Annotated in this window: 54 protein-coding genes and 2 pseudogenes (1 of these 56 running past the window's edge); 26 read left to right on the forward strand and 30 right to left on the reverse strand. The window is 72.8% G+C overall.

The features are described 5' to 3' along the window. Together FHS34_RS08210 and FHS34_RS08215 are read right to left on the reverse strand one after the other, a co-directional pair. Positions 1-5,896: type I polyketide synthase (locus FHS34_RS08210; RefSeq protein ID WP_184962673.1), on the reverse strand; the 5,896-nt coding region annotated here is incomplete at its 3' end. 454 nt (positions 5,897-6,350) lie between these two features. Beyond that, positions 6,351-8,234, reverse strand: a complete 1,884-nt coding sequence (locus FHS34_RS08215; protein WP_225817698.1) for an RICIN domain-containing protein — start codon at positions 8,232-8,234, stop codon at positions 6,351-6,353. A gap of 377 nt (positions 8,235-8,611) precedes the next feature. Between FHS34_RS08215 and galU the strand changes: the two genes are divergently transcribed. Both galU and FHS34_RS08225 read left to right on the forward strand, forming a co-directional pair. Next, on the forward strand, positions 8,612-9,565 hold the full coding sequence (galU, locus tag FHS34_RS08220; protein ID WP_184962677.1) for a UTP--glucose-1-phosphate uridylyltransferase GalU: 954 nt from the start codon (positions 8,612-8,614) through the stop codon (positions 9,563-9,565). Between the two features lie 146 nt (positions 9,566-9,711). Beyond that, the gene (locus FHS34_RS08225) at positions 9,712-9,888 is read left to right on the forward strand and encodes a cold-shock protein (RefSeq protein WP_184962679.1); all 177 of its coding nucleotides are present in this window, start codon (positions 9,712-9,714) and stop codon (positions 9,886-9,888) included. 95 nt (positions 9,889-9,983) lie between these two features. Here FHS34_RS08225 and FHS34_RS08230 read toward each other — a convergent pair whose 3' ends face one another. Further along, positions 9,984-10,454, reverse strand: coding sequence for a DUF4442 domain-containing protein (locus FHS34_RS08230; protein ID WP_225817709.1), 471 nt, complete (start codon positions 10,452-10,454; stop codon positions 9,984-9,986). Positions 10,455-10,506: 52 nt separating this feature from the next. Here FHS34_RS08230 and FHS34_RS08235 point away from each other — a divergent pair, with 52 nt between their 5' ends. After that, complete coding sequence (locus tag FHS34_RS08235; RefSeq protein WP_184962681.1) at positions 10,507-11,619, forward strand: DUF8017 domain-containing protein; 1,113 nt, start codon at positions 10,507-10,509, stop codon at positions 11,617-11,619. A gap of 154 nt (positions 11,620-11,773) precedes the next feature. Continuing rightward, positions 11,774-13,072 carry an MFS transporter gene (locus tag FHS34_RS08240; protein WP_184962683.1) on the forward strand — a complete coding sequence of 433 codons (1,299 nt, stop codon included), beginning with the start codon at positions 11,774-11,776 and terminating at the stop codon, positions 13,070-13,072. 242 nt (positions 13,073-13,314) lie between these two features. Here FHS34_RS08240 and snpA read toward each other — a convergent pair. The 4 genes and pseudogenes from snpA to FHS34_RS08260 form a co-directional block, all read right to left on the reverse strand. Then, positions 13,315-13,989, reverse strand: a pseudogene (gene snpA / locus FHS34_RS08245) (snapalysin); the annotation flags it as partial. A 520-nt stretch (positions 13,990-14,509) separates the two neighbouring features. Then, positions 14,510-15,355, reverse strand: a complete 846-nt coding sequence (locus tag FHS34_RS08250) for a spermidine synthase (protein ID WP_184962687.1) — start codon at positions 15,353-15,355, stop codon at positions 14,510-14,512. 17 nt (positions 15,356-15,372) lie between these two features. Continuing rightward, positions 15,373-16,542: an elongation factor Tu gene (tuf, locus tag FHS34_RS08255; protein WP_184962690.1), complete on the reverse strand. Its 1,170-nt coding sequence runs from the start codon at positions 16,540-16,542 to the stop codon at positions 15,373-15,375. Positions 16,543-16,802: 260 nt separating this feature from the next. Continuing rightward, entirely contained in the window at positions 16,803-17,525 is a 723-nt protein-coding gene (locus FHS34_RS08260) for a DNA alkylation repair protein (protein WP_184962692.1), read from the reverse strand. Between the two features lie 49 nt (positions 17,526-17,574). On the opposite strand from FHS34_RS08260, the gene FHS34_RS08265 reads away from it, so the two are divergent. After that, positions 17,575-18,339, forward strand: a complete 765-nt coding sequence (locus FHS34_RS08265; RefSeq protein ID WP_184962694.1) for a TVP38/TMEM64 family protein — start codon at positions 17,575-17,577, stop codon at positions 18,337-18,339. A 188-nt stretch (positions 18,340-18,527) separates the two neighbouring features. Here FHS34_RS08265 and FHS34_RS08270 read toward each other — a convergent pair whose 3' ends face one another. Beyond that, positions 18,528-19,697, reverse strand: a complete 1,170-nt coding sequence (locus tag FHS34_RS08270; protein WP_184962696.1) for a thiolase family protein — start codon at positions 19,695-19,697, stop codon at positions 18,528-18,530. Positions 19,698-19,834: 137 nt separating this feature from the next. Here FHS34_RS08270 and FHS34_RS08275 point away from each other — a divergent pair, with 137 nt between their 5' ends. The 5 genes from FHS34_RS08275 to FHS34_RS08295 all read left to right on the forward strand — a co-directional run bounded on the left by FHS34_RS08275 (position 19,835) and on the right by FHS34_RS08295 (position 23,340). Further along, positions 19,835-20,305, forward strand: a complete 471-nt coding sequence (locus FHS34_RS08275; protein ID WP_184962698.1) for a winged helix-turn-helix transcriptional regulator — start codon at positions 19,835-19,837, stop codon at positions 20,303-20,305. 162 nt (positions 20,306-20,467) lie between these two features. After that, positions 20,468-21,340 (forward strand): undecaprenyl-diphosphate phosphatase, encoded by an 873-nt coding sequence (locus tag FHS34_RS08280; protein WP_184962700.1) that lies wholly within the window; start codon positions 20,468-20,470, stop codon positions 21,338-21,340. Between the two features lie 195 nt (positions 21,341-21,535). Then, entirely contained in the window at positions 21,536-21,715 is a 180-nt protein-coding gene (locus tag FHS34_RS08285) for a hypothetical protein (RefSeq protein WP_184962702.1), read from the forward strand. Positions 21,716-22,117: 402 nt separating this feature from the next. Continuing rightward, entirely contained in the window at positions 22,118-22,945 is an 828-nt protein-coding gene (locus FHS34_RS08290; RefSeq protein WP_221508621.1) for a hypothetical protein, read from the forward strand. 86 nt (positions 22,946-23,031) lie between these two features. Then, positions 23,032-23,340 carry a hypothetical protein gene (locus FHS34_RS08295; RefSeq protein WP_184962706.1) on the forward strand — a complete coding sequence of 103 codons (309 nt, stop codon included), beginning with the start codon at positions 23,032-23,034 and terminating at the stop codon, positions 23,338-23,340. On the opposite strand, the gene FHS34_RS08300 is transcribed toward FHS34_RS08295, so the two are convergent. Next, positions 23,309-24,013 carry a LuxR C-terminal-related transcriptional regulator gene (locus tag FHS34_RS08300; RefSeq protein ID WP_184962708.1) on the reverse strand — a complete coding sequence of 235 codons (705 nt, stop codon included), beginning with the start codon at positions 24,011-24,013 and terminating at the stop codon, positions 23,309-23,311. The genes FHS34_RS08295 and FHS34_RS08300 overlap by 32 nt on opposite strands. 11 nt (positions 24,014-24,024) lie before the next feature. Between FHS34_RS08300 and FHS34_RS08305 the strand changes: the two genes are divergently transcribed. The 3 genes from FHS34_RS08305 (at position 24,025) to lnt (ending at position 26,626) form a co-directional block, all read left to right on the forward strand. After that, positions 24,025-24,312, forward strand: a complete 288-nt coding sequence (locus FHS34_RS08305) for a hypothetical protein (protein ID WP_184962710.1) — start codon at positions 24,025-24,027, stop codon at positions 24,310-24,312. A gap of 66 nt (positions 24,313-24,378) precedes the next feature. Beyond that, a complete protein-coding gene (locus tag FHS34_RS08310) occupies positions 24,379-24,855 on the forward strand; it encodes a nuclear transport factor 2 family protein (RefSeq protein WP_184962712.1) in 477 nt (158 codons plus the stop codon). A 196-nt stretch (positions 24,856-25,051) separates the two neighbouring features. Further along, a complete protein-coding gene (gene lnt / locus FHS34_RS08315) occupies positions 25,052-26,626 on the forward strand; it encodes an apolipoprotein N-acyltransferase (RefSeq protein ID WP_184962714.1) in 1,575 nt (524 codons plus the stop codon). Here lnt and FHS34_RS08320 read toward each other — a convergent pair. Together FHS34_RS08320 and FHS34_RS08325 are read right to left on the reverse strand one after the other, a co-directional pair. After that, positions 26,544-27,455, reverse strand: coding sequence for a Gfo/Idh/MocA family protein (locus FHS34_RS08320; protein WP_184962716.1), 912 nt, complete (start codon positions 27,453-27,455; stop codon positions 26,544-26,546). The genes lnt and FHS34_RS08320 overlap by 83 nt on opposite strands. Before the next feature lie 10 nt (positions 27,456-27,465). After that, the gene (locus FHS34_RS08325) at positions 27,466-28,641 is read right to left on the reverse strand and encodes an FAD-dependent monooxygenase (RefSeq protein ID WP_184962718.1); all 1,176 of its coding nucleotides are present in this window, start codon (positions 28,639-28,641) and stop codon (positions 27,466-27,468) included. 72 nt (positions 28,642-28,713) lie between these two features. On the opposite strand from FHS34_RS08325, the gene FHS34_RS08330 reads away from it, so the two are divergent. Together FHS34_RS08330 and FHS34_RS08335 are read left to right on the forward strand one after the other, a co-directional pair. Then, on the forward strand, positions 28,714-29,340 hold the full coding sequence (locus FHS34_RS08330; RefSeq protein WP_184962720.1) for a TetR/AcrR family transcriptional regulator: 627 nt from the start codon (positions 28,714-28,716) through the stop codon (positions 29,338-29,340). Between the two features lie 42 nt (positions 29,341-29,382). Next, positions 29,383-29,895, forward strand: a complete 513-nt coding sequence (locus FHS34_RS08335) for a DinB family protein (protein WP_184962722.1) — start codon at positions 29,383-29,385, stop codon at positions 29,893-29,895. 390 nt (positions 29,896-30,285) lie between these two features. Here the strand turns inward: FHS34_RS08335 and FHS34_RS08340 are convergent, their stop codons facing one another. The 7 genes from FHS34_RS08340 to FHS34_RS08370 all read right to left on the reverse strand — a co-directional run bounded on the left by FHS34_RS08340 (position 30,286) and on the right by FHS34_RS08370 (position 36,514). Further along, positions 30,286-30,798, reverse strand: a complete 513-nt coding sequence (locus FHS34_RS08340; protein ID WP_184962724.1) for a tetratricopeptide repeat protein — start codon at positions 30,796-30,798, stop codon at positions 30,286-30,288. A gap of 234 nt (positions 30,799-31,032) precedes the next feature. Then, complete coding sequence (gene ung / locus FHS34_RS08345; RefSeq protein ID WP_184962726.1) at positions 31,033-31,716, reverse strand: uracil-DNA glycosylase; 684 nt, start codon at positions 31,714-31,716, stop codon at positions 31,033-31,035. A gap of 98 nt (positions 31,717-31,814) precedes the next feature. Next, entirely contained in the window at positions 31,815-33,392 is a 1,578-nt protein-coding gene (locus FHS34_RS08350) for an ABC transporter substrate-binding protein (protein WP_184962728.1), read from the reverse strand. 187 nt (positions 33,393-33,579) lie between these two features. Beyond that, on the reverse strand, positions 33,580-34,341 hold the full coding sequence (locus FHS34_RS08355) for an SDR family oxidoreductase (protein WP_184962730.1): 762 nt from the start codon (positions 34,339-34,341) through the stop codon (positions 33,580-33,582). A 22-nt stretch (positions 34,342-34,363) separates the two neighbouring features. Beyond that, a complete protein-coding gene (gene fabG, locus FHS34_RS08360; RefSeq protein ID WP_184962732.1) occupies positions 34,364-35,125 on the reverse strand; it encodes a 3-oxoacyl-ACP reductase FabG in 762 nt (253 codons plus the stop codon). Between the two features lie 166 nt (positions 35,126-35,291). Further along, a complete protein-coding gene (locus FHS34_RS08365; protein WP_225817696.1) occupies positions 35,292-35,741 on the reverse strand; it encodes a DUF3037 domain-containing protein in 450 nt (149 codons plus the stop codon). Continuing rightward, positions 35,738-36,514 (reverse strand): HipA family kinase, encoded by a 777-nt coding sequence (locus FHS34_RS08370; RefSeq protein WP_184962735.1) that lies wholly within the window; start codon positions 36,512-36,514, stop codon positions 35,738-35,740. The genes FHS34_RS08365 and FHS34_RS08370 overlap by 4 nt, the downstream gene beginning before the upstream one ends. Positions 36,515-36,694: 180 nt before the next feature. Here FHS34_RS08370 and FHS34_RS08375 point away from each other — a divergent pair, with 180 nt between their 5' ends. Then, on the forward strand, positions 36,695-37,177 hold the full coding sequence (locus FHS34_RS08375) for a Rieske (2Fe-2S) protein (protein ID WP_184962737.1): 483 nt from the start codon (positions 36,695-36,697) through the stop codon (positions 37,175-37,177). Between the two features lie 7 nt (positions 37,178-37,184). Here the strand turns inward: FHS34_RS08375 and FHS34_RS08380 are convergent, their stop codons facing one another. Then, positions 37,185-37,829 (reverse strand): cysteine hydrolase family protein, encoded by a 645-nt coding sequence (locus FHS34_RS08380; protein WP_184962739.1) that lies wholly within the window; start codon positions 37,827-37,829, stop codon positions 37,185-37,187. A 150-nt stretch (positions 37,830-37,979) separates the two neighbouring features. On the opposite strand from FHS34_RS08380, the gene FHS34_RS08385 reads away from it, so the two are divergent. Beyond that, positions 37,980-38,450: a pyridoxamine 5'-phosphate oxidase family protein gene (locus FHS34_RS08385; RefSeq protein ID WP_184962741.1), complete on the forward strand. Its 471-nt coding sequence runs from the start codon at positions 37,980-37,982 to the stop codon at positions 38,448-38,450. A gap of 95 nt (positions 38,451-38,545) precedes the next feature. Here the strand turns inward: FHS34_RS08385 and FHS34_RS08390 are convergent, their stop codons facing one another. Next, complete coding sequence (locus tag FHS34_RS08390) at positions 38,546-39,448, reverse strand: LysR family transcriptional regulator (RefSeq protein ID WP_184962742.1); 903 nt, start codon at positions 39,446-39,448, stop codon at positions 38,546-38,548. A gap of 74 nt (positions 39,449-39,522) precedes the next feature. On the opposite strand from FHS34_RS08390, the gene FHS34_RS08395 reads away from it, so the two are divergent. Next, a complete protein-coding gene (locus tag FHS34_RS08395) occupies positions 39,523-40,467 on the forward strand; it encodes a DMT family transporter (RefSeq protein ID WP_184962744.1) in 945 nt (314 codons plus the stop codon). A gap of 78 nt (positions 40,468-40,545) precedes the next feature. Here FHS34_RS08395 and FHS34_RS08400 read toward each other — a convergent pair whose 3' ends face one another. Beyond that, entirely contained in the window at positions 40,546-41,877 is a 1,332-nt protein-coding gene (locus FHS34_RS08400) for an aminotransferase class I/II-fold pyridoxal phosphate-dependent enzyme (RefSeq protein WP_184962747.1), read from the reverse strand. 64 nt (positions 41,878-41,941) lie between these two features. On the opposite strand from FHS34_RS08400, the gene FHS34_RS08405 reads away from it, so the two are divergent. Then, positions 41,942-42,622: a pyridoxamine 5'-phosphate oxidase family protein gene (locus FHS34_RS08405; RefSeq protein ID WP_184962749.1), complete on the forward strand. Its 681-nt coding sequence runs from the start codon at positions 41,942-41,944 to the stop codon at positions 42,620-42,622. A gap of 52 nt (positions 42,623-42,674) precedes the next feature. Here the strand turns inward: FHS34_RS08405 and FHS34_RS08410 are convergent, their stop codons facing one another. Beyond that, positions 42,675-43,679 carry an EamA family transporter gene (locus tag FHS34_RS08410; protein WP_184962751.1) on the reverse strand — a complete coding sequence of 335 codons (1,005 nt, stop codon included), beginning with the start codon at positions 43,677-43,679 and terminating at the stop codon, positions 42,675-42,677. Between the two features lie 577 nt (positions 43,680-44,256). Next, positions 44,257-44,577 (reverse strand): annotated as a pseudogene (locus FHS34_RS44095) (peptidase); the annotation flags it as partial. Between the two features lie 350 nt (positions 44,578-44,927). Between FHS34_RS44095 and FHS34_RS08425 the strand changes: the two are divergent. Beyond that, a complete protein-coding gene (locus tag FHS34_RS08425) occupies positions 44,928-45,356 on the forward strand; it encodes a type II toxin-antitoxin system Rv0910 family toxin (protein ID WP_184962753.1) in 429 nt (142 codons plus the stop codon). Between the two features lie 63 nt (positions 45,357-45,419). On the opposite strand, the gene FHS34_RS08430 is transcribed toward FHS34_RS08425, so the two are convergent. Beyond that, entirely contained in the window at positions 45,420-46,046 is a 627-nt protein-coding gene (locus FHS34_RS08430) for a PadR family transcriptional regulator (protein WP_184962755.1), read from the reverse strand. 132 nt (positions 46,047-46,178) lie between these two features. On the opposite strand from FHS34_RS08430, the gene FHS34_RS08435 reads away from it, so the two are divergent. Together FHS34_RS08435 and FHS34_RS08440 are read left to right on the forward strand one after the other, a co-directional pair. Continuing rightward, positions 46,179-46,574 carry a hypothetical protein gene (locus FHS34_RS08435; RefSeq protein ID WP_184962757.1) on the forward strand — a complete coding sequence of 132 codons (396 nt, stop codon included), beginning with the start codon at positions 46,179-46,181 and terminating at the stop codon, positions 46,572-46,574. Positions 46,575-46,600: 26 nt separating this feature from the next. Beyond that, positions 46,601-46,990, forward strand: coding sequence for a VOC family protein (locus FHS34_RS08440; protein WP_184962760.1), 390 nt, complete (start codon positions 46,601-46,603; stop codon positions 46,988-46,990). On the opposite strand, the gene FHS34_RS08445 is transcribed toward FHS34_RS08440, so the two are convergent. After that, positions 46,978-47,346, reverse strand: a complete 369-nt coding sequence (locus FHS34_RS08445; RefSeq protein ID WP_184962762.1) for a MerR family transcriptional regulator — start codon at positions 47,344-47,346, stop codon at positions 46,978-46,980. The two genes, FHS34_RS08440 and FHS34_RS08445, sit on opposite strands and share 13 nt — an antisense overlap. A gap of 93 nt (positions 47,347-47,439) precedes the next feature. Between FHS34_RS08445 and FHS34_RS08450 the strand changes: the two genes are divergently transcribed. Both FHS34_RS08450 and FHS34_RS08455 read left to right on the forward strand, forming a co-directional pair. Continuing rightward, positions 47,440-47,874 (forward strand): hypothetical protein, encoded by a 435-nt coding sequence (locus tag FHS34_RS08450; RefSeq protein WP_184962764.1) that lies wholly within the window; start codon positions 47,440-47,442, stop codon positions 47,872-47,874. A gap of 45 nt (positions 47,875-47,919) precedes the next feature. After that, positions 47,920-48,732 carry a PhzF family protein gene (locus FHS34_RS08455; protein ID WP_184962766.1) on the forward strand — a complete coding sequence of 271 codons (813 nt, stop codon included), beginning with the start codon at positions 47,920-47,922 and terminating at the stop codon, positions 48,730-48,732. An 8-nt stretch (positions 48,733-48,740) separates the two neighbouring features. Here FHS34_RS08455 and FHS34_RS08460 read toward each other — a convergent pair whose 3' ends face one another. Both FHS34_RS08460 and FHS34_RS08465 read right to left on the reverse strand, forming a co-directional pair. After that, entirely contained in the window at positions 48,741-49,535 is a 795-nt protein-coding gene (locus tag FHS34_RS08460) for a CPBP family intramembrane glutamic endopeptidase (protein ID WP_184962768.1), read from the reverse strand. Between the two features lie 427 nt (positions 49,536-49,962). After that, a complete protein-coding gene (locus FHS34_RS08465) occupies positions 49,963-51,480 on the reverse strand; it encodes a glutamate-cysteine ligase family protein (protein WP_184962770.1) in 1,518 nt (505 codons plus the stop codon). Positions 51,481-52,049: 569 nt separating this feature from the next. Here FHS34_RS08465 and FHS34_RS08470 point away from each other — a divergent pair. Both FHS34_RS08470 and FHS34_RS08475 read left to right on the forward strand, forming a co-directional pair. Continuing rightward, positions 52,050-52,649: a hypothetical protein gene (locus FHS34_RS08470; protein WP_184962772.1), complete on the forward strand. Its 600-nt coding sequence runs from the start codon at positions 52,050-52,052 to the stop codon at positions 52,647-52,649. Between the two features lie 287 nt (positions 52,650-52,936). Next, positions 52,937-53,143: a DUF5999 family protein gene (locus FHS34_RS08475; protein ID WP_184962775.1), complete on the forward strand. Its 207-nt coding sequence runs from the start codon at positions 52,937-52,939 to the stop codon at positions 53,141-53,143. Positions 53,144-53,310: 167 nt separating this feature from the next. Here the strand turns inward: FHS34_RS08475 and FHS34_RS08480 are convergent, their stop codons facing one another. The 3 genes from FHS34_RS08480 to FHS34_RS08490 all read right to left on the reverse strand — a co-directional run. Next, positions 53,311-54,075, reverse strand: coding sequence for a carbohydrate ABC transporter permease (locus tag FHS34_RS08480; protein WP_225817708.1), 765 nt, complete (start codon positions 54,073-54,075; stop codon positions 53,311-53,313). Between the two features lie 65 nt (positions 54,076-54,140). Next, positions 54,141-55,139: a carbohydrate ABC transporter permease gene (locus FHS34_RS08485; RefSeq protein ID WP_184962779.1), complete on the reverse strand. Its 999-nt coding sequence runs from the start codon at positions 55,137-55,139 to the stop codon at positions 54,141-54,143. Positions 55,140-55,145: 6 nt separating this feature from the next. Then, a protein-coding gene (locus tag FHS34_RS08490) for an extracellular solute-binding protein (protein ID WP_184962781.1) crosses the window boundary here: on the reverse strand, positions 55,146-55,489 show its 3' end. Its footprint extends 949 nt past the window's final position; only the last 344 of its 1,293 coding nucleotides appear in the window; its start codon lies beyond the right edge, outside the window — the gene reads right to left on this strand; the stop codon is at positions 55,146-55,148.

Below are 55,489 nucleotides of genomic sequence, written 5' to 3' on the forward strand. Positions count from 1 at the left end.
CCACCGACCCCGCATCCGACCCGAAGGCGGTCTCCGGACCCGGCGCCTCGTCGTGCGCCCAGGCGCTTCCCGCTTCGGCGGCCGTGTCGATCCGTGCCGTCAGCCAGGCCGTCACCGCGGCCGCGGTGCGGGCCTTGGCCAGCTCCTCCAGTTCCGTGTCGTCCAGCAGTTCGGCGCCGCCGGCGATGCCCAGGCGCTGGGCGAGTTCGCCCGCGATCTCGGCCCGCTTGATCGAGTCGATGCTCAGGTCGGCCTCCAGGTCCAGGTCCGGCTCGATCATGTCGACGGGATAGCCGGTCCGTTCGCTGATGACCTCCCGTACGACCCGCTCCACGTCGTCCGGCGCCGGCACCTCGCTGAGAGCGGGCAAGTCAGGTGCGCCCGACGGGCTTTGGGTCGGGGCAGTGATCTCCGCGGCCGGTACCGGCACTACGGGGGCCAGGGGGGCGGCCGGCGCCACGGGTACCACCGGTGCGCCGGACGCCGTGCCGCCGAAGTAGGTGAGCAGCACATCCCGCTGGGCGGCGATCATCTCCCGGCTGGTGCGCAGGAACTCGGAGATCAGCGCGTCCCGGTCGGCCGGGACGCCGTTCGGCTGGTCGGTCGGCACAGTCGCCTCCACTACGCGTCGGGCCGGCGCGAGGGCACCGGGCAGGAGTGCTCCGCCGGCCGTACGGACGAGGTGTCCGTCGACCGTCCAGCCGGGCCGTTCCGGTGCCGGGTCGCGCAGCGCGTCGACGGCGTCACGGCCGTGGAAGAGCCACGCGGCGCGCACCGGCTGCCCGGCGACGGCGAGCCGGGCGAGCGCGTCGAGCCAGCCGGCCAGGCCGCTGTCGGCCCGCGGCTCGCAGGCGACGGTCCGGTGCGCACGGTCGCCCAGGATCCGGCCGACGAGCCGGGTGAGGACGGTGCCCGGGCCCGCCTCGACGAAGATCCGCGCCCCGGCCTCGTACATTGCCTCGATCTGCGCGGCGAAGGCCACCGGGGCGCCGATCTGGGCGGCGAGCCCGGCGCGCACGGCGTCGGGATCCGGTGGGTACGGCGCGGCGGTGCGGTTGGCCCAGACCGGGAACTCGGGCGCCCGGACCGGTTTGTCCGCCAGCACCTTGGCGAATCGTTCCCCCGCGGCGGCCACCAGCGGACTGTGGAAGGCGCAGGCCACCGGGATGCGGCGCGCGCCCAGCCCGGCCGCGCGCAGTGCCCGTACCGCGGTGTCGACATCCGCCGTGGGTCCGGAGATCACCGTCTGGTCGGGCGCGTTCAGGTTGGCGACGACGACCGACTCGGGTGCCCCGGCCGTCCGCAGGGTGCGTACGACGTCCTCGGCACAGGCGCCCACGGCGGCCATGGTGCCGGGGTCGTCGCCCGCCGCCGCGAGGATCGCGCCGGCCCGCTCCGCGCTCAGCTCCAGCAGGGTCTCCGCGTCGAGGGCTCCGGCCGCGGCGAGGGCCACCAGTTCGCCGTAGCTGTGCCCGGCGGCCAGGTCCGGACGGACGCCGGCCGAGGTGAGGAAGGCGTGCGCGGCGAGGCCCGTGATACCGAGGGCCGGCTGTGCCGTCCGGGTGTCGGTGAGGGCGGCCCGGTGACGCTCACGGGCGGCGTCGTCGAAGGCCGCGGGCGGGAAGAGACGGTCGGCGTGGGCGCGCCCGAGGTGCAGATAGTGCCGCAACTCGGGCAGTGTTACCAGGAGTTCGCCGAGCATACCGGTGCGCTGGCTGCCCTGCCCCGGGAAGAGGAAAGCGACCTGGCCGACGACCGGACCCGCGCCACCGGTCCCGGCGGCGCGGTCCGAGTCGCCGGTCCGGGCGGCCGGGCCCGCTCCATCGGTCCGTGCGGCCCGGTCCGCGCCGTCGAGATCTCCGTCGGAATCTCCGTCGGGATCCGCGAGGTGGACCCCGGTGTCCGGGTTCTGTTCGCCTGCCAGGATGCGCCGCAGCTGTCCGATCAGTTCCGCCGTGTCGCGGGCCACGGTGGCCGCCCGTACCGGTTCGTTCGAGGTGTCGGCGCGGCGGGCCGCGGCCAGGGCGAGGTCGCGCAGCCGCCAGGGGCTGCCGTCGGACTCGGCGGCCCGGAGGATCTCCTCGGCCACCCGGCGGGCCGCCGCCATGTCCCGGCCCCGGAAGAGGAACAGCTCGGCGGGCCAGGCGTCCAGGGCCTGCCGGGGCGCTGGCGCGTCTCCGTACGCGGCCAGTACGGCATGGAAGTTGGTACCGCCGAAGCCGAACGCGCTGACTCCGGCGAAGCGTTCGGCGGCCGGCGCGGCCCACGGCCGGGCACTGGTGTGGAAGACGAACGGGCTGTCCGCCTCGTCCCAGGCCGGGTTGGGCCGCTCCAGGTGCAGGGTGGGCGGCTTGACCGCGGTGTACAGCGCCAGCGTGGTCTTGATCAGTCCGGCCAGGCCCGCGGCGCACTTGGTGTGCCCGATCTGCGACTTGACCGAGCCGAGCGCACAGCCGCCGGCCTCGGCCCCGCCCTCGGTGAACACCTCGCCGAGTACGGCGAGTTCGGTGCGGTCACCGACGACGGTCCCGGTGCCGTGCGCCTCCAGCAGGCCGACCGCGGCCGGCGGGACACCGGCGTTGCGGTACGCCCGCAGCAGCGCGGCCCGCTGGCCTTCGGGGCGGGGCGCGGTCAGGCTGAGGGAGCGGCCGTCGCTGGCGGAGCCGAGGCCCTTGACGACGCCGTAGATCCGGTCGCCGTCGCGTTCGGCGTCCGCGAGCCGCTTGAGGACCAGGCAGGCCACGCCCTCGCCCAGGGCGATGCCGTCGGCGGAGGCGTCGAAGGCGCGGGACCGGCCGGTCGGGGAGAGCGCGTGGACGGAGGAGAACAGCACGTAGTCGTTGATGCCGTTGTGCAGGTCGGCGCCGCCGCACAGCACGGTGTCACTGGTGCCGCAGACGAGTTCCTTGCAGGCCACGTCCAGGGCGGCGAGGGAGGAGGCGCAGGCCGCGTCGACCGTGAAGTTGGCGCCGCCGAGGTCCAGCCGATTGGCGATCCGGCCGGAGATGACGTTGGCCAGCATGCCGGGGAAGGAGTCCTCGGTGAGCCGGGGCAACTGCTGCTCCAGGCCGTCGGGGACCGTGCCGTAGTACGACGGGAGGACGGCGCGCAGCGTCACGGCGTTGGACAGGTCGCTGCCCGCCTCGGCGCCGAAGACGACGGAGGTGCGCGAGCGGTCGAAGTCCCGCCCCCGCTCGCCGTATCCGGCGTCGTCCAGCGCTCTGCGGGCCGCCTCCAGGGACAGCAGCTGGACGGGTTCGATGCTGCCGAGGGAGGCGGGCGGGATGCCGTAGCGCAGCGGATCGAAGGGGACGGGAGGCAGGAAGCCGCCCCATTTCGACGCGGTGGTGCCGGCGGTGTGGTGCACGGCGGGGTCCCAGCGGTCGGGCGGGACCTCGGTGACGGCGTCGCGTCCGGCGACGACATTGGCCCAGAAGGTGGCGAGATCGGGGGCCTGCGGGAACATGCACGCCATGCCGACGATCGCGATGTCGAGCGGCGGCGGCGACGGCGGTACCGGGGCGGCGCGGGTCCCGGCCGGCCCGGCTCGCCCGGCCTCCGCGCCCCCGCCTGCCGCCCCGCCTCCGGCGGCCTCCGCACTCCCGGCCGCCGCTACGACTCCAGCGGTCACCCCACCCCCGGCCGCCTCCACCCTCCCGGCGGCCTGGGCGGCTCCGGCGCCCGCTGCGCGTCCTGCGGCTTCCACGAGCCCATCGGGTTCCGGGACGTGTACGTCCCCCGCGGCTCGTGCGGTGCGTTCGGTCAGGAAGTCGGCGGCGCCGTCGGTCACCGCACGGTGGAGAGCCGCCACAGTGGTGGGCGCCGAGCGCAGGACGGCCACCTGGCCCGCCATGAACAGCCCCTCGCCGAGCTGCCGTTCCTCGTCGACGGCTCGCAGCTCGCCGCCGTCGCCGCGCGTCACGCCCTTGCTGGCGATCCGCAGCCGGCCGACGTTGAGCCGCTCCAGCCGTTCCCAGACCTCCCGGTCGGGCACGCCCTGGGCGCGCAACGCGGCTTCCCGCTCACGGTAGTCACGGGTGAAGGGGCTGGGCACGCAGCGGGTGGCGTGCCCGGGCGCGGTCTCCAGCAGGGCGGTCGCGGTGGCGGCCAGCACCTGCCGCTGGAACAGCGGCCGGACGGCACCGCGGGCGACGGCCTCCTCGGTGAACAGGTAGGCGGTGCCCAGGAGGACGCCCACGGCGGCGCCCCGGGCGGTGAGGGGCGCGGCCAGGGCGGCGACCATCGCGGCGGACCGCTCGTCGTGGATGCCGCCTGCGAAGAACACCTCGAGCCGGCGTGCCGCTCCTCCACCGCCGCCGGTGCCCGAACCGGCTCCGGCGTCGAACTCGGCTCGCGCGTCGGCGTCGGACTCGGCGTCGACGTCGGCGTCGTCCAGGAAGTCTTCGAGTACGGCGAGTTGGGCCTCCCAGAGCGGAAAGGAGGCCCGGGGACCGACATGGCCGCCGCACTCCGACCCCTCGAAGACGAATCTGCGCACGCCGGCGTCCAGGTACTGGCGCAGCAACCCCGGCGAGGGCACGTGCAGGAAGGTACGGATGCCGGCCCGCTCCAGCGCCTCGGCCTGAGCGGGCCGGCCACCCGCGATGATCGCGTGCGAGGGCCGCAGTTCCCGCACGGCCTCCAGCTGGGCGTTCCTGATGTCCTCGGGTGCGAAGCCGAGCACGCCCACGCCCCAGGGCCGGCCGTCCAGCACGGCCCGCGCCGCGGTGAGCATCGCCCGGGTCCGCTCACCGTCGGCCAGGGCCAGCGCGAGGAAGGGCAACGCGCCGTCCTCGGCCACGGCGGCGGCGAATCCTGCCTGGTCGCTGACCCGGGTCATGGGCCCCTGCGCGACCGGCAACCGGGTGCCCAGCGCCCGGCTCATGGCCGCCCCGGGCCGCAGGGCCGTACCCGCCACCGGTGCCGCAGCCGCGGGTGTCGGCGCCGCGGCTGTCGGCGCCGCGGGTGTCGCCGCCGCGGGTGTCGCCGCCGTCGGCCGCGCCCGGCTCATGGCCGGGTCCGCGGCCGGTGTCGCCATCGGCCCGGCCACCTCCCGCACCGCGGCCGACAGCGCGCGCACCACCCCCCGCACATCCCGCCACCGCTCGGCGAACCGGGCGGCGAGGAAGCCGTCCTGGCCCACCGGGAGCAGCCGGCCGCGCGTTTCGCGGGCACTCAGCAGGTCCGCGACCGCCTCGGGGTCGTCGGCGGGCGGCCGGGGAGCGTCCGGGCCGCGGCGTCGCAGCACCCGGTGTCCGCCCACGACCTCGGTCTCCGAACCGTCCAGGGACCGCAGCACCGCCCGAACCGCCTCGGGCAGGTTCGACTCGGCCAGCAGGGCGAGTTGGCTGTCCAGGACGACACCTGCCGCACCACCCGCCACGGCGGCAGCCGCCGTACGCGCGCCGATGCCCCCGCAGGCCCACACGGGGACGCCACTCAACTCCGCCTCGGACAGCAGTTGTTGCAGCAGCACGAAGGTGCTCAGCGCACCGACCCGGCCGCCGCTCTCGCCGCCCCGGGCGATCAGCCCCCGTGCCCCCGCGCCGACGGCGGCCCGGGCCTGAGCGAGATCGCTCACCTCGGTCAACACACGACACTGGGACGGCAGTTGAGCCGCCGTCCAGGAGACGTCCGAGGTGAGGACCACGGTGTCCGCGGCACCGCCGAGGTCTGCGGGGGCGAGAGCACAGCGCCCGGTCACCCGGAGGCCGAACGGGCCCGGTGCGGCCCGTGTCAGCCGGGACAGTTGTTCTCGGGATCTTCGGTCACCGGTGCCCAGGTCCAGCACGCCGAGCGCGCCGGCGGCCGAGGCGGCAGCGGCGAGGGCGGCGTCGGGTTCCCCGAAGGGGGTGAGGCACAGGATCAGGTCTTGGGCGCGCACAGGGGAGGTCATGATGCTCCGGCACGAATCGGCGAGACAGCACGGTGGGGGGTATGTGCGGCGAGACGCTCTGGTGCGAGGGCACCGGAAACTAGCGAGGTGCTACTCACGGGTCAATAACGCCGCGACCTTTGTGTGTGCGGTCGCGCTGATTCGGCCAGTCCGGCGAATCCGGCTCAAGAGGAGTCAAATCCAGCAATTCCTCGCACGGGCGGAGCGGTGGGGCCGTACGGTCCCGTGGGTCACACCGGCACAAGCCCGCCAAAGCGTGCGGCCGTACCGCCGAGGACCCGCCCTCGCGCCGTACGCCGGGACATCAGGCCGCGGTCTGTAAATTCCGCGTCACGCCGTGCCGGTGGCTCGAACCGGGCCGACGGGATACGGACACGACGGGACGGGGGCGTTCGCCTCCCCCGTCCCGTCGCAGAAGAGGGGGCCATTCTGCTCGGAGCGCCCCCTGCTCAGGTCAGCGGGGCAGGGCCCGCGCGGCGGCCGACGCGGCACGGCCGGTACCGGCACCCGCACCCGCACCCGCACCACTGCCACCGCCACCGCCACCGCCACCGCCAGCGCCAGCGCCTCCGACTTCGGCGTGAGCGCCCTTGCCCGCGCCGCGAACCCGGGCGACACGGGGGTCACCCGGCTCACCGGCCTCCCGCCCCGCCCGCCCGGGCATCCCACGCGAGGTGTCACCGTTCTCCGGGCCGCCGGAGTCCCCCGGCACACCCGCCCCCTCCGACCCGGTACCGAAACGCGGCTCCCCCTCCGCCGCCGACCCGCCCGGCACCGACCCCTCCGCCGCCGACCCGACCCTCGCCCCCGGCTCCAGCACCCACCGCTGCCCCCGCGAACCGTCGCGTGCCGCGACGCCGACCGGTGTGCCGGAACGGCCGGAACCGGGCTCCAGGGCCAGACCGTGGTGCCAGCGGAGCAGCATCTCGCCGCGCGCCGTGAAGTCGTACGACACCTCCCCCGCGTGGACGAGGCAGCCGGCCAGCGCGACGCTTCTCGTCCCGGGGTCGGCGGCGAGGCAGAGCGCGGGGTCGGCCGCGCTGCGCAGCAGACCGTCGTCCCGGTACGACCACTGCTGGGAGGCGGCCCGTGAGCACGGAGCGAGCCGCACGCCGGTGCCCGCCGCGATCCGGTCCCCGCGCGGCTCCAGGCAGAGCCCGGAGGCGAGGCCGCGCAGGGCGCCGTGGGCGATCTCGACGGGTTCGCCGACGGAGGCCGCGGAGGGTGAGGTGCCCGAGTGGGTGCCGGCGTGGTCCGGCCGGGTGGTGCCTCCGACGGGCGCGCCCCAGGTGGCGCCGGGGCCGGGGACACCGTTGTCATCGGGCCGGTTCCCGGCCACCAGGATGGTGGCGAGCAGCGCCAGGGAGGTGAGGCCGACAGCGAGGGCGACGGCCGTGCGGTAACGGTGCTCCGTTCCGGTGCGGTGCCGGCCGCCGGACGCGGCGGACGCGCTCGACGGGGAGGGTGCCGCCGCTGGGGAGGGCGGGGCCGGCCGTTCCTCGGGGGCGCCGCGGCCGGGCCGGGAGTCGAGGTAGCGACGGGCGCCCCAGCCGAGCACGGTCTCGGCGAGCAGCAGGGGCAGTCCGCCGTCGAAGTGGCCGAGTTGTCCGGCGGCGTACCGGCAGTGGGAGCAGACCGTCAGATGACGGCGTACGTCCGGCAACAGGGCGCCGCCCCGGCGGATCGGGACGTCCAGGAGCCGGTTGTAGAAGCGGCATTCCCCGGTGGGGGCGAGTTCCCGGTGGGCGCGTACGCAAGCGGCACGGAATTGTTCGCGTGCCTGTTCCAGGGCGGTCGTCGCGGTGGTCGTGTCGATGCCCAGCAGACCAGCGGGTATGTTTATGGGTTCGGCTTCGACCTCGGCATGCCAGAGAAGGCATTGCGAGGCGCCGGGAAGGACCTCGAATGCGCGGGCGGCGAGTTGCCTGCTTTCCGCCGGTCCGGGCTTTGTCGCGCGCAGTCCGCGACCGCCGGTGGTTTTGCGTAATTCCGGCAGGGCGACGCGGGCCGCGTCGTCGTCGGCCCAGGCGCGGACGATGTCGCGGACGGCGACCAGCAGTTGCGGGCGCAGGGCGCCGCCGAGCACGCCGGACGCCGTCCGGGCGAGCACCTGGTGGAAGGCCGCGGTGGCCACCAGCTGGGCGGTGGGCCCGGCGGCGACCAGGCAGACCACGGCGTAGTCACGGGTGGCCCGCCAGTGCCGGGCGAGGAGCAGCGCGACGGCGTGGTGGCGGCCGTCGTCCGGGCCGTTCAGCCGGGCGACGAGGGTACGGTCGGATTCTCCGGTGGGACCGGGTACGGGCGGATAGGGCGGGCGTGGGGGGTATGGGGACTGCACGGAAACTTTCCTTCCAGCCGCAGGAGCGCATGCGCAAGGACGTCCTGTCGGAAAACAGTGCCTGATGGATGCATGCCTAGAGGGCCGGCTTGACGTCGGCGTCCGCCTTTGCCCTCCCGCGGGGAGGCTCACCTTGGCACAGTCGGCCGACAGGAAACAAGAAGCGGGAATGGCGCCGTGAGCAACGTCGGCCGAATACACAATGGTTACCGCCGGTATCCCCGGGACGCCATCTGGAACATCACCCAACTCCCCTGTCGCGAAAGCCGGATGGCGCACTGGATCCGTGGCGCTCCGGAGCCCCGGCCGGGTCGCCCACAGCCTGTTCCCATGATTCTCCGGGCGTGCTCTCATCCGAGTGCCCCAGCATGGGCCGCATGATCGCCCCCCAGCCCCCGGCAACCCCCGCGCCGTCCCGTACCGTTCGCAAGGCGGTCGTACCGGCCGCCGGTCTCGGTACCCGGTTCCTGCCCGCCACCAAGGCGACACCGAAGGAGATGCTGCCGGTCGTCGACAAGCCGGCCATCCAGTACGTGGTCGAGGAGGCCGCGGCGGCCGGCCTGGACGACGTACTGATGGTCACCGGCCGGCACAAGCGGGCCATCGAGGACCACTTCGACCACGCCTTCGAGCTGGAGCAGGCGTTGGCGGCGAAGGGCGACACCGCGCGCCTGGACGCCGTACGCGATCCGGCGCGGCTCGCCGACATCCACCACGTCCGCCAGGGCGATCCACTCGGCCTCGGCCACGCCGTCCTGTGCGCCCGGAACCACGTCGGCAACCAGCCGTTCGCGGTCCTCCTCGGCGACGACCTGATCGATCCGCGCGAGACGCTGCTGAGCCGCATGCTCGAGGTCCGGGACCGGCACGCGGGCAGCGTGGTCGCGCTGATGGAGGTCGACCCGGCACAGTCGCACCTCTACGGCTGTGCGGCGGTGGAGGCGACGGGCGAGGACGACGTCGTCCGGGTCACCGGCCTGGTGGAGAAGCCGGCTCCCGGTACCGCGCCGAGCCGGTACGCGGTGATCGGCCGCTACGTCCTCGAACCGGCGGTCTTCGACGTCCTGGAGCGCACCCCGCCGGGCCGCGGCGGCGAGATCCAGCTGACCGACGCCCTGCAGCGACTGGCGGCCGGCGGCACGGTGCACGGGGTGGTCTTCTCGGGCCTGCGGTACGACACCGGCGACAAGGCCGACTATCTGCGCACGGTGGTCCGGCTCGCCTGCGCACGGCCGGACCTCGGCCCCGGGTTCACCCACTGGCTCAGGGAGTTCGTGGCGGGCCTGCCGGCCGCCACGGCCGGCCCGGAGGACCACCACCGGGCGGCTTGAGGCGGGCACCCCCCAAGCCCCGCCGACATCCGGTCAAAGCATGGCCGACGCACCGACGCGGCCTTCCCCCTTCGGCGACGGTGGGTGATGCTCTGCTCACTGAAGGAGAGCACTGGTTCCACGACCGCCCCACGAAGGGAAAGACGATGCCTCTCGGAACGATCGCCGTCTACAACAAGGCGGAGGGGGTGGGCATCATCGCCGACGAGCACGGGGAGAGGCACCCCTTCTCCGGTATGGAGACGCAGACCACGCGCGAGGGTCAGCGGGTCGCCTTCGAGGTGGTCGGCGCGAAGGCGACGAACGTCATCGCCGTCCGATGAAACCGCGGTGAGCGGTGCGGCGCGGGCGCCGCGGCCCGCGGCGCCGCACCCCGGGCATCAGGGGCGCGGCGCAGGGCCGTCGCATCGCTCGCGGCTCACTTCCCCTGGTCGGTCGGCCTGAGCGTCCACAGGACACTCATCTCGCCGGTCACGGCGCCGTCCGCGCGCCGGATCTCGACCGTCACCGGGAACTCGGGGCGCTGCCCCGCGTCCAGTTCCGCGACGACCTCGGCGGTCGGGCGGCCCAGCGTCGCGGTCGCGGTGACGGCACCCATCGCCAGCTTCTTGTAGGCGATCTCCGCCCGCACGGCGAGCGGTACGGCGCGCGAGAGCTGGTCCCCGAAGGCGGCCAGCACGATGGCGCCGCTGGCCGACTCCCCGAGGGTGAACATCGCACCGGCGTGCGGGCCGCCCACGTGGTTGTGGTAGTCGCCCTGGTCCGGCAGGGACACCACGGCCCGGTCGGGCGTGGTCTCCAGGAACTCCAGGTTCAGGGTCCGGGCCATGGGCACGGTGGCGGCGAGCATCTCGCCGATCGACATCTGGTCTGCGCTCATGGCCGTCATGTTACTCACGAGTAGCGGAACCTGGCCAGGGGAGCCACTAGGGTTACTGGCCATGTGGCCAGATCAGCAGCCGCCAGGGGGCGCGCAGAACCCGCAGAACGACCCGCAGCAGAACCCGTACCAGCAACCGGGACAGCAGCCGGGTCAGCAGCCGAACCCGTACCAGCAGCCCGGATACCAGCAGTATCCGCAGGCCGGCCAGTACGGACAGCAGGCACAGGACGGCCAGTACCCCCAGCAGCAGGCGGGTCCGTACGGTCAGCAGCAGGCGGCCCCCTACGGTCAGCAGCCGCAGTGGGGACAGCCCACCGCTCCCGCGCCCCAGGTCCCGCAGGGCGGCGGCGGCCGTACGAAGCTGATCGCGATCATCGCGGCCACGGCCGTGGTGGTCACCGCCGCCGTGACCGGGTATCTGGTGCTCGGCGGCTCGAAGGACGACGAGGCGGACAACAGCAAGGACGGACGGACCACGAGCCCGTCGCCGACGGCCGACTCGCCGTCCGCCTCGCCCACGCCCACCTCGTCCGCGACCGGCAACCCGCGCTCCAACGAGTCGACGAAGCCGACGGTCGCGGGCTGGAAGGTCGTCGTCAACCCCAAGTACGGCACGGCGTTCGACGTACCCGCCGACTGGGAGGTGGAGCGGCCCGGCATCTTCGCCTTCTTCGAGGACAAGGAGAAGGGCGACGGCTCGGCGTACATCGGCTTCTCCGGGTCGACGTTCCTGAAGCCGGACTACTGCACCTCCGACGAGAACGGCACGAAGGAGTCGCACTCGATCGCGGGCAGCGGCACGAAGGGCGAGAACGGCGCCAAGGACACCGCCAGCATCGCCACCGGCGACTCGGCCACCTTCGCGTTCGGCGGTTACACCGACCAGTCGAAGGCCGCCAAGAAGTACCTGCGGATCGGCAAGGCGAAGTCCTTCACGACGGCTTCGGGACTCAAGGGCAGCGTCGCGACGTCGTACGTCGTCGGCGTGCCGAAGAAGAACAAGTGCGACACCGACGGCAAGGCCGTCACGTTCGCCTTCAAGAACTCCACGGGCAGCTTCGTCTCGTGGACGCTGCACGGGGCCAAGGGCGTCAAGGACGAACTGCCCGACGCGACCGTCAACAAGATCCTCAACACGGTACGGCTGCACGGCGACCCGGTCGTCGAGTGACCCGGGCACGGTCCCGGCCCGCCGGAGCGCGGGCCGGGACCGGAGCCGCCGGCCGAACGGCGTGCCCCGCCGGTCCCGCGCTCGCCCGCGCCGCCACCCGTGGCGTCCGTGAACCCACTTGGCAGACCGGGAGCCCGGCGGCGATAGTCGGCCGGTGACCTCCACCCCGGCGCCCCCCGCCCGCCCCCGCAGACCCGCCTGGGCGGGCCGCAACTACTCCCTGCTGACCGCGGCCGCCGTCGTGACCGGCCTCGGCGCGAACGGCTCGCTGATCGCCGCCGCGTTCGCCGTGCTGGAGGCGGGCGGCGACAGCGGGGACGTCGGACTGGTGGCCGCCGCCCGCACCCTGCCCCTGGTCGTCTTCCTGCTCATCGGCGGGGCGGTCGCGGACCGGCTGCCCCGGCACCGGGTGATGGTCGCCGCCAACGCCCTCAACTGCCTCTCCCAGGCGGCGTTCGCGGCGCTCGTCCTGGCCGGTGAGCCCCGGCTGTGGCAGATGATGCTGCTCACCGCGCTCGGCGGCACCGGGCAGGCGTTCTTCGGCCCGGCCGCCGAGGGCATGCTGATGTCCTCCGTCGAGGGCGAGTCGGCGGGCCGGGCGTTCGCCCTTTTCCGCATGGCCACCCAGGGCGCGGCCCTCGGCGGCGCGGCACTCGGCGGCGCCCTGGTCGCGGCCGTCGGCCCCGGCTGGGTGCTCGCCCTCGACGCGGCGGCCTTCGCCGGCGCCGCCGCGCTGCGCTCCTTCCTCGACGTCGGCCACATCCCGCCGCGCACGCCGGGCGAGGGCATGCTGGCCGATCTGCGCGAGGGCTGGCGGGAGTTCATCGGCCGGCCCTGGCTGTGGGGCATCGTCGTGCAGTTCTCGATCGCCAACGCGGTGGTCGGCGCGGCCGACGCGGTCTACGGCCCGCTCGTCGCCCGGGACAGCCTCGGCGGCGCGGGCCCCTGGGGCCTGGCCCTGGCCGCCTTCGGCGCCGGCACGGTGGCCGGCGCCCTGCTGATGACCCGCTGGAAGCCCCGCCGCCTGCTGCTCGCCGGCACGCTGTGCGTCTTCCCGCTGGCCCTGCCCTCGGCCGCACTGGCCGTACCGGTCCCGCCGGGCGTGCTGTACGCGGTGATGTTCGGCGCGGGTGCGACGGTGGAGGTGTTCGGCGTCTCCTGGATGACGGCGCTGCACCAGGAGATCCCCGAGGACAAGCTCTCCCGCGTCTCGGCGTACGACTGGTTCGGGTCGGTCTCCCTGATGCCGCTCGCCACGGCCCTGGCCGGCCCGGCGGAGAGCGCCTTCGGCCGCACCGCCGCCCTGTGGGGCTGCGCGGCCCTGGTGGTGCTGGTCACCGCCCTGGTGCTGCTCGTCCCGGACGTCCGCGGGCTGACCCGGCGCACGCACCGGGTCTCCACCGCCGCGCCTGCCCCGGCCGATGCCGAAAGCCCCGTCGGGGGGCTCGGGTGACGGTACGGCGCCGGCGTCCTCGACCGGCGCGCCGAACCGATCGGCTCCCCACCACGGCGCCGCGTTCGCCCCTGCCGGGGAACGCGTCCGCCGCGCCGGGCCGGCGCTCAGCCGATATGGATCACAAGGGGTGCGGGTGCCGGCCCGGTGATCGCGGGCACACCGGGGGCCTGGGCACCGCCCCCGGCCGGATGCTCGCCCTCACCGGCGACACCGCCCGCGAGCGGGCCGGTGTTTTCGGGTGCTCCCGCCGTGCCCGGGGCCTGCGCGTTTCCGTCGGCCCACAGTTGGTCGACACGCGAGCGCTCCGCGGCGTCCGGTTGGCGGTTGGTGCAGGACGGGCCGGCGGTACCGCCCGACATCAGCTCACTGCACGGCCCGCCGTAGGTGTCCGGCAGGCCCAGCACGTGCCCGGTCTCATGGGTGACGACGCGGATCGAGTCGTACTGCTGGGCCTGGGTGTAGTCGAGGAAGACGAAGCCGCTTCCGTGGCCGTTGGCGGAGGTGTAGGAGCCGCGCGGGTCGTTGCCCTCGCGGTAGGAGAAGTCGGCACCACCGCCTGACGCCTCCTGGAGCTTGACGTTGGACTCGGAGCTGTTCCAGATCGAGGCCGCGCTCGCTATCTGCGAGCGGAAGCTCGGGGCCTGGGAGGCGTCGTAGTGGAGGGTCACGGCCTGCGCGTCCGGCTGGGCGGCACGCTTCTCGGCCACGGACTTGAGCACGGCCTCGAAAAACGCCTTGTTGTTCGCGGCCTCCTCGACCGACCCGGTGTACTGCGCCACGGAGGCACCGGTGGCACCGGACGGGGCACCGGCCGTCTGGGCGCCGGCCGGAACCGCCGCGGCCAGCGCGCCGGAGGCCAGACCCAGGCCGAGAGCGGGGGCGAGGAGTCTCGCGGACGTTCGGGACGACTTCATGTGGGGGGGCTCCTACTCACTCGGTGACGCCGAACCCCCGGCACGCGGTCGACTCTGCGTGAAGACCGGTTCCGAACTGCGGCGACGTCCTGTGGGCCGTCATTCTTAGGACGGCTCCACAGGGAGCGCAATGGGCCCCTGCCACTACGCCGCCTCGTAGGTCACGGGACCTCGCCGGGGCAGCGCACGGGGCTCCGGTCCGCACGTGGCGGCCGGAAGGAAGAGGTGTCGTGACGTCAGAAGCCTTACGTCACGGGGGCGACGGGTGTGCGGGCCGACCGGGGGGAATCCCAGGGCGCCCGGCGGAACCCACATCCGGGCCAAGGTGGACAAATACCCGGATGTCTTCCATATCGCTTCTACTAAGCGTGCCGGTCAATTCGAGAAGTGCTGTGACCGACGCCATAGAACAGGGGCTTCCCACCACCGGGCCGCCGCCGGTCCGTACTGATCAAGCCGGAGGTCGGACCTCCGCGGGCTGCCCCGGCGTACACACCGGGTCTCCACCGCCGCGCCCGCCTCAGCCGATACCGAAAGCGCCGTCGGGGGGCTCGGGTGACGGTACGGCGTCGGCGTCCTCGACCGGGCGGGCCGAACCGATGAACTCCCGTACCGCGGCGCCGTGTTCGACCCGTGCCGGGAACGCGTCCGCCGCGGTGCGCCGGGCCAGCCCGGCGATGTCGAGGGGCCGGTGCGAAGCCACGGCCACCACGTTGCCGAACCGCCGCCCGCGCAGCACCGCCGGCTCGGCGATCAGCGCCACCTCCTCGAACACGGCGGCGAGCGTCGCCAGTTGGGAGCGCAGGAAGCCGAACGGCGCCGCGTCGGCGAGGTTGGCCAGATAGACCCCGCCCGGCCGCAGCACCCGCTCCGCCGACCGGACGTAGGCCAGCGTGGTGAGGTGGGCGGGCACCCGGGAGCCGCCGAACACGTCGGCGACGAGCGCATCGGCCAGGTCGTCCGGCGCGGCCTCCAGCCAGGCCCGGGCGTCGGCCGCGTGCAGCGCGACGCCCGAGTCCGCCGGCAACGGCAGCTGCTCGGTGACCAGCTCCAGCAGTCCCCGGTCCGCCTCGACCACGTCCTGCCGGGAGCCGGGGCGGGTGGCGGCCACGTACCGGGGCAGCGTCAGCGCACCCCCGCCGAGGTGCACGACGTCCAGCGCCCGCCCGGCCTCGCCCACCGTGTCCAGCACGTACCCCAGCCGCCGCGCGTACTCGAACTCCAGGTACGCGGGATCGTCCAGGTCCACGTACGACTGCGGCGCCCCGTCGACCGTGAGCAGCCAGGCCCGCTCACGGTCGACATCGGGCATCAGTTTGGCGGTCCCGTGATCGGTGGTGCGGGTCACGGGTATCGATGCGTTCACCCGTCCATTGTGGGCGCTCACCCCAGGGCGATGACGCTCCCCGCCCCGACGGTCCGCCCGCCCTCACGGACGGCGAAGCCGAGCCCCGGCTCCAAGGGCACCTCCCGCCCCAGCTCGACGGTCATCTCCACCGTCTCGCCGGGCCGGGCGACGGCCGCCGCACCGAGGTCGACGGAGCCGGCCACGTCCGCGGTGCGGATGTAGAACTGCGGCCGGTATCCGCTGACCAGCGGGGTCGTACGGCCCCCCTCACGGCCGGACAGCACATACACCCGCGCCGTGAAGCGACGGCTCGGCACCACGCTGCCCGGCGCCGCGACCACGTGCCCGCGCCGTACGGCGTCCCGTGGCACCCCCCGCAGCAGCAGCGCCACGCTGTCGCCGGCCTGCGCCTCCGCCATCGGCCGGCCGAAGGTCTCCAGGCCGGTGACCACGGTCTCGACCTCCGCGCCCAGGACCGACACCCGGTCCCCGACCCGGACCGTCCCCCGCTCCACGGCGCCCGTGACGACCGTGCCCCGCCCGGTGATGGTGAGCACGTTCTCCACGGGCAGCAGGAACGGCGCGTCCAGATACCGCTCCGGCATCGGCACGTAGGTGTCCACCGCGTCGAGCAGCGCCTCGACGGACGCCGTCCAGCGCGGGTCGCCCTCCAGGGCCCCCAGCGCGGAGACGCGTACGACCGGTACGGCGTCGCCCGGGTACCCCTGGGTGCTGAGCAGGTCACGGACCTCCAGCTCGACCAGGTCGGTCAGCTCCTCGTCCCCGGCGTCGGCCTTGTTCAGCGCGACCACGATGTGGTCGACGCCCACCTGCCGGGCGAGCAGGACGTGTTCGGCGGTCTGCGGCATGATCCCGTCGAGCGCGGAGACGACGAGGATCGCCCCGTCGAGCTGCGCGGCACCGGTGACCATGTTCTTGACGTAGTCGGCGTGCCCCGGCATGTCGACATGGGCGTAGTGCCGGGTGTCGGTCTCGTACTCGACGTGCGCGATGTTGATGGTGATGCCGCGGGCGGCCTCCTCCGGGGCCCGGTCGATCCGGTCGAACGGCACGAACGTGCCGGTGCCGCGCTCGGCGAGGACCTTGGTGATGGCGGCGGTCAGGGTGGTCTTGCCGTGGTCGACATGACCCATGGTGCCGATGTTCAGGTGCGGCTTGGTGCGCACATAGGCGGTTTTGGACATGGCTCTGCCTCGCAGCCTCTTCCGGTCGTACGGGAATGCGGGGACCCCGGGGACTCGCCGACCCTCCCCCTGCGGGGTCCGCCGGACGATCCGGAGAGGGTCAGCTTCGGGCGCCGTCGACAGCGGCCACGAGATACGTGACGGCAGCCTTCGGGGCATCCGCGACCGCGGATGCTGCGAGGAGGAAGGCGTACCGGAACATGCCGTCGATCATCTCCGACGGTTTGTCCGGCGTCGAATGGTTTTACCGGTGGGCGGGTTCAGGCGCCGATGTTCTTCAGCGCCTCCCGGACGCTCAGCGGACCGAACCGGCCCCGTTCGCGCGCCAGGAAGTCCCGTACCGCCTCGGGGTCGGTCTTGGCGTACTCGCGCAACGCCCAGCCGATGGCCTTGCGGATGAAGAAGTCGGGGTGTCCGGACTGGAGCAGGCAGTAGCCGAACAGCCGGTCGGCGTCGGTGCGTTCCTTGTAGGTGAGCTGATGGAGCAGGGCCGTGCGCGCCACCCACAGGTCGGGGTCGGTGATCCAGGTGTCCATCTCCGCGGTGAGCCCCGGGTCGGCGGCGACCAGCGCGCCGACGACGTGCGCGGCGAGCAGGTCGACGGTGTCCCACCAGGAGACGGTGGTGACCAGATGCCGGACGACCGGCAGGAGGCCGGAGGAGCAGCGGCCCGCGTACCGGCGCAGGTAGTCGACGGCGAAGTAGTGGTACTCGCGCTCGGGCAGTTCCCAGCAACGCAGGGCGATCGCCGTGCAGTCCGTCTCGTCGGGACGCGCGGAACCGGCCAGGACGGTCCGCGACAGGGCGCGGCGGGCGGGCGTGGGGATGCCGAGGAACGGCGCGGCGTCCTTCATGTACGCGCGCATCGCGGCGGCACGCTCCGGGTCGGCGGCGGCCCCGTACGCCGCCGTCAGCCGTGCCAGCACGATGTCGGCGAGGGCACTGCGCGGCACCTGCGGCTGGGCCGCGCCTGTGACGGTCATGAGACGAACCATACGGCGATCACACACATGCGTCGGTTACTGTCACCGGATGCTCGATGCCAACCGCTCTGGCACCGCCACGGCCGCTCCCCCGGCCGCCGCCACGGAGCTCCTCGTCCCCCTGCCGCCGCCCCGCGCCGGGGTGTCCGCGCGCTGCACACGCGTGCTGCTGTCCCCCTACACCCGGCTGTCGCTGCTGCTGGCGCTGCTCGCGGCGGCCGCCGTGTGCGTGCTGCTGCTCGAGCCGCAGCGGGTGCTGACGCACGGCTGGCCGGCCCAGCTCGGCGGGGCAGCGGCGGCCGTGGTGTTCGCGGTGGCGTACGGGCTGTGCACCGTGGCGTTCGTACCGCGTCCTCTGCTGAACCTGGCCGCGGGCGCGCTGTTCGGCTCACAGCTGGGGCTGGCGACGGCGCTCGCGGGCACGGTGCTCGGTGCGGGGGTGGCATTCGGACTGGGCAGGGTGCTCGGGCAGGACGCGCTGCGCCCGTTGCTGCGGGGCCGCTGGCTGCGGGCGGCGGACGGGCAGCTCAGCCGGCACGGGTTCCGGTCGATGCTGGCCGTCCGGCTCTTCCCCGGGGTGCCGTTCTGCGCGGCGAACTACTGCGCCGCCGTCTCCCGCATGGGCTGGCTGCCCTTCCTGCTGGCCACCGGTCTCGGCTCGATCCCGAACACGGCCGCCTACGCGGTGGCCGGCGCCCGTGCCTCGACGCCGACCTCCCCCGCCTTCCTGATCGCGATGGCCTGCATCGCCGTACCGGCCCTGGCGGGCACGGTGGTGGCCTGGCGCAAACGTCACCGGCTGCGCGGCCGGTGAACCGTCGTGCCGTGCGCGGCGAGGCCTTCCGCTCCGGGCGGGGCCGGTGAACCGTCACCCTGTGCGCGGGCGGGGTCTTCCCCTGTGGTCCGGCGGTGTCGCCGTGGCCGGCACCTCGCTCGGCGGCGCGCTCACCGGGCCGGTCCTGATGGTCCGGTGACGCTCCGCGCGGGCCGGCGGCGCCGGGCTCAGACCCCTTCCAGGATCATCGCGTTGGCGAGTCCGCCCGCCTCGCACATGGTCTGCAGGGCGTAGCGGGCGCCGCGTTCGCGCATCGCGTGGACCAGGGTCGTGGTCAGCCGGGTGCCGCTCGCGCCGAGCGGGTGGCCGAGCGCGATCGCCCCGCCGTGCACGTTGACCTTGGCGAGGTCGGCGCCGGTCTCCTGCTGCCAGGCGAGCACCACGCTGGAGAAGGCCTCGTTGACCTCGAACAGGTCGATGTCGGCCAGGTCCAGACCCGCCCGGCGCAGCACCTTCTCGGTGGCCGGGACGACGCCGGTGAGCATCAGCAGCGGGTCGGAGCCGGTCACGGCGAAGCTGTGCAGCCGGGCCAGCGGGCGCAGGCCGAGGCGGGCCGCCGTCTCACTGGAGGTGATCAGCACGGCGGAGGCGCCGTCGTTGACCGGGCTCGCGTTGCCCGCGGTGACGTTCCACTCGATCTGCGGGAAGCGCTCGGCGAAAGCGGGGTCGTGGTACGCGGGCTTGAGGCCGGCGAGGATCTCCGGGGTGCTGCCGGGCCGTACGCACTCGTCACGGGCGACGCCGTCCAGCGGAGCGACCTCGGCGTCGAAGAGGCCCGCCTGCCACGCCGCGGCGGCCTTGTGGTGGGAGGAGACGGCGAACTCGTCCATCCGCGCGCGGGTGAGGGACCACTTGGCGGCGATGAGTTCGGCGCTGATCCCCTGCGGCACCAGGCCCTCCGGATAGCGCTCGGCGATGCCCGGCCCGAACGGGTCCTTGCCCGCCGGCACGTTGGACCACATCGGCACCCGGCTCATCGACTCCACGCCACAGGCGACGACGAGGTCATAGGCGCCGGACAGCACTCCCTGCGCGGCGAAGTGCACGGCCTGCTGGGAGGAACCGCACTGGCGGTCCACGGTGGTCGCCGGGACCGACTCGGGGAAGCCGGCGGCGAGGACGGCGTAGCGGGTGGTGTTCATGGCCTGCTCGCCGACCTGGTCGACGGTGCCGCCGATCACGTCGTCGATCAGCGCGGGGTCGACGCCGGAGCGCTCGACCAGGGTGCGCAGGGTGTGCGCGAGGAGCTGCACGGGGTGGACGTGGGCGAGGGAGCCGTTCGGCCTGCCCTTGCCGATGGGGGTGCGTACGGCTTCGACGATGACTGCGTCTCGCATGGTGCGGGCCTCCTTGGCCGCCCTGGCTGCCCGTGGGGAGCTGCGGCTACCCCTGGGGAGCTACCGGTGAGTAGGAAATCCGGACTCACGATAACGCTGAAGGTTGGAAAATCAAATCCTCCCCTAGACTGAGGCGCATGGCCGCCACGAAAGATCCGCGCCCCTGCTCGATCGCCGACGCCCTCGCGCTGGTCGGCGAGAAGTACTCCCTGCTCGTCCTGCGCGAGGTATGCCTGGGCAACGGCCGCTTCGACCAGCTCGTGCGCAACATCGGCGCCCCGCGCGACATCCTGGCCACCCGGCTGCGCAGGCTCGTCGAGGCCGGCATCCTCACCAAGCGCATGTACAGCGAGCGCCCCCAGCGCTTCGAGTACCGGCCCACGCAGGCGGGACTGGAGCTGGAGCCGGTCCTGATGACGCTGAAGGACTGGGGCGACCGCCACCTGCGCAAGGGCACCGACCTGCCGATGGCCGTCGAGCACGTCTGCGGCGACGAACTGGTGCCGGTGGTCACCTGCCGGGCCTGCGGCAAGCCCGTACGCCACGAGGACCTGACCGCCTACCCTCAGGCCCCGGGCTGGACCGTCACCGGTCCGACGGCCGCCTGAGCGGGCCGACGGGCCGGGCGGGGGGCCGGCGGGCCGCCGGAGGGGTGGGCGAGCGCCCGGGCGGGCTGTCCGGCCCCTGTTTCCCGGCTGCCACCGGGGCCCGCTACGCTGCCCTCGTCACATGATCACCATTTCTCCCCAGCACTTGGACGCCATACCTCCATGTCTTGGTTTGAATCCCTCGTCCTCGGACTCGTCCAGGGGCTGACCGAGTTCCTGCCCGTCTCCTCCAGCGCGCATCTGCGGCTGACCGCGGCGTTCTCCGGCTGGAAGGACCCCGGCGCCGCCTTCACCGCGATCACGCAGATCGGCACGGAGGCCGCCGTCCTCATCTACTTCCGCAAGGACATCGGCCGGATCATCTCGTCCTGGTTCCGCTCGCTGTTCGACAAGACGATGCGGCACAACCACGACGCGCAGATGGGCTGGCTGGTGATCGTCGGCTCCATCCCGATCGGCGTGCTGGGCGTGACCCTGAAGGACCAGATCGAGGGGCCGTTCCGCGATCTGCGGGTCACCGCCACCATGCTCGTGGTCGTGGGCGTGGTCATCGGCATCGCCGACCGCATGGCGGCCCGCGACGAGACCGGAGGCCGGCACCGGGCGCCCAAGCAGCGCAAGACCCTGGAGAATCTCAGCGTCAAGGACGGCCTGATCTTCGGCCTGTGCCAGGCCTGTGCCCTCATCCCCGGCGTCTCCCGCTCCGGCGCGACCATCAGCGGCGGCCTGTTCATGGGCTACCGGCGCGAGGCCGCGGCCCGCTACTCCTTCCTGCTCGCCATTCCGGCCGTCCTCGCCTCCGGCGCCTTCGAGGTGAAGGACTCGCTGAGCGAGGGCCATGTGGCATGGGGGCCGACCCTGTTCGCGACGGTGATCGCGTTCGTCTCGGGCTACGCGGTGATCGCGTGGTTCATGAAGTGGATCTCCAACAAGAGCTTCATGCCGTTCGTGTGGTACCGCGTCGCTCTCGGCATCGTGATCATCGCGCTGGTCTCCGCGGGCGTCCTGAGCCCGCACGCGGCGGAGTCGGGCTGACGGGCCGCCGCACCGCCCCGGTTTCGGACATCTTCCGCGCACCGGCCGGCCGCCCACGACCTGGTCAACACCCGGTGGGCGCCGGTCATTTCGCGGATACGAACGTGCGGCGGCGCGGTGGCGGTGACCAACCCCATACCTTCTGCGTAGCCACGCGGTAGCGCACGGTCAGCTGCTGCCCCTAGGCTGTTGCGCATGTCCCCCGATTCCCCGCCCCCTGGTTCCGTGCGGTCTGCTGCCGAGGTGAACGAGCAGATCCGGGCGCTGTGGCTGCGCGCGGGCGGCACCCTGTCCGCCCAGGAACGCGCGGAGTACGAGCTGTTGGTGATCGAGTGGGCCGCGGCGATCCGCGGCCGGGTCATCGAAGCGGCCTGACGCGCCGACGGTCCGCCCCGGTCCGCCACCGGCGCCCGTGTAGGCAGTTCTGACCACAACGGCACGGCCTGCCGTCACCGCCGAAGGCAACGCCCACCGCAATGACCTCGTCATTTGGCGACAATTCACCTGAGCTGCTGTAGTCAGTTCTGACTACAGGGGCCGGTGCCGAATCTCTTCAATTCCGCCTTGAGTTGACGCCACCACAGGGCGAGAGGAGGATTGAACACGGCCCGTTGCGTATATTGCGCTTGCTTCGAGAGTTCAACTGGATGATGTGCGACGAGCGCCATCCCTTTTCCCACGACTCGGGTCGAACCCCGACGCGTGGAGTGACCTTTCGAAGTTCTCCGCGAAACGACCGGAGAGTCGGCGGAATCCGGCGGAGCCTCGGAAACCTGGATGACCGGCGATCGGCGGCCCGAAAGCCGGGCCTCCGCAACCGCGGTAAATGGCATTCAGCTTTCCGTCGCATCGAATCATTGCATGCGGAATTTTACGCATCGTGCGGGAGAGAATCGTGCGGGAGGAAGGGACAAGCTCGTGCGGAATCGCCAGAAGCAGCAGATAGCGACAGCGATAGCGTCGGCGGCAATGGTGGGGGGCATCGTCTCCATCGGGACTCCCGCCTCGGCGGCGGCTACACCGAACGACACAGTTTCCATCGCTCAGGCGCGCACCGGCACTGGTACGACGCAGGCTCATCACCTGCTCCCGGAAAAGCCGTGCAAGCACAACTGCAACACAAAGCCCAACAAGAACACCAAGCCGGGCAACACCCAGGGCGGCACGCAGGGTGGCGGCGGCGGCAACACCCAGGGCGGGACCCAGGGTGGCGGCGGCGGCAACACCCAGGGCGGGACCCAGGGTGGCGGAACCGGCAACACCCAAGGCGGCACGCAAGGTGGCGGCGGCGGCAACACCCAAGGCGGCACGCAGGGTGGCGGCGGCGGCAACACCCAGGGCGGGACCCAGGGTGGCGGAACCGGCAACACCCAAGGCGGCACGCAAGGTGGCGGAACCGGCAACACCCAAGGCGGCACGCAAGGTGGCGGCGGCGGCAACACCCAAGGCGGGACCCAGGGCGGCGGCGGCAACACCCAAGGCGGCACGCAAGGTGGCGGAACCGGCAACACCCAAGGCGGCACGCAAGGTGGCGGCGGCGGCAACACCCAAGGCGGCACCCAGGGTGGCGGCGGCGGCAACACCCAAGGCGGCACGCAGGGCTGATACCTGAAGGGCTCCAGCAAGGTCGGCACCCCGCGGAGGTCTCCTCGGCGAGGTGCCGATCAGCGCGGCGGAGGGGAGCGAAGACAGTGGTCAAGGCAATCTTGCGGGGTGCCGTTCTCGCGGCCACCGCCACCGCCGGCCTCATGGCCGGCGCATGGGGCGCGTCAGCGAGTGAGGGGACCGTCGCCCCCGGCGCGAATTTGACACTCCGGTGCTATGCCACGGTGAAAAACCCCGAGGCACCCGTCTGCTACCGCCTTTCAGCGAAAGCGGAGTACCGGCACGGGCAGATCGTCTACGTCCCCATCCTCATTCAGGTACCGACGCCCGCGCAGCCACCGGCCGTCATCATCGTCAACAGCCTCAACGACATACACCCGAACACAGGCTCGTGAACCTCGATAACTCCGTGGGACCGTCGTCGGTGATCCCGTTCTCGAGGGCGAATCGGGTAAGTTCGGCCCTGCGCCGTGAGCCGCACTTCCTGCGCAGCCGTTCCAGGTGTGTATGAACCGTGTTCTCGGTGATCTTCAATTGCGCGGCGATTTCACGATCCGTCGCCCCGCTGACCACGAACCGTAAGATCTGCCTCTCTCGGCTGGTGATGTGCGGAGGCGGTGCGGGGATGCTCCGGCCGGCGAGACTCGCCCCGAAGTAGTCTCTTCCGGCGGCGACCGCACGGATGGCGGTCAGCAGTTCCGAAGCCGTGGTCTGCCGGCTCAGATATCCACGCGCACCGGCCTTGATGCACAGGACGGCGTCGGACTGTTCGTCCGCCGCCGACACCACGACGACGGCGCGCCCCTGACCGTTCAGCCTCGCCACTTGGCGGGCGACCACCTGGTCGCGGGCTCGCAGGTCGACGAGAAGGACGACATCGGCGTCGTGCACCGTGCCGGACAGCTCGTCGACACGCGCGGCGAACGTCGTGATCTCCATGTCGGGTTGGCTGTCGACGGCCTGCGTGAGACCGAGCTGCAGCAGCGGCGAGTCGCAGACGACAGCCAGACGGGTCACGGATGGGCTCATCAGTAGCTCCAGCGTGGATGAGGCCGGCCCGCCGGCCACGCGGCGTGGCGATGACGACGGCCGGCGACGCGGAACCGGCCCATCCCACAGTCGGCCCTTCCGCGGCGACCGGCATCCCGGACGGCCCGAACGGGCGCCGTGCCGGGCTCCTCCGGCAGGCCGGGGACACGCGCCTGCTGCGCCCCGGTGCCGCCCCGCGGTTCGAGTCGGTCGGCCTGCTCGCCGTGTCGGCGGGACTCGGCACCAGCGTCCTCGTCGGGCAGCGCAGCCCCGAGGCGGCCGCCGAGATCCCGCACCACCACCTGGACCGGATTTTCCACATCAGTGATCACGGCTGACGCGGTCACCGCCGAATATCCGGCGCGCCTCTTGGCTCCGGGCCCCGAATGCCCAACACTGTGCCGATGACGCAGCGTGCGGAGCTCGCGACCGTGATGGACCGGCTGGCCGTGAACGACCTGATCACCGCGTACGCCGTGGCGGTGGACGACGGTGACTGGGCGGCGTACCGGGAGCTGTTCACGGCGGGCGGGCGGGCCGACTACCGATCGGCGGGCGGCATCGAGGGCGACGCGGAGCGGGTCGCCGCCTGGCTCGCCGAGAGCCTGGCCCTGTTCGCCATGCGGCAGCATCTGATCGTCAACCGTCAGGTGCGGTTCGGGGCCCTGGATCACGACACCGGGGACACCGCCCGGGTGCGCGCCGACTATCTCAATCCCATGCGCTTCGCCGGCCCCGACGGCTCCGCCGCCCCGGACCTCGTGTGCGGCGGCCGGTACGACTTCGGCGTGCTGCGGACCGCCGACGGCTGGCGCCTGCGCGAGGTCGTCGTACAGGAGAAGTGGCGCCGCCTGCCCACGGGCGAGTCCGGCACGCCATGAGCGACGCGAGCCCGGCTTCCCTCGAAGAGCACCGGTAACGACGCGACCGACCGCACCCGGCCCGGCCGGCCGGCCGGGCCAAGTCTGCGGCCACGGACCCGCCCCGGCCTCCCGGCCGCACCCGCCCACGGCTCCGGGACGCATCGATACCGTCCCCGACGCACACTGGAACCACAGCTGGGTAGGGAGGGTCCTTATGAGGACGATCGACCACTGGCTGACCTCCCCCTGGCGCCGCTCGGGCGCCGCCGCCCTCGCGGGAGCCCTTCCCGTGCTCGCGTTCCCGGCCCCCGCTCTGTGGTGGTTCGCGTACGTCGCACTGGTGCCCTGGCTGCTGCTGGCCCGCTCGGCGCCGACCGCGCGGCGGGCCGCGTACGACGGCTGGTGCGGCGGCTTCGGCTTCCTGCTGGCCGTCCACCACTGGCTGCTGCCGAGCCTGCACGTGTTCATCTTCCTGATCGCCGCGCTCCTCGGCCTGCTCTGGGCGCCCTGGGGCCTGCTGGTGCGCCGGCTGCTCGGCGGGGTGCCGTCACCGGCCCGGGGCGCCGCCGCACTGCTGGTGCTGCCGTCGGCCTGGCTGGCGGTGGAGCTGGTCCGGTCCTGGCAGGGCCTCGGCGGACCGTGGGGCATGCTGGGCGCCAGCCAGTGGCAGGTGGGCCCGGCGCTGCGGCTGGCGTCGGTGGGCGGGGTGTGGCTGCTCAGCTTCCTGGTGGTGGCCGTCAACGTGGCGGCGGCCACGCTGATATCGGTGCGCGAGGCACGCCTGCCGGCCCTGGCCTCGCTGGTCGCCACGGCCGCCGCGACCTCGGCCGCGTGGGCGTGGGCGCCGCGCCCGGACGTCGACGGACGGGTGCGGGTGGCCGTCGTGCAGCCGGGGGTGGTGGCGGGGCAGGACAGCGGCGACAGGCGGTTCGACCTGGAGGAGCGGCTCACCCGGCGGCTCGCCGGGCAGGGCGTCGACCTGGTCGTGTGGGGCGAGTCCAGCGTCGGCTTCGATCTGGACGACCGCCCCGACCTGGCCCGGCGGTTGACCTCACTGTCCCGCGCGACCGGCGCCGACGTGCTGGTGAACGTGGACGCCCGCCGCTCCGACCGGCCCGGCATATTCAAGAGTTCCGTACTGGTCGGCCCGGACGGCCCGACCGGTGCCCGGTACGACAAGATGCGGCTGGTCCCGTTCGGCGAGTACATACCGGCCCGTTCGCTGTTCGGCTGGGCGACGTCGGTGGGCCGGGCCGCAGGCGAGGACCGGCGGCGCGGCACCGACCAGACGGTGATGAACGTCGGCCACGGACTGCGGGTCGGGCCGCTGATCTGTTTCGAGACCGCGTTCCCCGACATGAGCCGCCACCTCGCCGGGAACGGCGCGGACATCCTCCTCGGCCAGTCCTCCACCTCCTCCTTCCAGCAGAGCTGGGCGCCGGAGCAGCATGCCTCGCTGGCCGCGCTGCGCGCCGCCGAGACCGGCCGCCCGATGGTCCACGCCACCCTCACGGGCGTGTCGGCGGTGTACGGCCCGGACGGGGCACGCCTCGGCCCGTGGCTCGGCACCGACGCCGGCACCGCGCAGGTGTACGACGTACCGCTCGCGCACGGCGTCACCCCGTACGTCCGCTACGGCGACTGGCCGGTGCACGGCGCGCTGCTGGTGCTGACCGCGCTGGGCATGAGCGAGGGGGTGCGGGCGCTCAGGCTGCGCCGGAGCGCTCCTGAACCGCTCGCACCACCCGCTCGCACAGTTCATGGGTGGCCAGCGCGTCCCTGGCGCTGAGCACCGTCCCGGCGCGCACGGCGTCGAGGAAGGCGAGGACCGCCTGCTCGATGCCGCGCTGGCGGGCCACCGGCACCCAGTCGCCGCGGCGGCGCACGGTCGGCTGCCCCTTGTGGTCGATCACCTCGGCGAGATTGACCACCTGACGCTTGCTGTCCTGCCCGGACACCTCCAGGATCTCCTCGCTGGATCCGCTGAGCCGGTTCATCACACCGAGGGCGGTGAAGCCGTCCCCGCCGAGCTGGAGCACGAGGTGGTGGAGCAGCCCGTCCTCGGCGCGGGCGCGGACGGTGATGTCGTCGACCGGGCCCGGCACCAGGAACCGCAGGGTGTCGACGACGTGGATGAAGTCGTCGAGGATCATCGAGCGCGGCTCCTCGGGCAGCCCGACCCGGTTCTTCTGCATGAGGATCAGCTCGCGCGGGTGGTCCAGGCACTGCGTGTACCCGGGGGCGTACCGGCGGTTGAAGCCGACGGACAGCGAGACGCCGCGCCGCTCGGCGAGGGCGACCAGCCGCTCCGACTCGGCGAGTTCGTAGGCGAGCGGCTTGTCCACGTACGTCGGGACGCCGGCCTCCAGCAGCCGGGTGACGATCTCGGGGTGGACGGTGGTGGGCGCGTGCACGAAGGCCGCGTCCAGGCCGGCGGCGAGCAGCGAGTCCAGGGTGGTGTGCCGCCGCTCCCGGGGCAGGTGCAGCATGTCCCCGACCCGGTCCAGGGTGGCGGGTGTGCGGGTCTGCAGATGCAGGTCGAGCCCGGGCTGCGCTCCCAGCACCGGCAGGTACGCCTTCTGCGCGATGTCGCCGAGTCCGATGCAGCCGACCTTCACGTGCTCTCCTCTACCGCTGGCCTGCGTGTCGTCTGCCGGAAGCATACGGCGGCCGCCAGTCGGCGATGCCGTCGAAGCCCCTCAGGAAGAGGGCGGGGCCGGCCGTCGAGAGGGCCGCGACGGCCGTGTTCCGTACGGCCACGGCGGCCCGGCCGCCGGCCATGCCGAGGCGGGCGACCCGGACGGCTTTGCGGGCGATTGCGGTGGTCCGCGGGAGGCGGTCGGCGGTGTAGGCGGGCAGGTCCGCGCCGTGGTGGGCCAGGACGATCGCGTCCTCGACGGCCTGGTTGCCACCCTGGCCGAGGGTCGGCGGCATGGCGTGGGCGGCGTCGCCGAGGAGCACGGTGCGGCCCGAGTGGTAGGCGGGCAGGGGCCGGGCGAGGTGGTGGACGTCGTGCCGGAGCACGTCCTCGGGGCGGGCGGCGGCGAGCACGGCGGGGACGGGGTCGTGCCAGTCGCCGTAGCGGCGCAGGAGTTCGGCCTTCTCGTCGTCCGGGGCGCGTTCCCCGGCCGGGACCCTGGCCGCCGCGTAGGCGTAGACCCGGCCGTCCTTGAGGGGGTGGGTGCCCCAGATGCGGCCGCGGCCCCAGGTCTCGTGGGAGGCGAACTCGGCGCCGGGTACCGGGATCAGCACCCGCCAGGTGGTGAAACCGGCGTACACCGGCCCGGGGTGGGTGGGGAAGAGAGCTGCCCGGACCCGTGAGCTGACGCCGTCCGCGCCGACCACCAGCTCGGCCTCCAGCTCGTCCGTGCCGACGCTCACGCGGGCGGGCCGGGCCGGGTCGCCGGGGTCGGCGAGGGCCGCCTTCGCCGCGGTGCGGACGGCACCGGGCGGGAGGAGGGCGGCGAGCCGGTCGACGAGGGTGGCCCGGGGCAGCAGGACCAGGGGGCCGCCGAAGCGGGCGGCGGCGGCCTCGGCGCTGGAGTGGGACAGCCAGCGGCCGCCCGGGGTGCGCAGGCCTCCGTCGCCCTGCCAGGCGGCCAGGTCACGGATCTCGTCGCCGACGCCGAGGACGTCCAGGGCGCGCAGGGCGTTCGGGGCGAGTGAGATGGCCGTGCCGACGGGGTCCAGGGCGGGCGCCCGCTCCAGCACGGTCACGGCCCAGCCCCGTTGGTGCAGGGCGGCCGCCGCGGCCAGCCCCCCGATGCCGCCGCCGATGACGATCGCGCGCGCCGTACGAGTCATGACCCCTCCTCGACTACACCTGTAGTGCATGCGACCTTACTACGGCTGTAGTGCGCTGGGTAGGGTCGGTTCATGTCCGCAGACAGCCGGAGCACCTCCAGCACCCCGTACAGCCCGAGCGCCCCCGGCACCTCCCGCGCCGCTCTCGTCGCCGACGCCGCCCTCGCCCTGCTCGCCGAACGCGGCATGCGCGGGCTCACCCACCGGGCGGTGGACGAGGCGGCCGGACTGCCCTCGGGGTCGACGTCGAACGTGGCGCGCACCCGGGAGGCGCTGCTGGAACTCGCGGTGCGCCGGCACGCCGAGCGGGAGGCCCGGGTGCTGGCGCTGGAGGAGATGCCGGACCCGAGCGGCGGGGTCGACGCCCTGGCGGAGGGGCTGGCGCTCGCGGTCCACCGCTCCCTGACCCGCGATCGCGAGCTGCTGATCGCCCGGTACGAACTGGCCCTGGAGGCCACCCGCCGGCCCGGCCTGCGTGCCTTCTACGACCGCACCGGCGCCGTCTTCCAGGAACAGCTCTCCGCGCTGCTCACGGCCGCGGGCTCACCCGACCCGGCCCGCCATGTGCTCTCCGTGGCCGCCTGGGCGGACGGGCTCATGTTCTCCTGCGCGGCCGGTTCCTTCAGCGCGCGGGAGCCGGGCCTGGCGGAGATCAGGGCCGGGCTGCGGGAACTGCTGACGGGAATGCTCCGGCCCTGAAACTTGCTGGCCATCACCTTCGTACTCGGTCATGATGCGTGCATGACGATCAAGCGGGAAGAGCCCGCCACCCAGGCCGACGAACGCACCATGCTGGAGGGCTGGCTCGACTACCACCGCCAGACGCTCGTCTGGAAGTGCGAAGGGCTGACCGACGCCCAGCTGCGGACCCCGTCCGTGGCGCCCTCCGAGCTGACCCTGCTGGGTCTGGTGCGGCACCTGGCGGAGGTGGAGCGGTTCTGGTTCCACGAGGTGCTGCTGGGCGAGGACCCGGGCGTCCTCTACTGCACCGAGGACGACCCGGACGGCGATTTCCGTGTCACGGACGAGGACACCTGGGAGGAGACGTACGCCACCTGGCAGGCGCAGGTCGACGCGGCCCGGCGCCACACGGCCGGTCGCGGGCTCGACGACCTCTCCCTGGGCAAGAGCCGGTCCACCGGGGAGCCCTTCAACCTCCGCTGGATCTACACCCACATGATCGAGGAGTACGCCCGGCACAACGGGCACGCCGACCTGGTCCGCGAGCGGGTCGACGGCACCACCGGCGACTGAACGTCAGCCCCGGCACGGCGGAATCCCCCCCACGGGGTACGCGATCACCCGTGCGGGGCATCGCGTTCGGCTCCCTGGTGTCCAGGCGGGTACCCGACCCAGCAGAGTTGCGCGGGTGCATCGAACGACGACCACCGCAGCGCTTCTGGTCACCGTGGCCGTCTCGGCCCTCTCCGGCTGCGCGACGGAGCGGCACCCGGCGGCTCCGGGGCCGCCCCGGGACACCGTGTCCGCGCGGCCGGCCGCGCCCCGTCCGGACGGCGGCGCGGAGCCCCGGGTGGTGCAGGCACCGGCCGTCGAGGCGCTGAGGATGGCCGCGCACCCTGCGCGCCCCGGCCCGCCCGCCGGACACCGGCGCCCCGCCTCCCCCGGGGCCACGGCCCCGCAGTGTCACCGCTGCCGGGGCGGGCCCCAGCCGTCGGCACCCGGAGTGCCCTCCTCGCCGAGCCGCAGCGCCAGCCGGCTGATCGCGGACCGGACCCCCTCGCCGTAGCCGTCGTCGGCCAGGGAGCCCGCGGCGCTGCGGGCGCGGCGCAGATGGCTGCGGGCGGCCTCGGCACGGCCGAGCTTGACGTAGTCGGCGGCCAGGTTGAGGTGCAGCGACGGGAAGAATCCCTGGACGCTGGCCGGGTCGCCGTCCGCGCGGCCGCCGGCCAGTTCCTCGGCCGCCGACAACGCCCTCAGGTCCCAGGCGAGTTCGTCACCCGGGTCGTCCTGGGTGTCGGCCAGGTAGTGGGCCAGGGTGCAGCGGTGCAGCGGGTCGCCGTCCTCGCCGATCTCCACCCACAGGTCCAGGAAGCGGCTGCGGGCCTCCTCGCGGTCGCCGCCGTGGTGCAGCATCACGACCTGCCCGATCCGCGTCAGCACGGCGTCCGGCGCCGCCTGCTCCTGTCGCTCCGCCACGGTGTCCCTCCGGGCCGTCGGGGATGGTCCGCTGCTGACGCTAACCGGCGCCGCGGGTATTCCCGGTCAGGCGGCGCCGTCGCGCCGTGGGACGGTGCTCAACTGCGGGCCGGGAGCAGCCGGTCGCACCCGCGCGGCCGAACCGCGCACCGGCACGGCCCGGCACCTCCACGCGGCGCGCCGTGCCCCGGCACACGGCACGGGGGCGTCCGCGGCCCGGCGCCCGGGCGGCGGTCAGCCCAGGTTCGGGATGCGCCAGTCGACCGGCTCGTGGCCCTGGAGGGCGATCGCCTCGTTGATCTGCGTGAACGGGCGGGAGCCGAAGAACTTCTTCGCGGACAGCGGCGACGGGTGCGCACCCTTGACCACCACGTGCCGGGTCTCATCGATCAGCGGGAGCTTCTTCTGTGCGTAGTTGCCCCACAGGACGAAGACCGCCGGGTCGGGGCGGGAGGCCACCGCGCGGATCACGGCGTCGGTGAACTTCTCCCAGCCCTTGCCCTTGTGCGAGTTCGCCTCGCCGGCGCGGACGGTGAGGACCGCGTTCAGCAGCAGCACGCCCTGCTCGGCCCACGGCATCAGATAGCCGTTGTCCGGGACGGGCAGGCCCAGCTCCTGCTGCATCTCCTTGTAGATGTTGCGGAGGGAGGGCGGGGTCTTCACCCCGGGCCGCACCGAGAAGCACAGGCCGTGGCCCTGGCCCTCGCCGTGGTAGGGGTCCTGGCCCAGGACGAGGACCTTCACCCGCTCGTACGGCGTCGCGTCCAGCGCGGCGAAGACCTCCTCGCGCGGCGGGTAGACGGGACCCTTCGCCCGCTCCTCCTCGACGAACTCGGTCAGCTCCTTGAAGTAGGGCTGCTGCAGCTCGTCACCCAGAACCCCGCGCCAGGACTCGGGCAGCATGGCGATGTCGGTCACGTCTACGTCCTCACGATGTCAATCAACTACGGCGTGCGGTCACTTCCAGGCTTCAGAACCTACAGGCGACCACTGACAACCGGAGCCTCGAGGGCGGTTCACCAGCTGGTCTTGCGGTGCAGCGTCCACATCATCATGATCGTCGACGGGTCGAGGGCCTGCTCACCGCCGGAGATGTCGTCGTCGGCCGCCACGAACTGCCGGCCCTGCCACAGCGGGATCAGCCGGGCGTCGTTCACCAGGTGCTGCTGGGCCGCCTCCATGTCCTTGACGGTCTCGGCGCGGTTGCTCTCCGCGCGCGAGTGCGGCAGCAGCTGCCCGGTGATCTCCTTGGCCGGGTACGGCGTGCCGAGCGCGTTGTGCTCGCCGACGAACGGGGCGATGAAGTTGTCCGCGTCGGGGAAGTCCGGGAACCAGCCGCGCCCGAACACCGGGTACTCGCCCTTCTGGTAGCCGACCACATAACTCTTCCAGGGCCGGCTCTTGAGGGTGACCGTGAACAGGCCGGAGCCGTCCAGCTGCCGCTTGAGCTCCTGGAACATCAGGGCCGTCTCGGAGCCGTAGCGGTCGGTGGTGTACCAGAGGGTGAGCGGTACGGGCTGGGTGATGCCGGCGTCGGTGAGGATCTTGCGGGCCTTGGGGACGCTCGGGTCGCCGTAGTCGTCGAAGAAGCCGGTGGCGTGGCCGGTCAGGCCCTTGGGGACCATCGAGTACAGCGGGTCGACCGTGTCCTTGTAGACCTTGTGGGCGATCGCGCCCCGGTCCACGATCTGGGCGACGGCCTTGCGCACGGCGGGCTGCTTGGCCCAGGGGTCCTTGGGGTTGAACACCAGGTAGCTGATGTCGGTCCCGGCTCCGTCGACCAGTTGCAGGTCCTCGCTGTCGTGTTCCTGCAGGGCGAGGATGTCGTCGGCGGCGAGGCCGCGGTAGGTGACGTCGATCTGCTTGTCCCGCAGCGCCTTGACCATGCCGCCGGAGTCCTTGAAGTAGCGGATGGTCACCGCGTCGTTCTCCCGCTTGGCGAAGCCGCGGTAGTTGTCGTTGCGGACCAGGACGGCCTTGTCGTCCTCCTCGAACGACTGGAGCTTGTACGGCCCCGAGCCGTGCACCTCGGTGTCCTTGCGCAGGGAGTCGGCCGGGTAGTCGTCCGGGTCGACGATCGACATGGCGGGGGTCGCCAGCACGAACGGGAAGGTGGCGTCGGACTGGTTGAGGTGGAAGACGATCTCGCTGTCGCCGGTGGTCTCCACGCGGTCGAGGCTGCCGAGCAGTCCCGCGGGGCCGCCGGGGGCGTCGATGGTCCGGATGCGGTCGATGGAGTGCCGGACGGCCTCGGCGGTCAGCGGGTCGCCGTCGGCGAACTTCAGGCCGGAGCGCAGCTTGCAGCGGTAGGTACGGCTCGTGGAGTCGGTGAAGGAGCAGCTCTGGGCGGCGTCGGGCTGGGGGGTGGTGGCGCCGTTCGGGTAGGCGAGGAGCGTCTGGAAGATGTTCCGGTACAGCTCCCAGGAGCCGTCCCAGGCGCCGGCCGGATCGAGCGTGCTGGGCACGCTGGTGGTGCCCACGACGATCGGACCCTGGTCGTCGGGGTCGCCGTCGGACAGCAGACTGCATCCGGCAACCAACGATATGGACGCGATCGCCGCGACTCTCCGCAGGAATCGGTTCCGGTTGAACACGCGCACGCTCCTCGATCTGCCATACCAAGGGTCGGCAGACGATACCGCAGCGTCCGGGCCCCTGAACCTCCCCTGCAGCACGGCTTCTTGATCGTTTCAGCGATGACGACGTTGTCAGTCCGCTTTGCGGAGTCCCGAGGGCTCCCCGGGCGCCGATCCGTCCGAAAATCGGCGCCCGGAAGATGACTCAGTGCACGCCCGCGTTGAGGAAGATGCCGCCGTCCACGACGAGCGTCTGACCGGTGATCCAGTCCGACTGCGTGGAGGTGAGGAAGGCGGCGGCCCCGCCGATGTCGGAGGGGACACCGAGCCGGGCGAGCGGGTAGGCGGCCGCGGCCTCCTCCTCGCGGCCCTCGTACAGGGCCTGCGCGAACTTGGTCTTGACCACGGCCGGGGCGATCGCGTTGACCCGGACCTTCGGCGCGAACTCGTGCGCCAGCTGCTGGGTCAGGTTGATCATCGCGGCCTTGCTCACGCCGTACGCGCCGATGAACGGCGAGGGCGCGAGACCGGCGACCGAGGCGATGTTGACGATCGCGCCGCCGTTGTCCTTCTGCCAGGCGTGCCAGGTCCGCTGGGCGAAGCCGAGGGCCGAGATCACGTTGGTCTCGAAGACCTTGCGGGCGACGTTCAGGTCGAGGTCCGCCATGGGGCCGAACACGGGGTTGGTGCCCGCGTTGTTGACCAGGAAGTCGACCCGGCCGAAGGACTCCATGGTCCGCTCGACGGCCTCGCTCTGGTGGTCGACGTCGTGGGCCTTGCCGGCGACGCCGATGACCCGCTCGGCGCCGAGCTGCTCGACGGCCTCCTTCAGGGCGTCCTCGTTGCGGCCGGTGATGCACACGCGGTCGCCGCGCGCGATCAGCGCCTCGGCGACGCCGTAGCCGATACCGCGGCTCGCGCCCGTGACGATCGCGACCTTGCCGGAGAGCTCCGGGAGTTCAGTCATGTCCGTGCTACCCCTGAATCCCTTAGTTGAGCGGTCCGCCGGCGACGTACAGCACCTGGCCGGAGACGAAGCCGGCCTCCTCGCCGGTGAAGAAGGCGACGGCGTTGGCGATGTCCTCCGGCTCACCGACGCGCTGCACCGGGATCTGCGTGGCGGCGGCCTTCTTGAAGTCGTCGAAGCCCATGCCGACGCGGTCGGCCGTGGCCTTGGTCATCTCGGTGGCGATGAAGCCGGGGGCGACGGCGTTGGCGGTGACGCCGAACTTGCCCAGCTCGATGGCGAGGGTCTTGGTGAAGCCCTGGAGACCGGCCTTGGCGGCGGAGTAGTTGGCCTGGCCGCGGTTGCCGAGCGCCGAGGAGGAGGACAGGTTGACGACCCGGCCCCAGCCCGCGTCCACCATGTGCTTCTGGACGGCCTTCGTCATCAGGAACGAGCCGCGCAGGTGCACGTTCATGACCGTGTCCCAGTCGGTGGCGCTCATCTTGAACAGCAGGTTGTCGCGCAGCACGCCCGCGTTGTTGACCAGGATCGTCGGGGCGCCCAGCTCCTCGGCGATCCGGGCGACGGCCGCCTCGACCTGTGCCTCGTCGGAGACGTCCGCGCCGACCGCGATGGCCTTGCCGCCGGCGGCGGTGATCTTCTCGACGGTGTCCTTGCAGGCGGCCTCGTCCAGGTCGATCACGGCGACCGCGCGGCCCTCGGCTGCCAGCCGTACGGCCGTCGCGGCGCCGATGCCGCGCGCCGCGCCGGTGACTACCGCGACCCGCTGTTCAGTGGTGGACATTGCTTCTCCTCGCCCTTGAGAGAACTGGTCGGCCCTCGAGAGGGCCTGTGGGGGCCCTCGGAGAGGGCCCCTTCATGCGGTGAGCGACCGCTTAGTACCTTCAGCACCCGAGACGCTAGAAGCCCTGGCACCCGGTGTCAACGGCACATCCGGCCGGTGTGATCCATTACCTCACCAGGAGGTCCAGCAACCGCTCCGTCTCGGCGGCCGGGTCGGCGGTCAGGCCGGTGTGCACGGGTCCCGGCTGGACCACGGTGGAACGGGGCGCGATCAGCCAGCGGTAACGGCGCCCGGCGTCGTCCCCGGCCGCCTGCCCGGCCTCCTCGCCGCCCGCGCAGTGCCGCTCGATCGCCCGGAGCGCGGCACGCACCCCGGCGACGTCGGCGGACGGGTCCAGGGCGAGCAGCCGGGCCTCGTCCAGATGGGTGCGGGCGCCGACGTAGGCCCGGGCACGGCAGTACACGACCACGCCCGCGTTGATGCACTCCCCGCGCTCCACCCGGGGTACGACCCGCAGCAGCGCGTACTCGAACACCTCCCGGTCGCCGCCCTGGCCCGCCCGGGTGATGTGCCGCTCGGTCACGTGGCCGGCCATGTGGATGTGCCGCTCGCTCACTTGCCCTCCTCCGCTGCGGAGCCGAGGCCGGTGATCCGCTCGGCGATGACGGCCGCGCGCGCGAGCAGTGGCCGTGCGTAGGCCCGGCGCAGGTCGTCCGGGGTGCCGAAGCCGGGCTCGTCGGCGAGCCAGGCGTCCGGGATCTCGGCGGTGACCTCGGCGAGCAGGTCCTCGGTGACCCGGGGCGCCAGTTCGGCCGCGGCGGCCGTGAGGTCGGGGGCGAACCGGGCGAGGGCGTGGTCCGAGGCGTCGTAGGGACGGGCCGCCGAGGCTTCGGCGGAGGGCCAGTTGTGGTGCCAGATCATCGTGGCGCCGTGGTCGATGAGCCACAGCTCGCCCCGGTGCAGCAGGAGGTTGGGGTTGCGCCAGGACCGGTCGACGTTGTTGATCAGCGCGTCGAACCAGACGATCCGTCCGGCCTCGCCGGGGCTCACCGGGAAAGCGAGCGGGTCGTAGCCGAGGGCACCGGACAGGAAGTCCATGCCGAGGTTGGTGCCGCCGCTGCCCCGGAGCAGGTCCTGCACCTGCTGCTCGGGTTCGCCCAGCCCGAGGACCGGGTCCAGCCGGACGGTGACCAGCCGGGGCATGCGGAATCCGAGGCGGCGAGCGAGTTCGCCGCACACCACCTCGGCGACCAGGGTCTTGCGGCCCTGTCCCGCGGCCCGGAACTTCATGACGTACATCCCGAAGTCGTCGGCTTCGACGAGCCCCGGCAGCGAGCCCCCCTCACGCAGGGGCGTGATGTAGCGGGTCGCGGTGACTTCCTTGAGCATCGCCCCAGGTTACTGGGGACCGGGGGACGGCCCGGTCTCCGGCCGACAGCCGGCGGACAGCCGTGGCACAGGGCCCTCTCAGCCCCGGGGGCAAGGATCCGGTGCCCGTCTGAACGGCCGCCGTCCCGTGGCCGTACCCCATGACGGACCACGAGCAGTTCCGCGGAAGGGAAGCCTCACATGACCAGCGCATCGCTCCCGACTTCGTCCGAACAGGGAGGCGCCCCCACCCGGCCGGCCCGCCGTACCGTGATGGCGGCGGCGGGAGCGGCGGGGCTCGCCGCCGCGCTCACCGCCTGCGGTTCGGGCGACGACTCCTCCGACAGCGTCGTCACCGGGGCCGGCTCCGCACAGGAAGGCGGCGGCTCCGCCGGGGGTGCCGCGCTCGCCAGGACCGCGGACATCCCCGAGGGCGGCGGCAAGATCTTCAAGGACCAGGGGGTCGTGGTCACCCAGCCGACGGCGGGGACCTACAAGGCGTTCTCGGCCAAGTGCACCCACCAGGGCTGCGCGGTGGGCAGTGTGGCGGACGGTGTGATCGTCTGTCCGTGCCACGGCAGCCACTTCTCGGCCGAGGACGGCAGCGTGAAGAAGGGGCCCGCGACGCAGCCGCTGGCGGCGAAGAAGATCAGCGTCTCCGGTGACGAGATCGAGCTGGCCTGAGGCCGGCTCAGCTCCGTCCGTACGCCTGTTTAAGGCAGCGCAGCACCTCGTCCGTGGTCGCGACCGTGGCGACCAGCGCGAGGGTGTGGCGGATCACCGCCGCGGTGTAGTCGGCGGGCACCCCGGCGACGGCGTCGGACGGGACGACGGCGGTGTAGCCGAGGTTGACGGCGTCGAACACCGCGTTGGGCACGGCGACGTTGGCCGAGACCCCGGTGACGATCAGCGTGCGGCAGCCGAGGTTGCGCAGCAGGGCGTCGACGTCGGTGCCGTGGACCGGGGACAGCCCGTGCAGCCGCCGGACGACGAGGTCCTCCGCGCCGACCTCGATCGGGGGCGCGACCCGCACCGCCGCGCTGCCGGTCAGCTGGCGCACGGGGAGCCGTTCGGCGGCCCGGAACAGGCGGGCGTTGCGGCTCGCGCCGCGGCCGTCGGGGCGGCGCTCGGCGACGGCGTGGATCACCTGCACGCCGGCCTCGTGGGCGGCGGCGACCAGCCGGGCCACGTTACGCAGGGCGCCGGAGGAGCGCGCCTCGCGGGCGAGTTCGGGCAGGGCGCCGTCGGGGCCGACGACGCCCTGCTGGCACTCCACGGTGAGCAGGACGGTGCTCGCGGGATCGAGGAGGTCGCCGAGCTGCTCGTACGACGGCATGGCACACCCTTTCGCCGGAATCCGGGCGGTGAGAGTAGCCACATCGGGTCGCGGGCGGAAGCCGGACGGTTCCCTTTTCTGACGCGATGTCAGAGGATCAACACAGCAGAGGAGTTCACCGGACACGATGTGGAATGAAGAGGGGGCCGCATGACCGTCACGCAGCAGCGCCGGGGCCGGAAGATCATGATGACGCGCGGCGAGCTGGATGAGTTCCTCACCACCCAGCGCACCTGCCGGGTCGCGACCGTCTCGGCCGACGGCACACCGCATGTGAGCGCGTTGTGGTTCGCCTGGGACGGCGCCTCGCTGTGGCTGTACTCGGTGGTGCGCAGCCGGCGCTGGGCGCAGCTGAGCCGCGATCGGCGGGTGGCCGTCGTGGTCGACTCCGGGGAGGAGTACGACCAGTTGCGCGGGGTCGAGCTGTCCGGCCGGGTGGAGTTCGTGGGCGAGGTGCCGCGCACGGGCGAACTGTGCGCGGAACTCGACACGGCCGAGACGCTGTTCGCCCGCAAGAACTTCGGCCTGGACGAGATGCCGCACGACGGCCGCCACGCCTGGGCCCGGCTGACCCCGGAGAAGATCGTGTCCTGGGACTTCCGGAAGCTGGGCGGGAGGTAGGAGCGCGGGCCGGGTGGCTTCCGGGGCCGGGCGGCCGGGAGCGGTCCCGGAGCCCTTCCGGAACCGGGCGGACGCGCGAGGGCGCCCCGCTGGTCTCAGCCGAGTTTCCGGGCGGTCTCGCGCAGGGCCTGCACGGCGGCGCGGATGGAGGGTCGGCGGTCGGCGTCCGCCCGCCAGATCACGTACACATGGCGGCGCACACGCTGCTTGAGCGGCACCAGCACCACACCCTCGGGCACCGGATGCCGGCCCAGCAGCGGAGCGATGCACACACCCAGACCGGCCGCGACGAGGCCGAGCTGGGTGTGGGTCTCACCGGCGCGGTGGCCGATGATCGGCTCGACGCCCTTGGAGCGCAGCGTGAACAGCAGCCACTCGTGGCAGAACTCCCCCTCGCCCCAGGTGATCCACTCGTCCTCGGCGAACTCGGTCAGGTCCACCTCGTCCCGGTCCGCGAGCCGGTGCCCGAGGGGCATGGCGACATCGGCCGGGTCGTCCAGCAGGGGCGCCTTGACCAGGCCGTCGGGCACGGGCATCGGCTTGTTGTACCAGTCCAGGACCACCGCGAGGTCGAGATCGCCGCGGACGACGCCGGCGACGCCCTGCTCCGGCTCCAGCTCACTGGAGCGCACGCGCAGCCCCGGGTGCTCGGTGCGCAGCGCGCCGAGCGCGGCCGGGAACAGGCCGCGCGCGGCGGTCGGGAACGCCGAGAGCCGGAGTTCGCCGACGACCTGCCCACGGTGCGCCTCCAGGTCGGACTGGGCCAGTTCGACCTGCGACAGGATCCGCGCCGCGTGCTCCGACAGCAGCCGGCCCGCGTCCGTGAGGCGTACCCCCCGGCCGTTCTTGGCCAGGAGCTGCTGGCCGACCTCCCGCTCCAGCTTGCCCAGCTGCTGCGAGACCGCGGACGTGGTGACGTGCAGCGCGTCGGCGGCGGCGCTCACCGAGCCGTGCCGGGCCAGTGCGTCCAGGGTGCGCAGGCGCTCCAAGTTCAACATGTAAGCAATACTAAGAGGTACCAGGAGGGAAGTCTCGATTGTCCTACGAGGTTGCCTCCGGCATCGTGGAACGCATGAGCACGGTCACCCCGCCCCGAACCCGGCCCACCGCCTCCACCTCCGCCCCGGCCCGTCCCCGCGCCCGCCTGGACTGGCGGCTCCGCTTCGGCGCACTGTCCCTGATCTGGGGCTTCAGCTTCCTGTTGATCAAGGTGGGGACCGACGGGTACGCGCCGTTCCAGGTCACGCTCGGCCGGCTCGTGTTCGGCACGGCGGTGCTGATGGCGGCGATGGCCGTGAAGCGGCAACGGCTGCCGCGCGGGGCCCGGGTGTGGGGGCACATGGCGGTCGCCGCGTTCCTGCTGAACGCCCTGCCGTTCTCCCTCTTCGCCTACTCCGAACTGACGATCCCGTCCACGCTGGCCGGCATCTGCAACGCCACCTCCCCCCTGTGGGGCATGCTCCTGTCCCTGGTCGCGCTGTCCGAGGACCGGCCCACCCGGGTCCGGGTCGCCGGCCTGGCGCTCGGCTTCCTGGGCGTGCTGACCGTGCTGGGGGTGTGGCAGGGCTTCCACGGCCTGGACGCCACGGGCACGGCGATGGCGCTGCTGGCCTCGCTGAGCTACCCGGTCGGCTGGATCTACGTCCGCCGGACGCTGGCCGGCACCGGGAACTCGCACCTGGCGATGACCGGGGGGCAACTGCTGCTGGCCACGGTGCAGCTGGCCGTCGTGACGCCGCTGTTCACCGGCGTTCCCGAGCACTTCGCGTTCGTTCCGCTGCTGGCCGTCGCCGCGCTGGGCGCCCTGGGGACGGGGCTCGCCGTGCTCATCCAGTACGGGCTGGTCGCCGAGGTCGGGCCCACCACCGCCCAGATGGTCACGTACTTCATTCCCGTCATCGCCACGGCCGCGGGGGTGGCGATCCTCGGGGAGTCCCTGCGGTGGACCACGCCGGTGGGTGCGGTGATCGTCATCGCGGGGGCCGCGCTCACCCAGGTGCGCGGCAAGAGCGTCTGAGGGGGCGGGGGTACCGGGGGGACGTACGGTCCGTGGTGGCCGGTCGAGCCGCCTCTCCGCCCCCCTTCTCCGGTGCCGTCAGCCGTAGACGCGCGCCGGACTCGGCCGGACCGCCGCCGCCACCGCGTCGGCCAGCGGGGTGATGTCCTCCGGTGCGAGCGTCGAGACCGTGACGCGGATGCCCTGCGGTGACGCGAGCCGGAAACGGGCACCCGGCGCGACCGCCCAGCCTGCCTGCACCAGCCGGGCCACCGCGCCCGTCTCGTCGGGAACCGGCACCCAGACGTTCAGGCCGCTGCGGCCGTGGGCGGTGACCCCGCGCTCCGCCAGCGCCTCGACCAGGGCGTCCCTGCGGGCGCCGTACGACCGCGCCACGGCCGCCCGGTCCACCGCGCCGCCCGCCCACAGGTGCGCCACGGCCCGCTGCAGGAGCAGGCTCACCCACCCCGGGCCCAGGCGCTGGCGGCCCCGGACCCGGTCGACGGTGACGGGGTCGCCGGTGACGACGGCGAGGCGCAGGTCGGGGCCGTAGGCCTTGGCGGCGGAGCGGACGAAGGCCCAGTGGCGGGTGACACCCGCGAGGGGGTGCAGGGGCAGGTCGACGAAGCCGTGACCGTGGTCGTCCTCGATGAGCAGGGTCTCCGGGTGGTCCCGCAGCACCGCGCGCAGGGCACGCGCGCGCGTGGCGGTCACCGCGGCGCCGGTCGGGTTCTGGGCGCGGGCGGTGACGATCAGGGCGCGGGCCCCGGACTCCAGGGCGCGGCGCAGCTCGTCCGGGCGCGGCCCGTCGTCGTCCACGCCGACGGGGGCCAGGTGCAGGCCCAGGGCGGGGACGAGGTCCAGGGCGCTCCCCCAGCCGGGATCCTCGACGGCGACCGAGTCGCCGGGCCTGAGGTGCGCGGCAAGGACGCGTTCGATCGCGTCGAGGGAGCCGGAGGTCACGGCCGGCGGGCCCCCGGGGACGCCGTCGGCGTCGAGTTCGGCACGGGCGAGGCGGACGAGCTCCGCGTCGACGGGGTCGTCACCGTAGAGGACGGGCCGGCGGTCGCCCTCCCGCGCCGCCGCCGCGAGGGCCGGGGCGAGGCGGGGCAGCAGGGCCGGGTCGGGGTTGCCCGTGGAGAGGTCACGGCCCCCGGGCGGCACCTCCACGCGCAGTTCCTCGCGGCCGGTGGTGGCCGGCTTGGAGCGGACACGGCTGCCCCGGCGGCCGGCCGTCTCGATCACCCCGCGTTCGCGCAGGGTGCGGTAGGCGGCGGCGACCGTGTTCGGATTCACGCCCAGCTGTGCCGCGAGCTCCCGCATGGGAGGCAGGGTCTGGCCCGGCCGCAGCTGTCCGGCGCCGACGGCCCGTTCGACCTCGGCCGCGATCTCGGCTGCGCCGCGCCCGGTGATCCGATATTCTCCTAGCACAATCAGCATTATGCACTAGTGCAAAACGTCTTTTCAAGTCGCCTCACCCATGGAGGGCTCCGTCATGCAGGGCACGACCGAGGAATCGCAGGCCGCCGCCTACACGCCGACCGACCGCACCGTGCCGACGCGCTCCGCGGACCGGGCGTCGTACGACAAGGAGCTGGTGCACGCGATATTGGACGAGGGATACGTCTGTCACCTCGGCTTCGTCCGGGACGGCGCCCCGGTGGTGCTGCCGACGCTGTACGGCCGGGTCGGCGAGCGGCTCTACGTCCACGGGTCCACCGGTTCCCGCCCGCTGCGGATGACCGGCCAGACCGACCCCGGCCTGCCGGTGTGCCTGACGGTCACCCACGTCGACGGGCTGGTGCTGGCCCGCTCCGCCTTCCACCACTCGATCAACTACCGCTCGGTCGTGGTGCACGGCGTCGCGCACGAGGTCACCGACCCCGAGGAACGGCGGCTGGCCCTGGACGCGCTGGTCGACCACGTCGTACCGGGCCGGGCCGCCGACTCCCGCCCCGCGAACAAGAAGGAGCTGGCCGCCACCGCGGTCATCCGCCTGGACCTCGACGAGGTCTCGGCCAAGGTCCGCTCCGGCGGGGCCAACGACGAACCGGACGACCTCTCCCTGCCGTTCTGGGCCGGGGTCGTCCCGCTCCGCAAGGGCTACGAGGCACCGGTCCCCAACGCCGACCTGGCGCCCGGCGTCGACCTGCCGGACTACCTGGCGGGGCACTAGCGTCCGGGCGCGCCTGCGTCCGGGCGCGCCGGGATCGCCTCCGGCCGGTGCTCTATGCGGCGGTGCCGCGGGCGGACAGCTCCCGTTCGGCGCCGCCCGAGGCGACCGGCTCCGGGGACCCCTTCGCGGGGGCGGAGGACTGGGCTATGAACGCGCCGACCAGGACGACCGCGCCGCCGACGACCTGCGGCGCGGACAGGTGCTCGCCGAGCAGCACCCAGGCCAGCACGGTCGCGATGACCGCCTCCAGACAGGCGACGACTCCGGCGACCTGCGGCGACAGCCGGCGCACGGACAGCACTCCGGTGATGTACGCGATCACCGTGGCGACGAGCACCACCCAGGCGAGCAGGGCGACGGCCGGTACGCCGGTGCCGTTCAGGTCCGCGGAGCCCGCCAGCACCGACCAGTCCATGCTCCAGGGGCGGGCCACGGCCGTCAGCACGGCGGCGCCCACGAGCAGCCCGTAGGCGATGACGCCGAGCGGGTCGGGCGCCGTCTCGCCCGCGTCGCTGCCCTGGTCGGCCAGGACGAAGTAGCCGACCTGGCAGCAGGCGGCGCCCAGGGCGAGCACCAGGCCCAGCGCGTCGAAGCTCAGCCCCGACCAGACCTCCACCACACAGGCGAGGCCACCCGCGGCGAGGACCACGCCGAGCGCGGCGGCACGGGTCACGGGCCGCCGCTGCACGAACCGCACCCAGCCCAGCACCAGGGCGGGCGCCAGATACTCGATGAGCAGGGCCACGCCGACCGGGATCCGGGAGAGCGCGGCGAAGTAGCAGGCCTGGACACCGGCGACGGCGAGCAGCCCGAACCCGGCGAGCAGCGCGGGCCGGCGGCGCGGCAGGGCGCGGTGCCGTACCGCGATCGGCAGCATCACCAGAGCGGCGCCCGCCACCCGCAGCCACACCACGTGCAGCGGGTCGAGTCCCGCCTCGATCAGTGGTTTGGCGGCCACCCCGGACCCGCCGAAGGCCAGCGCCGAGGCGAGGGCGAGGCCGAGTCCGGCTCCCTTGCCAGGGCTGTCATGACTGCTCCCAGACGTATGCACCGGCACATGATGGCAGGCGCCGACAGGAGCGTCACCCCTGTTGACACCTGTCTCAGCTGGTGGACGGTCCGGCCGTCGGCGGGCCACCTCTCCGGCAGCGGGCCGCCATTCCGTCGGCGGCGTACTCGCCGGTTTCCGCCTCGATCCGCGCGGCCAGCTCGCCGGCCGGGATGCCGGCGCGTTCGAGGACCTCGGCGGCCCGGGAGCGCGGGTCGGCGGCGAGGGCCGCGAGCAGGTCGGTGCCGGCGACCCGGGGCGCGCCCCGGAGCCGGGCGCGGAGGCGGGCGTCGGCGAGCGCCGTGGCCGCGGCGGGCGACCACCCTCCGGCGTCCCTGGCCGCGCCGTCCTGGGCGGCGGGCGGAGCGGGAGGCACACCGACGGTCCTTCCCCCGGCCCCTGCGGCCGGATCGCCGGGCCCAGCGGGGCCGTCGGCGCCACCGGAAGAGACGGAGAGGGTCGAAGCCGCGAGGCCGGCCGAAGCGACGGCATCGCCCGAAGTGACGGGCCCGGCCGAATCCACGGGCCCGGCCGAATCCACGGGCCCGGCCGAATCCACGGGCCCGGCCGAATCCACGGGCCCGGCCGGGGCGGCGACGAAGGGGAGCGTGCCGGAGTTCTCCACGCTGCCCTGCCAGCGCAGTCCGTAGCCGATGCTGCGCTGCACGAGGTAACCGAGGAGCCGGGCGAGCCGCCGGGACTCCCCCACGGCGGCGCGGGCCTCGGGGTCGTGCTCCAGCAGGGCGTGGAGCAGATGCGCGGTGTCGGTCTGCCGGTCCCCGTCCCTCACGGCCCTCCGGCGGGCACCGGCAATCACCGCTGCGAGCTCGACACCGAGCCAGGCAGCGCCGTCCTGGTGCGGAACCACTGCGTCGGGAGCGGTCCGGTGGGCTGTACGGGGTTGCACATCCCCACCTCATCAGCCTCACGGGGGACCGCACATCCACGACGGGAACCATTCTCGCGTCCCACGACGAGTGGACATCACCGACCGGGATGTCATCCTCACGGAGGAGATCAGGCCGATCCCGCGCAAGGAGGCGCGCGCCGCCTTGCGCCACGCCCCCGACGAGCGACCGCGCCGCGCCGGTACCCGTACGTCAGCAAGGGCAAGGCGTGCGCGGGTGCCGCCTCTCGGCGCCCTGCACCCAGCTCGGCCCCGAGAAGTGACGGCTCATCAGTATTGAATGTTCGCGCCCCTGCGGCTACGTTCCGCGACACCGTAGCCCGATACGCCCGATCCGAAGGGGTGGTCGCATGGCCGAAGTCAGCGCGGAGGCCCGCATCCAGGCGCCGGCCGAGAAGGTGTGGGCCCAGCTCACCGACTGGCCATCGTACGGGGCATGGAACGCGACCCACACCAGCTTTCCCCGGGGCGGCCCCGAGACCCTGGCCGTGGGCGGGACGTTCCAGGAGAACATGAAGCTGATGGGTTTCCCGGCGGAGGTCGACTGGACCATCGAGGAGCTGGAACCCGCCCGGCTGTTCGCCATCCGCGGCAAGGGCCCGATGGCGGTGACCGTCGCCACCCGCTACACCCTGACCCCCGACGGCGACGCCACGACGCTCCGGATCGACGGCGAGTTCACCGGCGCCGCGGTGTCGCTGATGGCGGGCAAGCTGAAGGACTCGGCAACGGCCGCCCTGCACGAGTCGCTGCGCAAGCTGGACGGCCTGGTGGCCTGAGCGGGGACACGCGAAGGCGCCCCGCGCGGATACCGCACGGGGCGCCCGGACCTCGCGGGAGCCTCAGTGCTCGTCGGCGAGGATCAGGTACAGCTTCTTGCGGGCGTCGTTGACGACAGCCAGCGCCTTCTCGCGCTGCTCCTTGCTGCCGGTCTTCCAGACCTGGCCGAACGCCTCCATCAGCCCGAACCCGGCCTGACGGATCTCGGTGAGGGCCTCCCAGTCGACTCCGCGCGAGGCCTCCTCCCAGGGTGCGTCCGGCCCCTCCTCGGCGGCGGCGCGTCCGTTCTCGGTCAGCGAGAACAGCTTCTTGCCGCCCTCGGTCTCGCTGGCGATCAGACCCTCGTCCTCCAGCAGTTGGAGGGTGGGGTAGACCGAACCGGGGCTGGGCTTCCAGGCGCCGCCACTGCGTTCGGCGATCTCCTGGATCATCTCGTAGCCGTGCATGGGACGGTCCCTGAGCAGGGCCAGGATCGAGGCGCGTACGTCACCGCGCCGCGCCCGCCCCCGCGGGCCGCCCCGTCCTCGCGGCCCCCAGCCGCCCGGCCCGAAGCCGGGCCCGCCGGGACCGAACCCCGGGCCACCGGGCCCGAACGGGCCGAAGGCGGCCCGCCGGCCCTCGAAGCCGCCCATGCCCCGGCAGCCGGGGCCCTCATGCCGATGTCCACGCTCGAATCCGTGGGTACGCATCGTGATCACTCCATTCCATCGCTGATCTGTCACTACACATCGCGTATCGTTCGCGATGCCTCAACGATATATCGGAAGAGTTTCGCTGACAACCCCCTTCCGAAGGCGCGGTGACCGCGTACCCTCGGCTCCGTGCCCCGCCGTTCGAGAACGCCCCGCCGACTGGTCGCCGACGCGCGCACGTACCTGTGGACGCTCCGCCACAGTCACAGCCACAGCGGGGCGGACGGCGGCCGGTCCTGCCGCGAGACCCTGACGCTGTACCCGCAGCCGGCCGGCGCCGGCGGCCCCCTGCGCATCGTCTTCGCCGAGGGCCCCGGCCGGTACGTCCCGGGCGGGGCTCCCCTGGGCTCCGGAGACGTGGGGTACGTCCGGGGCGCCTCCCTGAACCTTCACGAACCCGGCGCCGTCCGGTCGCTGCTCGACGCGGCGTTGGCCCGTGGGTGGCGGCCGGAGGCGCGGCGGGCGGTGGAGCTGGACGGCTGGTCCCTGCTGGAGGCGGCGGCCGCCGCGCGCGACCGGCACTGAGCCGCGCGCCCTGAGAGGATCAGGGCATGACGGACTCACCCATGCGGATCAACACCCTCGTCGTGGACGCCACCGACCCCGAGCGGCTTGCCGCGTTCTGGTCCGAGTTGCTCGGCCGGCCAGTCGTGGGCCGCATGGGACCCTACGTATGGCTGCGGCGCGAGAACGGCCTGGGCCTGGGCTTCCAGCGAACCGGCGAGCCCAAGTCGGTGAAGAACCGTATGCACTTCGACATCACCTCGCCCGACCCGTCCGCCGAGCAGCGGCGTGTCGAGGCGCTCGGCGGACGCAGGCTGACGCAGTACGACGCCGGCGGCTTCCTGGTGATGGCGGACCCCGAGGGCAACGAATTCTGCATCATCCCCGACGGCCCCTTCGAACTCGACGACGAGGGGCGCGCGGACTACCTCACCTGACCGGCCCCTGCTCGCAGGGGACAGCCGGTGCCGACGCGGGCGGTGAGGTCCGTGCGGAGTGCCGTCAGCTCGGCCAGGCGCGCGTCGACGACCCGGATCTTGTCCTCGAACAGGGCGGACAGGGCCTCGGCGCTGTCCGGTGCGTCCTTCAGTTCCGCGCCGTGCCGGGCGATCTCGGCGAGGGTGAACCCGAGCGCCTGCGCCGTGCGCACATACTGCAGCCAGGGCACCGTCTCCGGCGGGAAGTCACGGTAGCCGTTGGGCAGCCGGTCACCCTCGATCAGGCCGATCTTCTCGTAGAAGCGCAGCGTGTCCTTGGACAGCCCCGCACGCACGGCCAGTTCCCCGATGCGCATGACTCCCCCACCACTCGGTCGACTTGACCTTGGAGCGTACTCCGCTGTCTAGCGTGGGCGGCGCCCGAACGAGCCCTGCCGAGGAGCCCCCCGATGACCCCTGCCGCCCCTGGCTACACGCGCCTTGTCCGCACCAGCGGCTGGTACGACCTGATCGTCACGGCCGGTTTCGCCACACCCTGGACGTACGCGCTGGTGCACGACCTGCTGTCCGCCGGAGGTGACGCGACCGGCCTCGGCACGATGCCCGCGCTCACCCCGATGCAGACCCTGTACGCCAACCTGATGGGCTCGGTCGTGGTGGTCTGGTCCGTCCTGCGGGTCGTACGGCCGCTGCCGCTGCACGGTCTCCTCGACGGCGTCGCGCGCGTGCTGTTCGCCCTGTGGCAGGCGTACGCGCTGACGCACGGCGGGCCGGGGGTGCTGTGGCCGTTCCTCGCCGTGGAGGTGTCGTTCGGCATCGCCCAGCTCGCCCCCTGGCTGCGCACGCGTGTGACGGCCGGCCGGGAAACGGTCCGGCATTCGTGAATTGGCCTTGGTCCGAGGGCTTCGGGGGCCGCTAGCGTCGGCGCCATGCGCATTCGAATCGTGGACGCCTTCACCGACCGCCCCTTCGCCGGAAACCCGGCCGGGGTCCTGCTCCTGGACGACGTCTTCCCGGACGACGACTGGCTCCAGAACGTGGCCATGGAGGTCAACCACGCCGAGACGGCGTTCGCGCACCGGCTGCCCGAGGGCGGCGCGGCGGACTGGGCGCTGCGCTGGTTCACGCCCGCCACCGAGGTCGCGATGTGCGGACACGCCACCCTCGCCACGGCCCACGTCCTGCACACCACCGGCGCTCACGAGGGTCCGGTGCGGTTCGCCACCCGCAGCGGGGTGCTGATCGCCACGCCCGCCGCGGACGGTTCGTTCGCCCTCGACTTCCCGACCGCCCCGCTCACCCCGGTCGAGCTCCCGGCCGGGGTCGCCGAGGCGCTCGGCGCGGAGCCGGCCGCGGCCTTCGACACCGGCCCGAACATCGGTGACCTGCTGGTGGAGCTGGCCGACGAGAAGACCGTCCTCGGCCTCTCCCCCGACCACAAGTCCCTCGGCGCGTACTCCTCGCGCGGCATCATCGCCACGGCCCGCGCCGAGGACCCCGCGCGCGGCTACGACTACGTCTCCCGCTGCTTCTTCCCGAACGTCGGCATCGACGAGGACCCGGTGACCGGCAGCGCCCACACCGCCCTCGCCCCGTACTGGTCCGCCCGCCTCGGCCGCGACGACCTCACCGGGCTGCAGGCCTCCCGCCGCACCGGGCTGGTCCGTACCGGCCTGCGCGGCGAGCGCACCCTGCTCACCGGCCGCGCCGTGACGGTCATCGAGGGCGAACTGCACGCCTGAGGGCCCGCTCAGGCCGTCGGCAGCCAGCCCACCTTGCCCGCGAGGAGGGCGTAGCCGACGAACGCTCCGATGTCGAGCAGGGAGTGGGCGACGACCAGCGGGCCGACCCGGCCCCAGCGGCGGTACAGCCAGACGAACACCACGCCCATCACCATGTTGCCGAGGAAGCCGCCGATGCCCTGGTAGAGGTGGTACGAGCCGCGCAGGACCGCGCTGGCCACCAGCGCGGTCCCCGGGGTCCAGCCCAACTGGCCGAGCCGGCGCAGCAGATACCCGACGACGATGACCTCTTCGAGGATCGCGTTCTGCATCGCGGAGAGGATCAGCACGGGGTACTTCCACCACACGTCGGGAAGCGCCTCGGGTACGACGGTGAGGTTGAAGCCGAGGCCGCGGGCGGCCAGGTAGAACGCGATGCCGGTGCTGCCGATCACGGCCGCGACCCCGGCGCCCCGGGCCAGGTCGGGCCAGGGCCGGGTGCGGTCGAAGCCGAGGGCGCGCAGGCTCGCGCCCTCGCGCAGCAGCAGATGGGCGACGAGCGCCACGGGGATCAGCGCGGTGGTGATCCCGAAGAGCTGCCAGGCCAGGTCCAGCCAGGGGCGGCCCGGTGCGGCCGAGGCGTTGAGGGTGGCCGCCTGGTCCTTGAGGCCGCCCGGCTTGGTGACCGAGCCGATGAAGCTGATCAGCGCGGACACCCCGCTCGCCCCGAGCGACAGCCCTAGGACGAGCAGCGTCTCGTCCCGCAGGATACGCCGCGGGTCCCGCCCCCGCGCCGAGGAATCGGCCACCCCGTCAGCCTCCACCTGTGCCCCTGTCTCCTGCCGGCTCACGGGCCACGGGCCCGCCTTCGCCCGGCAAGGATCGCAGAACCACCTAGGGAAACCCCGCTCACCCCACCAACCCCACACGCCCCGGCCCGCCCCGAGCACCCGCTCATGCCTCCCGGCCCACCGGCAGCACCGCTCATGCTCCCCGGCCCACCGGCAGCACCCGCTCATGCTCCCCGGCCCACGTTTCTCCGCCGCAACGGCGCTCAGCCCCCGCACGGCGGACCGGCGGTCTGCTCGGCGGACCGGCGGTCTGCTCGGTGGACCGGCGGTCTGCTCGGCGAGTCGGCGGTCTGCTCGGTGGACCGGCGGTCTGCTCGGTGCCGACCCCGACGCCCCCGCACCGGCCGTCCGCGCGGCGGCTCGGCCCCCGCCGCGCAGCCCGGGCCGTGGGAGCCGGGCCTCAGCCGAGCGGTACGGCCTCCGGCAGGCCCACCGGCCAGGTGTGCACCGGTTCCCCGACATGCATCAGCTCGGCGTACCGGCGGGTCGTCGCGGCCAGGGCGGCATCGCGGGACAGTCCCTGCTCCAGCGCCCGGTGGAAGGTGGCCGCCTGCCAGGACGCCCCGTTGACCCGGCGCCGGCAGCGTTCCTCGATCACGCCCAGATAGAGGTCACGGTCGGCGGCCTCCACACCCCACGCGTCCAGTCCCGCGGAGGCGAGCGGCAGCAGCTCGTCCCGGATCAGCGTGACGGCGTCGACCTCGCCCGTGCCGCCGTACCGTCCCCGCCGCGGCCAGACGAAGCGCGCGTCGATGCCGTGCCGGCACGCCGCGTCGAAGTTCGCCTCGGCGGCGGCGAACGGCATCCGCGTCCACACCGGCCGGGAGTCCTCGGCGAGGGCCCGGACGATCCCGTAGTAGAAGGCCGCGTTGGCGATCACGTCGGTGATGGTCGGCCCGGCCGGCAGCACCCGGTTCTCCACCCTGAGGTGCGGCACGCCGTCCGCGATGCCGTACACGGGCCGGTTCCAGCGGTAGATCGTGCCGTTGTGCAGGACCAGTTCGGCGAGCCGGGGCACTCCGCCGGCCTCGATGACCTCCAGCGGCTCCTCCTCGTCGCAGATCGGCAGCAGCGCCGGGAAGTAGCGCAGGTTCTCCTCGAACAGTTCATAGGCGGAGGACACCCACCGCTCACCGAACCAGGTGCGCGGCCGGACGCCCTGTGTCTGGAGCTCGGGCGGCCTGGTGTCGGTGGACAGCAGGAACAGCGGTGGCCGGGACTCGCGCCACAGCTCGTGACCGAACAAAAACGGTGAGTTGGCGCCGACGGCGATCTGCGGGGCGCAGGCCACCTGGGCCGCGTTCCACACGTCCGCGAATCGTCCCGGGGTGACCTGCAGATGCAACTGCACCGAGGTGCACGCGGCCTCCGGCACGATCGACTTGGACGTGCAGACCAGGTGCTCCACCCCGTCGATGTCGAGCCGGAAGTCCTCACCGCGGGCCGCGACGATCTGTTCGTTGAGGAGGGTGTACCGGTCGACCTCGGAGAGGTTGGAGGAGACCAGGTCGTCCCGGTCGAGGGTGGGCAGGATGCCGATCATCACGATGCCCGCGTCCACCTCGCCGGCCTTCCGGTCGGCATAGGCGAGCGAGATGCGCAGTTCCTCGGCGAGCCGGTCGAATACCCGTCCGCCCAATCGGTGCGGAGCGATGTTCACTTCCAGGTTGAACATGGCGAGTTCTGTTTGGAAATCGCGGCTCGCGATGCGCTCCAGTACCTGCCCGTTCAACATTTTCGGCATGCCGTCCGTCCCCGCGAGATTCAGTTCGATCTCGACTCCCATGAGGTTCTTGGGACGGTCGAATCGCTTCTCGCGCAGCAGCCGCTCCAGTCCCGTCAGGCACTTCTGGAGCTTTTCGCGGTAGCGCTGGCGATCGGACAGGTCGAACTGCCCCGCCACGACCTTCTCCCCCATCGAAGTGTCCCTCCTCGGACGGGCGGGCCGACGCTCCGGCCGCCGGGCTCCCGGGTCAGGTGGGATGATGCCCAGCCGAAGCGATCGATAACGTCCCGCACGGGGCCGCCGCCCGCTACTCTGTCGGAATGTTCCCGGCGGCACATTCACGAGGCATGCCGCAACTTGCACTGTCGGGTGCCCCGAACGCCTCGTGAAAAACGCCGACGACATTCAGCCGACCGTTACCGGCGCGTAGAACGAGGTCAGACGCGCGGACCGGACCGGAAATCGGGATGAGTTCCGCAAATCGTCGACCTATTTCGGCCTTGCCGGATCAACCGGAATCAGATAGCCGAAACATCGGCCGAACACACGTCGTATAAACTCTGTCCACAAGGCACAAGGTGGCACCCTCGGTCCCGGTTTCCGCGGAGTTCCTGTCGCCCCGGTTGACGGGCGGCAGACCGGGCCGCACCCTCGTTCACACCGACCTGGGCCCCCACCTCTCCGGCCTTCCGTGAGCAGACAGCGCCGTCCGCCCCACCCTCCCTCGCGCCGCCGCGCCTGTCGAATGAGAGGCGACCCACATGCCGCTGCACGTACCCCCTGCCCCCGCGCCTGCCCTGCGCTCCGTCCTCACCGCCCTCGGTTCCCCCACCGCGGTCCGTGAGGCCCGTACCCCCTCCCTGCGCGCCGCGCAGGGGCCGACGACCCCGGAACTCCCGCTGCCCGTCCACGTGCTGGACCGGATCACCGCGCAAGGCCTGTCCGCCACCCGGCTGACCGGCTGGCGCTTCCTGATTCGGTGCGGCGACCGTGCGGTGGCCGCGGCCGAGACCATGCTCACCCCCGACGGCTGGGCCTTCTCGCACTTCTTCGAGGGCCCGTACGTCGCCTCCACCGAGCGCGCCCTGGAGCAGGCCGAGGCGCTGCAACAGCCCTATCAGGCGCGACTGCTGTCCATGCCCGGCCTGTACATGCTCACCCTGTGGCTGCACGGGGACCGCTCCGGCGACGGCACCGAGGGGCATCCGGCCGCCACCGATCTGCTCGTCCCGCTGGCGCCGGCCCCGCCCGGCATTCCGGCACACCGCCCGTTCCGGGTCGCCGAGTTGCTTCCGGTGCTGACCCATCGGGCGACTCCTCTTCCCCTGCTCGGCTCGCCGGTGCTCGGCTCACCCGCCTGACAGACGCCCGCGTACCCCGCTGCCCGGCCGGGAAGCGGGGTACGACCGTGTCCGTGCCGCTCGGCGGGCACCGTGCCGTCCGGACTAGTCCTATCCGACCACTGCGAACCATCCGAAGTGACAGTGCAGTTGGACTGAACCGTCCGGGCGGGTGACGCGTCATGAACCTGTGAGAAGCGGTGCTGTGAAATCCCTGCGGAATGACTCCCAGAGGACAACACTGGTTTCAGACCGACTCTTCACCACGGGGGACGGACATGATCACAACAGACCGAGAGATCCCACCCATGTGCCAGCACCAGCCACCGTGCCCGCCAGCCGAATCCGCCGACCGGGAGTCCGCCCGCCTCGTGGCGCACCACCCGGAACAGGGGTGGAGCCTGCTGTGCAACGGCGTCCTGCTCTTCGAGGACACCGGTGAGCTGCTCCCCGACGGCCGCATCATCGCCCCGCACCGCCCGCTGGGTGCGGGTCAGGTGATGACCGCCGCCTGAGCACGGCACAGTGACCCGAGGGGCCGGCCGCACGCACCCCGTGCGCACCGGCCCCGACGCATGCCGTGGGCCGGCTGCGAACGGCGGCCGGGGACGGCGGCGAGGGCAGCTGTGAGGCCCGCACGTGCCCCGGGCATGTGCGGCTCCTGCCCGTCGGGGCGGGACGGCTATCCCTTGGTGGCCCCGGCGGTGAGACCGCCGACGAGCTGGCGTTCGGCGACCGAGTAGAAGGCCAGGGCCGGGACCATGGCGAGCACGAGATAGGCGAAGACGCGGGCGTACTCCGCCGAGTACTGCCCCTGGAACTGCTGGACCCCGATGGGCAGGGTCCACCAGGTGCTGTCGGTGAACACCAGCAGCGGCAGGAAGAAGTTGTTCCAGCTGGTGACCACCGCGAGGACCGAGACGGTGCCGAGCGCCGGCCGGGCCATGGGCAGCAGCACCCGCCAGAAGAACCCGAAGGCGCCGCAGCCGTCGAGCGTGGCCGCCTCCTCCAGTTCGCCGGGGATCTCCCGGAAGAAGCCGCGCAGGATGATGATCGTCATGGGCAGCCCGAAGGCCGCCTGCGGCAGGATCACACCGAGCGGATTGTCCAGCAGGCCGAGGTGGCGCAGCAGCAGGAACAGCGGCAGGGCGGCCACCGCGAAGGGGAACATCAGCCCCATCGTGAAGACGGTGAAAAGCGCCTCCCGCCCGCGGAAGGCGAACCGCGCGAAGGAGAAGGCCGCCGCCGCGGACACGGCGACCACGAGCACGGTCGTGCCCACCGCGATCAGCGTGCTGTTGCCGACCAGCCGCCAGAAGTCGCCCGAGCCGAGGATGCCGGTGTAGTTGCCGGTCAGCCAGTGCTCGGGCAGCCCGAAGGGGTTCCTGGAGAGTTCGTCGGTGGACTTGAAGCCCGACAGCACGGCGTACAGCAGGGGCACGGCCATCAGCGCGCCGACCGCGACGAGGATCCCGTGCAGCGGCAGGGCCCGTACGGCCTTGGGTCTCCGGGTCACTTGCCGTTCCCCCTCATCGTGGTGGTTGCCCCTTCGAGGTCGCGGCGGAGCACGAACCGCTGGTAGGCGAGGGCGAAGACGAGACAGATGCCGAACATGACCACACTGACCGCGCTGGCGTAGCCGGCCTGGTAGCGCCTGAAGCCGAACTGGAACATGGTCACGGCCATCGTCTCCGAGTGGTGGTCGGGGCCGCCCTGGGTGATCACCCAGACCAGGTCGAACAGCTGGATCGACCCGATCACCGACAGGAAGACGCTGATGCGCAGGGTGGGCGCGAGCAGCGGCAGCGTGACGTTCCGGAACCGCTGCCAGGCGTTGGCACCGTCGATCAGCGCGGCCTCGGTCAACTCGGCCGGGAGGGACTGGAGTCCGGCCAGGTAGAGCATCATGTGGAAGCCGAAGTACTTCCAGGTCATGACGAGGAACAGGGTCGCCATGACGGACGAGGGGTCGGCGAACCACTCACCGCCCAGGCCGTCCAGTCCGACGGCGCCGAGGACATGGTCGGCGAGTCCGTCGTCCGGCGCGAAGACCATGCCGAACAGCACGCCGGTGATGGCCTCGGACAGGACGTACGGCGCGAAGAACAGCATCCGGTACACGGCCCGGCCGCGCAGCCGCTGGTTGAGCAGCACCGCCATGCCGAGCGCGAACGGCAGTTGCAGCGCGAGCGACAGCGCGACCAGGACCAGGCAGCGCCAGAGGTCACCCAGGAAGACGTCGTCCTGGAAGAGCCGGGTGAAGTTGTCGCCGCCGACGTAGTCGGAGGGCATGCCGAAGCCGCCCCAGCGGAAGAGGGCGGCGTACAGCGCGAACAGCATCGGCAGCAGCACCAGTGCGATGAACAGCACCAGCGCGGGCAGCTGGAAGCCGACCGCGGTGAGCCAGTCCCGCGCGCGCCGCCGGGACCGCCCGCGGTCCGCGCGCTCGGCCGCGGGTGGGAGGCCGACGGCCGGGCCACTGCGCTTGTCCGGGAGGAAGGCCGAGGTCATCGCGGGTTACTGCGCTTCCTCGGCGGCCCCGGTGATGGACTGCGCGACCTGTTCCGGCGACTTGGACCCGGCGATGAGCGCGGCCACGCTGTCGTTGACCTCCTGGCCTACGGCGGGCGCGTACGCCTGGTCGAGGTAGAGCTGGAAACCGGTGGCGGCCTTCAACTGCGTCTGCACGGCCTTGAGGTTGGGGTCGGTGAGGACGCTCTCCGCGGCCGGCACGACCGGCAGGACGCCGGTCTTCCGCACGAGTTCCCGGTCGGTGGTCTCGGTGGCGAAGAACTTCAGGAAATCGACGGCCGCCTGGGGGGCTCCGCTGCGCAGGGCGTGACCGCCGCCTCCGCCGAACA

This window comes from Streptomyces echinatus (assembly GCF_014203595.1).
Taxonomy (GTDB): domain Bacteria; phylum Actinomycetota; class Actinomycetes; order Streptomycetales; family Streptomycetaceae; genus Streptomyces; species Streptomyces echinatus.

Coding starts and splice junctions, on each gene's coding strand:
- FHS34_RS08370 (WP_184962735.1), bottom strand. CDS start 36,514: ATGCTCAAGGAAGTCACCGCGACCCGCTACATCACGCCCCTGCGTGAG.
- FHS34_RS08265 (WP_184962694.1), top strand. CDS start 17,575: ATGCTCGATGCCAACCGCTCTGGCACCGCCACGGCCGCTCCCCCGGCC.
- FHS34_RS08465 (WP_184962770.1), bottom strand. CDS start 51,480: ATGGGGGAGAAGGTCGTGGCGGGGCAGTTCGACCTGTCCGATCGCCAG.
- FHS34_RS08310 (WP_184962712.1), top strand. CDS start 24,379: ATGACGCAGCGTGCGGAGCTCGCGACCGTGATGGACCGGCTGGCCGTG.
- FHS34_RS08485 (WP_184962779.1), bottom strand. CDS start 55,139: ATGACCTCGGCCTTCCTCCCGGACAAGCGCAGTGGCCCGGCCGTCGGC.
- FHS34_RS08450 (WP_184962764.1), top strand. CDS start 47,440: ATGACCCCTGCCGCCCCTGGCTACACGCGCCTTGTCCGCACCAGCGGC.
- FHS34_RS08395 (WP_184962744.1), top strand. CDS start 39,523: ATGAGCACGGTCACCCCGCCCCGAACCCGGCCCACCGCCTCCACCTCC.
- FHS34_RS08280 (WP_184962700.1), top strand. CDS start 20,468: ATGTCTTGGTTTGAATCCCTCGTCCTCGGACTCGTCCAGGGGCTGACC.
- FHS34_RS08270 (WP_184962696.1), bottom strand. CDS start 19,697: ATGCGAGACGCAGTCATCGTCGAAGCCGTACGCACCCCCATCGGCAAG.
- FHS34_RS08330 (WP_184962720.1), top strand. CDS start 28,714: ATGTCCGCAGACAGCCGGAGCACCTCCAGCACCCCGTACAGCCCGAGC.
- FHS34_RS08390 (WP_184962742.1), bottom strand. CDS start 39,448: ATGTTGAACTTGGAGCGCCTGCGCACCCTGGACGCACTGGCCCGGCAC.
- FHS34_RS08275 (WP_184962698.1), top strand. CDS start 19,835: ATGGCCGCCACGAAAGATCCGCGCCCCTGCTCGATCGCCGACGCCCTC.
- FHS34_RS08285 (WP_184962702.1), top strand. CDS start 21,536: ATGTCCCCCGATTCCCCGCCCCCTGGTTCCGTGCGGTCTGCTGCCGAG.
- FHS34_RS08230 (WP_225817709.1), bottom strand. CDS start 10,454: ATGACGGCCATGAGCGCAGACCAGATGTCGATCGGCGAGATGCTCGCC.
- FHS34_RS08290 (WP_221508621.1), top strand. CDS start 22,118: ATGACCGGCGATCGGCGGCCCGAAAGCCGGGCCTCCGCAACCGCGGTA.
- FHS34_RS08355 (WP_184962730.1), bottom strand. CDS start 34,341: ATGACTGAACTCCCGGAGCTCTCCGGCAAGGTCGCGATCGTCACGGGC.
- FHS34_RS08260 (WP_184962692.1), bottom strand. CDS start 17,525: ATGACCGTCACAGGCGCGGCCCAGCCGCAGGTGCCGCGCAGTGCCCTC.
- FHS34_RS08480 (WP_225817708.1), bottom strand. CDS start 54,075: ATGGCCGTGCCCCTGCTGTACGCCGTGCTGTCGGGCTTCAAGTCCACC.
- FHS34_RS08235 (WP_184962681.1), top strand. CDS start 10,507: ATGTGGCCAGATCAGCAGCCGCCAGGGGGCGCGCAGAACCCGCAGAAC.
- FHS34_RS08445 (WP_184962762.1), bottom strand. CDS start 47,346: ATGCGCATCGGGGAACTGGCCGTGCGTGCGGGGCTGTCCAAGGACACG.
- galU (WP_184962677.1), top strand. CDS start 8,612: ATGATCGCCCCCCAGCCCCCGGCAACCCCCGCGCCGTCCCGTACCGTT.
- FHS34_RS08335 (WP_184962722.1), top strand. CDS start 29,383: ATGACGATCAAGCGGGAAGAGCCCGCCACCCAGGCCGACGAACGCACC.
- FHS34_RS08440 (WP_184962760.1), top strand. CDS start 46,601: ATGACGGACTCACCCATGCGGATCAACACCCTCGTCGTGGACGCCACC.
- FHS34_RS08470 (WP_184962772.1), top strand. CDS start 52,050: ATGCCGCTGCACGTACCCCCTGCCCCCGCGCCTGCCCTGCGCTCCGTC.
- FHS34_RS08375 (WP_184962737.1), top strand. CDS start 36,695: ATGACCAGCGCATCGCTCCCGACTTCGTCCGAACAGGGAGGCGCCCCC.
- FHS34_RS08380 (WP_184962739.1), bottom strand. CDS start 37,829: ATGCCGTCGTACGAGCAGCTCGGCGACCTCCTCGATCCCGCGAGCACC.
- FHS34_RS08405 (WP_184962749.1), top strand. CDS start 41,942: ATGCAGGGCACGACCGAGGAATCGCAGGCCGCCGCCTACACGCCGACC.
- FHS34_RS08225 (WP_184962679.1), top strand. CDS start 9,712: ATGCCTCTCGGAACGATCGCCGTCTACAACAAGGCGGAGGGGGTGGGC.
- fabG (WP_184962732.1), bottom strand. CDS start 35,125: ATGTCCACCACTGAACAGCGGGTCGCGGTAGTCACCGGCGCGGCGCGC.
- FHS34_RS08475 (WP_184962775.1), top strand. CDS start 52,937: ATGTGCCAGCACCAGCCACCGTGCCCGCCAGCCGAATCCGCCGACCGG.
- FHS34_RS08430 (WP_184962755.1), bottom strand. CDS start 46,046: ATGCGTACCCACGGATTCGAGCGTGGACATCGGCATGAGGGCCCCGGC.
- FHS34_RS08425 (WP_184962753.1), top strand. CDS start 44,928: ATGGCCGAAGTCAGCGCGGAGGCCCGCATCCAGGCGCCGGCCGAGAAG.
- FHS34_RS08305 (WP_184962710.1), top strand. CDS start 24,025: ATGACGACGGCCGGCGACGCGGAACCGGCCCATCCCACAGTCGGCCCT.
- lnt (WP_184962714.1), top strand. CDS start 25,052: ATGAGGACGATCGACCACTGGCTGACCTCCCCCTGGCGCCGCTCGGGC.
- FHS34_RS08325 (WP_184962718.1), bottom strand. CDS start 28,641: ATGACTCGTACGGCGCGCGCGATCGTCATCGGCGGCGGCATCGGGGGG.
- FHS34_RS08455 (WP_184962766.1), top strand. CDS start 47,920: ATGCGCATTCGAATCGTGGACGCCTTCACCGACCGCCCCTTCGCCGGA.
- tuf (WP_184962690.1), bottom strand. CDS start 16,542: ATGTCCAAAACCGCCTATGTGCGCACCAAGCCGCACCTGAACATCGGC.
- FHS34_RS08385 (WP_184962741.1), top strand. CDS start 37,980: ATGACCGTCACGCAGCAGCGCCGGGGCCGGAAGATCATGATGACGCGC.